The 50,708-nt window shown below is 74.5% G+C and carries 43 protein-coding genes; 20 read left to right on the top strand and 23 right to left on the bottom strand.

Annotated features, from left to right (window positions below; all coding sequences use genetic code 11):
• Positions 1-124 precede the first annotated feature (124 nt).
• From WDV06_RS19265 to WDV06_RS19225, 9 genes are all read right to left on the bottom strand, one after another.
• A complete protein-coding gene (locus WDV06_RS19265; RefSeq protein WP_395511000.1) occupies positions 125-781 on the bottom strand; it encodes a hypothetical protein in 657 nt (218 codons plus the stop codon).
• A gap of 90 nt (positions 782-871) precedes the next feature.
• On the bottom strand, positions 872-2,941 hold the full coding sequence (locus WDV06_RS19260) for an RICIN domain-containing protein (RefSeq protein ID WP_395510999.1): 2,070 nt from the start codon (positions 2,939-2,941) through the stop codon (positions 872-874).
• Positions 2,942-3,292: 351 nt separating this feature from the next.
• On the bottom strand, positions 3,293-3,625 hold the full coding sequence (locus WDV06_RS19255) for a TcmI family type II polyketide cyclase (protein ID WP_395510998.1): 333 nt from the start codon (positions 3,623-3,625) through the stop codon (positions 3,293-3,295).
• A 40-nt stretch (positions 3,626-3,665) separates the two neighbouring features.
• Positions 3,666-4,145, bottom strand: coding sequence for an SRPBCC family protein (locus WDV06_RS19250; RefSeq protein ID WP_395510997.1), 480 nt, complete (start codon positions 4,143-4,145; stop codon positions 3,666-3,668).
• A 1-nt stretch (position 4,146) separates the two neighbouring features.
• Positions 4,147-4,401: an acyl carrier protein gene (locus WDV06_RS19245; protein ID WP_079424051.1), complete on the bottom strand. Its 255-nt coding sequence runs from the start codon at positions 4,399-4,401 to the stop codon at positions 4,147-4,149.
• Between the two features lie 86 nt (positions 4,402-4,487).
• The gene (locus WDV06_RS19240) at positions 4,488-5,726 is read right to left on the bottom strand and encodes a beta-ketoacyl synthase N-terminal-like domain-containing protein (RefSeq protein WP_395510996.1); all 1,239 of its coding nucleotides are present in this window, start codon (positions 5,724-5,726) and stop codon (positions 4,488-4,490) included.
• A complete protein-coding gene (locus WDV06_RS19235) occupies positions 5,723-6,994 on the bottom strand; it encodes a beta-ketoacyl-[acyl-carrier-protein] synthase family protein (RefSeq protein ID WP_395510995.1) in 1,272 nt (423 codons plus the stop codon). Before WDV06_RS19235 ends, WDV06_RS19240 begins: the two co-directional genes overlap by 4 nt.
• Positions 6,991-7,437: a cupin domain-containing protein gene (locus WDV06_RS19230; protein WP_351886152.1), complete on the bottom strand. Its 447-nt coding sequence runs from the start codon at positions 7,435-7,437 to the stop codon at positions 6,991-6,993. The genes WDV06_RS19235 and WDV06_RS19230 overlap by 4 nt, the downstream gene beginning before the upstream one ends.
• 110 nt (positions 7,438-7,547) lie before the next feature.
• A complete protein-coding gene (locus tag WDV06_RS19225) occupies positions 7,548-8,630 on the bottom strand; it encodes a SchA/CurD-like domain-containing protein (protein WP_395510994.1) in 1,083 nt (360 codons plus the stop codon).
• Between the two features lie 304 nt (positions 8,631-8,934).
• On the opposite strand from WDV06_RS19225, the gene WDV06_RS19220 reads away from it, so the two are divergent.
• The gene (locus WDV06_RS19220) at positions 8,935-10,566 is read left to right on the top strand and encodes an FAD-dependent oxidoreductase (protein WP_395510993.1); all 1,632 of its coding nucleotides are present in this window, start codon (positions 8,935-8,937) and stop codon (positions 10,564-10,566) included.
• Between the two features lie 42 nt (positions 10,567-10,608).
• Here WDV06_RS19220 and WDV06_RS19215 read toward each other — a convergent pair whose 3' ends face one another.
• The 3 genes from WDV06_RS19215 to WDV06_RS19205 all read right to left on the bottom strand — a co-directional run bounded on the left by WDV06_RS19215 (position 10,609) and on the right by WDV06_RS19205 (position 13,477).
• Complete coding sequence (locus WDV06_RS19215) at positions 10,609-10,833, bottom strand: acyl-CoA carboxylase subunit epsilon (protein WP_395510992.1); 225 nt, start codon at positions 10,831-10,833, stop codon at positions 10,609-10,611.
• Positions 10,834-10,897: 64 nt separating this feature from the next.
• On the bottom strand, positions 10,898-12,820 hold the full coding sequence (locus WDV06_RS19210; protein ID WP_395510991.1) for a galactose oxidase-like domain-containing protein: 1,923 nt from the start codon (positions 12,818-12,820) through the stop codon (positions 10,898-10,900).
• Between the two features lie 306 nt (positions 12,821-13,126).
• Positions 13,127-13,477: a hypothetical protein gene (locus WDV06_RS19205; protein WP_395510990.1), complete on the bottom strand. Its 351-nt coding sequence runs from the start codon at positions 13,475-13,477 to the stop codon at positions 13,127-13,129.
• A gap of 333 nt (positions 13,478-13,810) precedes the next feature.
• Between WDV06_RS19205 and WDV06_RS19200 the strand changes: the two genes are divergently transcribed.
• The 6 genes from WDV06_RS19200 (at position 13,811) to WDV06_RS19175 (ending at position 21,275) form a co-directional block, all read left to right on the top strand.
• The gene (locus WDV06_RS19200) at positions 13,811-16,051 is read left to right on the top strand and encodes a HelD family protein (RefSeq protein ID WP_395511001.1); all 2,241 of its coding nucleotides are present in this window, start codon (positions 13,811-13,813) and stop codon (positions 16,049-16,051) included.
• Positions 16,052-16,134: 83 nt separating this feature from the next.
• The gene (locus WDV06_RS19195; RefSeq protein ID WP_395510989.1) at positions 16,135-17,331 is read left to right on the top strand and encodes a cytochrome P450 family protein; all 1,197 of its coding nucleotides are present in this window, start codon (positions 16,135-16,137) and stop codon (positions 17,329-17,331) included.
• A gap of 109 nt (positions 17,332-17,440) precedes the next feature.
• Positions 17,441-18,706, top strand: coding sequence for a VWA domain-containing protein (locus WDV06_RS19190; protein WP_395510988.1), 1,266 nt, complete (start codon positions 17,441-17,443; stop codon positions 18,704-18,706).
• The gene (locus tag WDV06_RS19185) at positions 18,706-19,506 is read left to right on the top strand and encodes a hypothetical protein (RefSeq protein ID WP_395510987.1); all 801 of its coding nucleotides are present in this window, start codon (positions 18,706-18,708) and stop codon (positions 19,504-19,506) included. Before WDV06_RS19190 ends, WDV06_RS19185 begins: the two co-directional genes overlap by 1 nt.
• A 134-nt stretch (positions 19,507-19,640) precedes the next feature.
• Positions 19,641-20,564: a MurR/RpiR family transcriptional regulator gene (locus WDV06_RS19180; protein WP_395510986.1), complete on the top strand. Its 924-nt coding sequence runs from the start codon at positions 19,641-19,643 to the stop codon at positions 20,562-20,564.
• A gap of 321 nt (positions 20,565-20,885) precedes the next feature.
• Positions 20,886-21,275 carry a hypothetical protein gene (locus WDV06_RS19175; protein WP_395510985.1) on the top strand — a complete coding sequence of 130 codons (390 nt, stop codon included), beginning with the start codon at positions 20,886-20,888 and terminating at the stop codon, positions 21,273-21,275.
• A gap of 19 nt (positions 21,276-21,294) precedes the next feature.
• On the opposite strand, the gene WDV06_RS19170 is transcribed toward WDV06_RS19175, so the two are convergent.
• From WDV06_RS19170 to WDV06_RS19150, 5 genes are all read right to left on the bottom strand, one after another.
• The gene (locus WDV06_RS19170) at positions 21,295-22,881 is read right to left on the bottom strand and encodes a phospholipase D-like domain-containing protein (RefSeq protein WP_395510984.1); all 1,587 of its coding nucleotides are present in this window, start codon (positions 22,879-22,881) and stop codon (positions 21,295-21,297) included.
• A 198-nt stretch (positions 22,882-23,079) separates the two neighbouring features.
• Positions 23,080-24,189 carry an aryl-sulfate sulfotransferase gene (locus tag WDV06_RS19165; protein ID WP_395510983.1) on the bottom strand — a complete coding sequence of 370 codons (1,110 nt, stop codon included), beginning with the start codon at positions 24,187-24,189 and terminating at the stop codon, positions 23,080-23,082.
• A 31-nt stretch (positions 24,190-24,220) separates the two neighbouring features.
• The gene (locus tag WDV06_RS19160) at positions 24,221-25,225 is read right to left on the bottom strand and encodes an ABC transporter substrate-binding protein (protein WP_395510982.1); all 1,005 of its coding nucleotides are present in this window, start codon (positions 25,223-25,225) and stop codon (positions 24,221-24,223) included.
• Between the two features lie 241 nt (positions 25,226-25,466).
• Positions 25,467-26,186: an ABC transporter ATP-binding protein gene (locus WDV06_RS19155; protein WP_395510981.1), complete on the bottom strand. Its 720-nt coding sequence runs from the start codon at positions 26,184-26,186 to the stop codon at positions 25,467-25,469.
• Positions 26,183-26,950 carry an ABC transporter permease gene (locus WDV06_RS19150; protein ID WP_395510980.1) on the bottom strand — a complete coding sequence of 256 codons (768 nt, stop codon included), beginning with the start codon at positions 26,948-26,950 and terminating at the stop codon, positions 26,183-26,185. Before WDV06_RS19150 ends, WDV06_RS19155 begins: the two co-directional genes overlap by 4 nt.
• A 141-nt stretch (positions 26,951-27,091) precedes the next feature.
• Between WDV06_RS19150 and WDV06_RS19145 the strand changes: the two genes are divergently transcribed.
• Positions 27,092-27,670 carry a helix-turn-helix domain-containing protein gene (locus tag WDV06_RS19145; protein ID WP_395510979.1) on the top strand — a complete coding sequence of 193 codons (579 nt, stop codon included), beginning with the start codon at positions 27,092-27,094 and terminating at the stop codon, positions 27,668-27,670.
• A 41-nt stretch (positions 27,671-27,711) separates the two neighbouring features.
• Here WDV06_RS19145 and WDV06_RS19140 read toward each other — a convergent pair whose 3' ends face one another.
• Positions 27,712-30,861, bottom strand: a complete 3,150-nt coding sequence (locus WDV06_RS19140; RefSeq protein ID WP_395510978.1) for a serine hydrolase — start codon at positions 30,859-30,861, stop codon at positions 27,712-27,714.
• A 225-nt stretch (positions 30,862-31,086) separates the two neighbouring features.
• Between WDV06_RS19140 and WDV06_RS19135 the strand changes: the two genes are divergently transcribed.
• The 8 genes from WDV06_RS19135 (at position 31,087) to WDV06_RS19100 (ending at position 42,186) form a co-directional block, all read left to right on the top strand.
• Positions 31,087-31,509: a GntR family transcriptional regulator gene (locus WDV06_RS19135; protein WP_395510977.1), complete on the top strand. Its 423-nt coding sequence runs from the start codon at positions 31,087-31,089 to the stop codon at positions 31,507-31,509.
• Entirely contained in the window at positions 31,506-32,540 is a 1,035-nt protein-coding gene (locus tag WDV06_RS19130) for an ABC transporter ATP-binding protein (RefSeq protein ID WP_395510976.1), read from the top strand. Before WDV06_RS19135 ends, WDV06_RS19130 begins: the two co-directional genes overlap by 4 nt.
• Positions 32,537-33,490, top strand: a complete 954-nt coding sequence (locus WDV06_RS19125; RefSeq protein WP_395510975.1) for a transporter — start codon at positions 32,537-32,539, stop codon at positions 33,488-33,490. The genes WDV06_RS19130 and WDV06_RS19125 overlap by 4 nt, the downstream gene beginning before the upstream one ends.
• A 55-nt stretch (positions 33,491-33,545) precedes the next feature.
• A complete protein-coding gene (locus tag WDV06_RS19120) occupies positions 33,546-34,322 on the top strand; it encodes a class I SAM-dependent methyltransferase (protein ID WP_395510974.1) in 777 nt (258 codons plus the stop codon).
• A gap of 140 nt (positions 34,323-34,462) precedes the next feature.
• Positions 34,463-37,681: a TIM-barrel domain-containing protein gene (locus WDV06_RS19115; protein ID WP_395510973.1), complete on the top strand. Its 3,219-nt coding sequence runs from the start codon at positions 34,463-34,465 to the stop codon at positions 37,679-37,681.
• A gap of 153 nt (positions 37,682-37,834) precedes the next feature.
• Positions 37,835-38,821: an oxidoreductase gene (locus WDV06_RS19110; protein ID WP_395510972.1), complete on the top strand. Its 987-nt coding sequence runs from the start codon at positions 37,835-37,837 to the stop codon at positions 38,819-38,821.
• Positions 38,818-40,878, top strand: a complete 2,061-nt coding sequence (locus tag WDV06_RS19105; protein WP_395510971.1) for a prolyl oligopeptidase family serine peptidase — start codon at positions 38,818-38,820, stop codon at positions 40,876-40,878. The genes WDV06_RS19110 and WDV06_RS19105 overlap by 4 nt, the downstream gene beginning before the upstream one ends.
• 156 nt (positions 40,879-41,034) lie before the next feature.
• Entirely contained in the window at positions 41,035-42,186 is a 1,152-nt protein-coding gene (locus WDV06_RS19100) for a PP2C family protein-serine/threonine phosphatase (RefSeq protein ID WP_395510970.1), read from the top strand.
• Between the two features lie 7 nt (positions 42,187-42,193).
• On the opposite strand, the gene WDV06_RS19095 is transcribed toward WDV06_RS19100, so the two are convergent.
• The 3 genes from WDV06_RS19095 to WDV06_RS19085 form a co-directional block, all read right to left on the bottom strand.
• Entirely contained in the window at positions 42,194-44,293 is a 2,100-nt protein-coding gene (locus WDV06_RS19095) for a SpoIIE family protein phosphatase (RefSeq protein WP_395510969.1), read from the bottom strand.
• A gap of 128 nt (positions 44,294-44,421) precedes the next feature.
• Positions 44,422-44,919, bottom strand: a complete 498-nt coding sequence (locus WDV06_RS19090) for a hypothetical protein (protein WP_395510968.1) — start codon at positions 44,917-44,919, stop codon at positions 44,422-44,424.
• Positions 44,920-45,078: 159 nt separating this feature from the next.
• Positions 45,079-45,330, bottom strand: a complete 252-nt coding sequence (locus tag WDV06_RS19085; protein ID WP_395510967.1) for a hypothetical protein — start codon at positions 45,328-45,330, stop codon at positions 45,079-45,081.
• Between the two features lie 456 nt (positions 45,331-45,786).
• Here WDV06_RS19085 and WDV06_RS19080 point away from each other — a divergent pair, with 456 nt between their 5' ends.
• Complete coding sequence (locus WDV06_RS19080) at positions 45,787-46,524, top strand: SOS response-associated peptidase (protein WP_395510966.1); 738 nt, start codon at positions 45,787-45,789, stop codon at positions 46,522-46,524.
• Positions 46,525-46,544: 20 nt separating this feature from the next.
• Here the strand turns inward: WDV06_RS19080 and WDV06_RS19075 are convergent, their stop codons facing one another.
• Together WDV06_RS19075 and WDV06_RS19070 are read right to left on the bottom strand one after the other, a co-directional pair.
• On the bottom strand, positions 46,545-47,198 hold the full coding sequence (locus WDV06_RS19075; protein ID WP_395510965.1) for an HAD family hydrolase: 654 nt from the start codon (positions 47,196-47,198) through the stop codon (positions 46,545-46,547).
• A gap of 4 nt (positions 47,199-47,202) precedes the next feature.
• The gene (locus WDV06_RS19070) at positions 47,203-47,964 is read right to left on the bottom strand and encodes a DeoR/GlpR family DNA-binding transcription regulator (RefSeq protein WP_395510964.1); all 762 of its coding nucleotides are present in this window, start codon (positions 47,962-47,964) and stop codon (positions 47,203-47,205) included.
• Between the two features lie 73 nt (positions 47,965-48,037).
• Between WDV06_RS19070 and WDV06_RS19065 the strand changes: the two genes are divergently transcribed.
• The 3 genes from WDV06_RS19065 (at position 48,038) to WDV06_RS19055 (ending at position 50,608) form a co-directional block, all read left to right on the top strand.
• The gene (locus WDV06_RS19065) at positions 48,038-49,282 is read left to right on the top strand and encodes an MFS transporter (protein ID WP_395510963.1); all 1,245 of its coding nucleotides are present in this window, start codon (positions 48,038-48,040) and stop codon (positions 49,280-49,282) included.
• A gap of 7 nt (positions 49,283-49,289) precedes the next feature.
• Positions 49,290-50,072 carry a class I SAM-dependent methyltransferase gene (locus WDV06_RS19060; RefSeq protein ID WP_395510962.1) on the top strand — a complete coding sequence of 261 codons (783 nt, stop codon included), beginning with the start codon at positions 49,290-49,292 and terminating at the stop codon, positions 50,070-50,072.
• 158 nt (positions 50,073-50,230) lie between these two features.
• A complete protein-coding gene (locus WDV06_RS19055; RefSeq protein ID WP_395510961.1) occupies positions 50,231-50,608 on the top strand; it encodes a hypothetical protein in 378 nt (125 codons plus the stop codon).
• The last annotated feature ends 100 nt before the right edge of the window (positions 50,609-50,708 follow it).

Here is a 50,708-nt window from a genome sequence, read left to right as displayed (position 1 = left end):
CGCCGGGGCCTTCTTTTGTCGAACACAGAGTTTTTCGGTATCGCGTTACGGGTCTCGTGGGCTCGGTGATCAGTATAAGAGGCACCCCCGACGCGGGGCGGGGCGACACTCCGTCGGCGCTGCGTCAGCGGCGGCGGGCCCGGCGCAGGAGGATCCCGGCGGCCGCGCCCAGCAGGGCGATGCCGGCCACGCCGGCGGTCGTCCACCAGCCGGCGGAGGCGTTCCCCGGGGCCGGGGCCGTTGAGGCGGTGGAGGCGGGCGGGACGCTGGAGGCGGGAGGGGTCGACGCGGCCACCGGGGACGGGGCCGCGGGGGAGGGGGAGGCCGGCGCGGGGGAGGCGGCCGTGGGCGCCGGGTCGGTCACCGGTACGCCGACCTCCTGGCGGGCCCGCCCGAGCGAGGGGAAGCCCGCTTCCACGGTCACCGTCCAGGTCCCGGCCGGCAGCGTCTCCGCGGTGGTCCAGCCCGCCGCCCGGCCGGGGTCGCGCACCAGCTTCCAGGGGCCTTCCGAGCGGGTGCCGTCGGCGCTGACGGCGTTCACGGTGGCGGCCACGGCCTCCTCGACGGCATCCCCGTCGTTCTCCCAGGTGACGTCGGCGGTGACGTGCCCGGACCGCTGCCCGGTGATCACCACGTGCAGGGTGTCGCCATGGGCCTGGGCGGGGCCGGCCGTGACGACGACGGCGACGGCCGTCAGGGCCAGTGCGCCGAGGGCCGGCGCGGTCAGGGAGGGCAGGGCGGCGCGCCGCATACGGGCCGGCGCGGTGCTCGGAGTGCTCACGGTGCTCCAGATGAGGTGGAGTGCGGGAGGGGAGGTACGCGGGGGCGGGCGGCCCCAGGGGAGTAGGGGCCGCCCGCCGGTCATCGGGGGTCAGGCGGCCTTGCGGGCCGTCCAGACCTGCGCCGGACGGCCGTCCGCGCGCTGGAGTTCGAGCAGCCAGTCCCCGTAGTAGGGCCGGTTGCTCACCGCGAGGGCGAAGCCGCCGCTCGGGTCGGACACGGTCACCGCGCCGTCGCGGGCGGAGACCTTCCACCGCTGGGCGGCCGAGTCGCCGGAGCAGGGCTGCTGTGCGATCCACATGCCCGCGGCGGGCGCGCCGCCGGGCTGGAGGCACTTGCCGGAGACCGCCGAGCGGATCCGCACCAGGCCGCTGCCGGCGTCGTCGAAGTACCACTGCTGCTGCGCGTAGCCGTTGGACCGGCCGGCGACGAGGACCGTCCCGTCGGCGGTGCGGCCGCCCCACAGTTCGGCGGCCATGCCGCTGCTGCCGTTGCCGAGCACGTAGCGGGCGCCCGGGGTGGTCGTGGCGCCGCCGCCGGAGTCGGCCGTGCGGAAGGACGCGGCCTTGCCGGCGCCGCTGTCACGCCCGGCGGTGTCGCGGACCGAGACGGCGGCCGTGTAGGCGGTGCCGGGACGGAGGTTGTAGACGCGCAGGGAGGTGGACTGGACCCAGGTCAGGTGCTTGTCGTTGAGCAGCACCTGGTACCAGGCGGCGCCCTCGACCTTGGGCCAGCTCAGCACCACGGAGTCGGCCTGGATCTGGCCGGCCGTCACCGCCGGTCCGCCCGAGGGCTTCTTGGTGGGCGAGGGCGAGGGCGTGGGCTTCGGGGAGGGGTTGGGGTTCGGGTCGGTGCCGCCCCCGCCCTCCGTGCGCATCAGGAACTGGTTGTCGGCGATGTTCCAGTGGGTGGCGAGGTAGCTGCCCGGCTGGGGACTGGTGTGGAAGTAGTCGTCGTGGTTGCAGTCGAGGATGTTCTCCTTCGCCTGGTTGTTGCAGACGTAGCGCATCTGCGGGTAGTACGGCGTGTCGGAGTAGCACATGACGTCGTACTCGTCCGTGCAGTGCGCGCCCCGGCTGGTGTTGGGCGCGCTGTTGTTCACCGCGCCCAGGTTGTGGCCGAGTTCGTGGGCGGCGGTGTGCCCGCCCCAGCAGCCGGAGTCCGTACGGCCGTAGGAGGGGCCGAAGTTGCTCAGGTTGTCCTGGCCGTGGCGCTCGTCGCCGTTGAAGGTGCCGATGCCGCAGTAGACCTGGGTGTCCGCGAAGATCATGTACTTGCGGTCGCGGCGGTTGAGGCCCTTGCCGGCCAGCGCGTTGTTGGTGGCGCTGAACTCCGCCAGCGCGGAGTCCGGGAGCTCGATGCTCAGCACCGACGGGGTGCAGTCGGCGGCCGTCACGTAGCGGATGTGGCGGATGCCGCCGGTCTCCTTGGCGCTGGCCGCGTAGATCATGTCGGCGTCCACGGCCCACTTGCGGAACGAGGCCGCGTACTCGGCGTACCGGTCGCGGCCCGGGCCGTGCGCATACACGACCTGGACGCGGTTGCCGGTGCTGCCGTCGCCGTCGCACTGGACGGTCTGGCCGGCCGGACCGGTGGCGACCGCCTGGCCGCCGGAGGGCGGGGCCGGCGCCTTCGCGCTCGCGGCCACGCTGCGGGCGTCGGCGGCGGGCGCGTCCTGAGGACGCCCGCCGCCTTCCGTGGCGGCCGGATCCGCGGAGGCGGGGGCGGCCGGATCGGCCGCCGCGGCCTTGGTCTTGACCACGGGCGGGACGTCGGCCTTGATGTCGACGTCCTTGGGCGGGGCGTCGGGTCCGTGGGTGCAGAGTCCGGCCTCGGTGCGGTAGACGCCGGCGCACCGGTCGCCCTTGGGGGCGGTGTCCAGGCCGTCGTAGACCATGCCCTTGTCGTCCTCGTTCGCGGGCTTCTTCGCGAGCGGGGCCGGCTCCTGGTCGCGGGCCGGTGCGGCGGCCGGCTGCGCTGCGGCGGCCGGCGCTCCGGCCAGCGCGGGCGTGGTGGCCTCGGCGTCGGGGCCGAGGCGGGAGTAGGCGAGACCGCCCGCGAGCAGCGCCGCCGACGCCGCCGCGGCGGTCAGGAGTATCAGCTTCCGCGGGGAGCGGCGTTGGTCGGCCCGGCGGCGCCGGCCCTTGGGTCGTGCTGTCATGCGCACCTCAAGTCCTGGTCAGGGGAGTAGGTGCGCAGAAGCGTGCCAGATGAGCGCCGTGGAGAATTCGGACAAACGGGAGGCTGGCCCGGGAAATCTATCCGTTACCTTCGGCCTCGATTTGATGAACCGTCAATGTGCTTGAAAAACAGGGGAGTTACGCGCGTCGCATGGCAAAGGTCCAGGCCAATAAAGGCGGGTTGTTATCAAATCGAGATAAGAGGTGGAACCTTGTTGACGGCAATTCAGTCAGGTATTCATTCAAAAACTACCTGCCGAATTCCCCCCGTTACTGGCCGTGGGTGCCCAGGCCGCCCGGCGGTGCGGCGCCGGCTTGGGCACCCGTACGGACTACCTGGCGGCGTCCCGCTCCCAGAGGTAGAACCGGTGGGCCATCGCGTCCTTGGGGCTCCGCCACGTCTGCGGGTCGTGCGGGCTGACGTACGCCTGGAGCCGGTCGCTCAGGTCGCGGAACTCCGGGTGCCCGACGACCTTGGCGATGGCCGGACCGGGATCGGAGTCGCACTCGACCAGGTGCATGTACACCTCCCCGAACTGGAAGAGGCTGCGGCGCCGGACCCCGACCAGATGCGGCAGCTCGCCCGCGTCCGAGGCGGCGAACAGGCCGGCGATGTCGGGCGCGGAACCGGGTGCCATCCGGGCCACGATGAGGGCTTGGTGCATCGAGGGTCGCCTTTCGGGTGGAGCGGGGAGGGGAGGGGGATCAGCGGCGGCCCGCCGGGGACTTGGCCTTCGCCCGGTGCGCGCGCTCGATCTTGTCCCGGATCAGCTCCATCTGGATCTTGGAGTTGTGGTTGATGCGGTCGGTCATCCCCGCGTCGTCGATCGGCGCGTCCGGCTTCATCGCGAAGTCCTGCACCCATCGCATCCGGGTGCCGCCCGGCACCTCGCCGTACTCCCAGTGGATGTTCATGTGCGCGAACGGGCCGGTCTCCACCCGGCGCGCCTTCACCGTCAGCCCCGCGCGGTCCACCGTCCGCTCCGAGACCCAGCTCCACACCACCCCGTTCTCGTCGGGGTGCATGGCCAGGCGGAACCGGGTGGTGTTCCCCGCCTGCTCCAGGATCTCGATGGAGGCGTACTCGCTGAACAGCTCGGGCCAGTTCGGCAGGTCGTTCGTGACGTCCCAGACGACGTCCACGGGCGCCTTGACGGTGATCTCGTTGTCGGTGTGGCCGGCCATATCAGGCTCCTGTCATGAGGCTGTTGTTGACGAGGTCGACGAACTCGCGAGGGCTCTTGCAGCGGTCGGCGTCGGCGGGCAGCGCCCGGCCGCGCCGGTTCTCCAGCTCGCCCACGATGCCGAGCAGGCCCAGCGAGTCCAGGCCGTAGTCGTCGAACCGCGAGTCCGGGCGGCTCGTCAGCTCGGCGGGGTCGACGGTGATGCCGGCACCCTTCATGAGGGTGGCCAGCTCTTCCATGGTCAGTCGGTCGGACATGGTGCCTTCTCTCTCCTGCTTCCCGGGGGCCGGCCGGTCGCCCGCACGGCCCTGACGGACGGGGTGGGGATCACTGCGCGCCGGCCTCACGGTCCCTTGCGCAGGACGAGTGCCGCGTTCGACCCCATCCGGCCGCGGCTCAGGACGAGCGCGGTCCGCAGGGGGGCGACGCGGGCGCTGCCGGTGACCACGTCGAGGTCGTGGCAGACGTCGAAGACGTTCGGCGTGGGCGGTACGACACCGTGCTCCAGCGCCAGGACGGCGGCCGCCGCGTCCAGCGTCCCGGCCGCGCAGTACGCCCGCCCGGTACCGGTCTTGGGCGCCGTCACCGGAACCTTCGAGCCGTGCGCGCCCAGTGCCGACCGCAGCGCCGCGGCCTCGGCCGCGTCCGCCTCGGGCGTGCCCAGGGCGTCCGCGAAGACCACGTCCACCTCCTCCGGCGCGCAGCCGGCCTCCCGCAGGGCGCCGCGCACGGCGTGTGCCAGCCCCTCGGAATCGCCCGGCCGTCCCGGCGGGGTGAAGGTGGCGCAGTGCCCGGCCAGCAGGGCCCGTACGGGTGCGCCCCGCCGCGCGGCCCCGGCCGCGTCCTCGACGGTGAACATGGCGCCGCCCTCGGCCGGGACGAACCCGCAGGCCTTCGCCGTGAAGGGCCGGTAGGCCCGCTCCGGGTCGTCCCCGGTGCTCAGCCCCTCGTACCCCACCTGGCAGACCACCGAGTAGGGGGCGAGCGGGGCCTCCGTCGCGCCGACGAGCATCGCCCGGCTGCCCTGCCGGATCGCCCGGGCGGCATGTGCGAAGGCGTCCAGCCCGCCCGCCTCGTCGCTGCACACCACCCCGCACGGGCCCTTGAACCCGCGCCGGATGGAGATCTGGCCGGTGCTGGCCGCGTAGAACCAGGCGATCGACTGGTACGGGCCCACGTAGCGGGGGCCCTGCCCCCACAGCCGCTGGAGCTCGCGCTGCCCGAACTCGCCGCCGCCCGACCCGGCCGCCGTCACCACGCCCACCGCGTACGGGTCGTCCTCGTAGTCGGCGCGGCCCAGCCGGGCGTGCTCCAGCGCGAGGTCGGCGGCGGCCAGCGCGTAGTGGCTGAAGCGGTCCGTCTGGACGAGGAACCGCTCCTCCACCAGCGAGCCCGGGTCGAACCCCCGCACCTCGCCCGCCACCCGCACCGGAAGGTGCTCGCAGCCCTGCCGCGTCACCCGGTCCAGGACGCTGTCGCCGGCCTGCGTGGCCTTCCAGAAGGCCTCCGCGCCGATCCCGTTCGGCGCGACCACACCGATACCGGTGACGGCCGCCACGGGACCGGCAGTACGGCTCTTCACGCGCGTACCTCCTTGGGCTGGGTCAGGACCACGGCGGACTGGAAGCCGCCGAAGCCGCTCCCCACCGACAGCACGTTGCGCAGGGTGTGCCGGCGCGCGGTGCGCGGCACGTAGTCCAGGTCGCATTCCGGGTCGGGGGTCTCGTAGTTCGCGGTCGGCGGGACCACGTGGTGGGTCATCGCCAGGACGCAGGCCGCGAGTTCGATCGCCCCGATGGCGCCGAGCGAGTGCCCCACCATGGACTTGATGGAGGTCATCGGCGTCTTGTAGGCGTGGTCCCCGAGCACCCGCTTCACGGCCGCCGTCTCGTGGCGGTCGTTCTGCTTGGTGCCGGAGCCGTGCGCGTTGACGTAGTCGATCTCCCGGGCGTCGACCCGGGCCTGCGCCAGGGCCGTCTCGATCGCCCGGGCCATCTCCAGGCCCTCCGTGGTCAGCCCGGTCATGTGGTGGGCGTTGCCGAAGGTCGCGTACCCGCCGATCTCGCAGTAGATCCGCGCCCCGCGGGCCCGCGCCCGCTCCAGCTCCTCCAGGACCAGCACCGCCCCGCCCTCGCCGAGGACGAAACCGTCCCGGTCGGCGTCGAAGGGCCGGGAGGCGTGCGCCGGGTCCTCGTTGTTCGCCGAGGTCGCCTTGATGGCGTCGAAGCAGGCCACGGTGATGGGGGAGACCGGCGAGTCGGAGGCGCCCGCGATGCAGACGTCCATGCGGCCCTCCTGGATGGAGTGCACCGCGTACCCGACGGCGTCGAGCCCCGAGGTGCAGCCGGTGGACACCGTCTGCACGGGACCGCGCGCCCCCGTCTGCTCCGCCACCGCCGAGGCGAGGGTGGCGGGGGTGAAGGCGCGGTGCAGGAAGGGGGAGGAGAGGCGGTGGTCCACGTCCCACCACGCGCCCTGCTGGCTGACGTCCACGTAGTCGTGTTCCAGCCGGGTGGTGCCGCCGACCGCCGTGCCCAGGGAGACGCCGGTGCGCCAGGCGCTCTCGCCGTCCAGCTCAAGCCCGGAGTCGGCCACCGCCTCGCGGGCCGCGACCAGGGCGAACTGGATGTACCGGTCCGCCCGTGCCGCCTCGTCCCCGGTGAAACCGTGCTCGGCAGGGTCGAAGTCGACCTCGGCGGCTATCCGGGAGCGGAACCCGTCCGGGTCGAAGAGGGTGATGCCCCTGGTCGCCGTACGGCCGTTGGAGAGCAGGTCCCAGAAGGCGGGGGCGCCGATGCCGCCGGGGGCCACCACCCCCACCCCCGTGACGGCCACCCGCCGGCCGGTCACGAGACGGCTCCCGTGCGCTCCGGCGGCCGCTCCGCCCAGGCGGTGGCGTCCGGGTTGGGGGCCTCCTCGGTGTCCACGTGTCCGAGCTTCGGATCCGGGGCGAGGGGACCGAGGTGGAAGACCATCCGGGCCTCGGTGCCGCCGACGTTGCGGAACCGGTGGCGCACGTTCAGCGGGACCAGAAGCCCCTGGTCGGTGCGCAGCGGGTGGGTCTCGCCGTCGAGGTCGACCTCCAGCGTGCCGGCGACCACGTACACGAACTCCTCGGAGTACGGGTGGTAGTGCTCGGCGATCGACTCGCCCGGAGCCATCACCGCCAGGCCCATGAAACCGCTGGTCGAGCCCACCGAGGTCGGGGTGAGGACCGCACGCAGATCACCTCCGCGCCTGCGGTTGGGCTGGGTCTCGCTGAGGTCGACGATGCGCGGGTGATGTCTGGTCATGACGGACTTCCTCCTGGCGGACGGGAGCCTTCTCATGGGCTGCCGGTGGGGGTGGGGTGGTACGGGCCCGGGGGCGGGCACCCGGTGCCGGGTGCCGCCGCCCGCGCGGATCAAGGCTGCGCCGGAGCCCGGCGGTCGGTGATCGGGTCCATGGGGTGGGGGGCCTGGGCATCGGCCAGCAGCCGCTCCAGCACCGCGGTGCCGCGCGGGCCGTCCAGGCCGAAGCTGCCCGCGAAGCGGCCGTCGGCCGGCCCGGTCACGTCGAGCAGGCGGACCACGACGTCGTCGCGCTGGAAGATGCTGCTGCTCAGCACCGGACTCGTGGGGATCTTCGCGGCGGCCTCGTCCTGGCGGGCGAGGAACCGGGCGACGAGCGGGCCGCAGCCCGGCTTGGCCGGGTAGAACAGCGCGTGCCGGGTGATCCGGTCCGGCTGCGGTCCGTGCGCCTCGACGTGGTGGACGGCCGGCAGGCCCGCGCGCATGAAGAACATCCGGGCGGACTCCGGGTCGGACAGGTCCCGGTCCTGCTCCAGGTACGGGTTGATCGCCTGCTCCACCGCCCGCACCTCGGGCTGCTCCGAGACGTGCCGCAGCGCGGCCGTGAGGTCGCCCTGCACCTCCACGGCCCGCACCACCCGGTTGCCGTGCATGAACAGGGAGGTGCGCAGGAGCCGGGTGTGGTCGTCGACGCGGGCGGCGGGGGAGGAGTACGAGGACAGGATCTCGGCGACCTTCGCCTCGCTGCCCGGCTTCACCGTGAAGGTCAGCGCGTGCCGGACGACGCCCTCGCCGAGCCGCGGCCCCTCCTGGAGCCGCCCGCGGAAGGCGGCCCGCGGGGCGTCGTAGCGCCGTCCGGTCTCGCGCAGCACCGTGAACTTCAGCGGGCGCATCGAGCGGGCGCAGGCGCCCAGCGGCCGTACCTGCTCGGCGTGCGCCTCGCTGTTGACCCAGGCGAGGTACTGCGGCGCGCTCTCCCACTCGCTGGTGATCAGCCACTGCGAGGGGTTCTCGAAGGACTGGCAGAGCTGGTCGCCCAGGTGCCCGGGCACCGAGGCGATGTCGTGCCTCAGCCGCTCGTAGGCCTCGAAGAACCGCTGCTGGGCACCCTCGTGGAGGTCCATCAGCAGGACGACCCGGAGCATGGAGCCGTCGAACGCGGACTGCGACACCCGTTCGGACTGGGTGGTTGTCATCTGCTCACTCCTTCGTGAGGGCACGGACGCCGGCGCGTACGCGCTCCCCTGCGTCGTTCGGCGGCGACTTCCCGGCAACCGCCCGGCGGCGGCGGGCCCCGTGGCCCCCGGTCACCGGACGCGGAAGGTCCGGACGGGAGGGGCCGCCGCTGTCGCTCATCGTCATCCGCCCGGGTACGGATCGCGACATCTCCGGATCAAGCGGGTGACAAGACGCGACTCGCCCGGGCAATGAGGCCGATCGAGGGCATAAGCCGTCCACTGTCCTTCCACAGCCCCCACACGAAACAGGAGCCCGCAGCCGATGGAAGAGCATGCCGATGTCCGCGTACCGGTCCTCGTCGTGGGCGGTTCCCTCGTGGGCCTCTCGACCTCGCTGTTCCTGAGCCGCCACGGCATCAGGCACATGGTGGTCGAGAAGCACGCCGGAACCTCCGTCCACCCGCGCGGACGGGGGATCAACGCCCGCACCATGGAGCTGTTCCGGACGGCGGGGGTCGAACCCGCCATCCGCAAGGAGGCGTCCGCCCTGGAGGCCAACCAGGGCATCCTGCAGACGCAGGCGCTCATCGGCGGCGAGCACAAGTGGCTCATCAAGGCCGTCGACCCGTCCGGGGCGCTCGCCCGCTTCAGCCCCACCGGCTGGTGCCTGTGCAGCCAGAACAACATCGAGCCGGTGCTGGCGGCCCAGAGCCGTGCCCAGGGCGCCGACGTACGCTTCTCCACCGAGCTCATGAGCTTCGACCAGGACGCCGGCGGGGTCAGCGCCCTGGTGAAGAACCGGGACACCGGTGAGCACCTGACCGTCCGCGCCGACTACCTGATCGCCGCCGACGGCCCGCGCAGCCCCGTCCGCGAAGCCCTCGGCATCCGGCAGGCGGGCAGCGGCGAGCTGTTCCACAACGTCAGCATCGTCTTCCGCTCGGAGCGCCTCGCCGGGCTGCTGGGAGACATCCGCTTCATCGTCTGCTACCTGATGCGCCCGGGCGCCGACGGGGCGCTGCTTCCGGTGGACAACGAGACGCAGTGGGTCTTCCACGCCCCCTGGCACCCCGAGACGGGCGAGACGCTGGAGGACTTCACCGAGGAGCGCTGCATCGCCCAGATCCGGGGCGCCATCGGCGTGCCCGACCTGGACGTGGAGATCGGTGGCAAGGCCCCCTGGCACGCCGCCGAACGCGTCGCCCAGCAGTACGCGGTCGGCCGGGTGTTCGTCGTCGGTGACGCGGCGCACGAGATGTCCCCGACCGGGGCCTTCGGCTCCAACACCGGCATCCAGGACGCGCACAACCTGGCCTGGAAGATCGCCGCGGTGCTGAACGGCTCCGCCGGACCCGCCCTGCTGGACACCTACGAGGACGAGCGGCTCCCCGTCGCCCGCGCGACCAGCGAGCGGGCCTCCGCCCGTTCGGCCGAACACAGCCACCCGGGGTACGTGCCCCCTCCCAGCATGGGCGGCGGCCCGGGCAGCGGGGTCCTCACCACGGCCATGGGCTACTGCTACCCCGAGGGAGCCGTCATCGGCGGCGACCCCGGCCGGCCGATCATCCCCGAGACCATGCGCCTCAAGGGGGACGTCGGCACCCGCGCCCCGCACATGTGGCTGACGCGGGCGGGGCAGCGGATCTCCCTGCTCGACCTGTACGAGACCTCCTTCGTGCTGCTGAGCAGCCCGGGCACGCCCTGGAAGGAAGCGGCCGGACAGGTCGCGCGGGAACTGGGCGCGCGCCTGGACGCCTACACCGTCGGCTCCGCTCCGGAGGCCGACCTGGTCCAGCCGGACGGCGCCGACTGGGCGGAGCTCCACGAACTCCCGGCCGACGGAGCGGTCCTCGTCCGCCCGGACGGTTTCGTCGCCTGGCGCGCGGAGGGCGCCGCGGCCGATCCGCGAGGGGCGCTCCAGGACGCGCTGACGCGACTGCTGCGGCGCGTCTAGGCCGGGACGGGACGGCCCGGCGGGCGCCCGCGGCCGTCCGGCTCAGCGGCAGGTCCAGCACCCCGCCCAGCATCCGTGGCCCCCGGGCCGCCGGTGCGGGCGGCGGTGCGCCGCGGTGTGCCCGGGGGCGGGCCCCGGGGCGGCCGGGGGCTGTCCGGTACGGCTCGCGAGGCAGGCGACCACGACGGTGATCGCGGCCAGTTCCTCGGGGCAGGCGGTGCCCCGGTGGACCCGGAGCAGGCTGGATATGGCGTCTTCGCTGGGCATCGTCACGGCCTCTCGGCAGGAGATCTCCCCCTGGGCGGGCCCGCCGGGCCCGGCGCTGTCGACGCTACGGGGCCGTCCGTGGGCGTGTCGCGCCGGGAAGGGGTTGTCCACAGCCGTCCGGGCGACCCCGCCCCGGACGGTCCGACGGCCGGACGCCGCCGGTCTGACGGTGGCCCAGCTTCACCCATTTCGCGGTGCTGGGCACTCCGCGCCCGTCCAGGAGGAAGAGCATGTAGTACCCGGGCGGGGCGTCGGCCGCGCCCGGCGGGGTGCGCAGGGTGAGCGCGTCGCCCCGTACCGCGGTGACGGCGAGTTCCAGGTGCCGCTGGCTGGTGTTCACCGCGTGGGTGACCGTCGTGGGCGCCAGCAGGACGGCCCGGCGGACGGCGGAGGCGGTGGCGCTGCGGACCTCGAAGGGGGTGGCGTAGGCGAGTTCGCCGCCCGGGACCCGGTCCAGGGCCGGCCGGGTGCCGCCCTGGTGGAGGTAGGGGGGCTCGTAGATCTCGATGCTGCCGTCCATCGCGTCCCGGATGTCGGGGTCGTTGGCGATCTGCTGGAGCTCGTCGCCGGTCACCATCACCCGGCCGTCCGGCATCACCAGGGCGTTGGAGTGGTAGCCGCGCGGCAGCCGCTGGGCCGGGCCGAGCCGCCAGTGGCCGCGGGCGTCGCGCAGCTCCGTCCGCCGGTACTTGAGGTCGGCGTCGGGGTTGAAGGGGCCGTGGCCGTAGTCGCGGGTGCTCAGGGCGCCGTTGACGGTGAGGAGGGTGGCGTCCGGGAGGATCAGGGTGTCGTCCTGGGTGCGGCCGAAGGCCCGGGGTTCCTCGGTGCTCCAGCGGCCGCCCGCCAGCCGGTAGGTGTTCGGGTCGTGCGGGTCGCCGCCCAGGACCAGGACCGAGTCGGGGCCGCGCAGCCCCGCCGGGAGCGGGACGGCCGAGCCGTAGCCGCGGAAGTCCGCCGGGCGGCGGGGCAGGTCGGCGCGGGTCTCGCGGACCGGGTCGAACAGCCACTGCTGGTCGGCGTCCCGGCCCAGGCCGTAGATCATGCCGTCGCGCAGTGAGAACAGGTGCGGGTAGTCGTTGCGGAACGGGGCGTCGGCCCGGAACCGCTCCACGGCCATGCCCGCCGGAATGTCGTACGGCCGCCACGGCACGGGCAGCCCCTTCGCCGGGAAGCGCTCCACCACCGGCGTGGGGGTGCCCGTACCGCGCTCGGACTGGCCGGACACGATCGTCTGGCGGCCGTCGGCCCCGGTGACCACCGACGGGTACCAGCGGCCCACGGACATGTCCCGGTTGCGGAACCAGGTCTCGGTCCAGGGGTCGAACACGAAGGAGAGCTTCGCCCCGCTGCCGCCCTTGCCGCCGGCGTTGCCGCCGAAGACGGCCAGCATCCCGTTGGGCAGGAAGGCGTGCCCGGCGCAGAAGAACGGCGCGGGGCGCGGGACGTGGGTCCCGTCCGGCATCAGCACGGTCGGCGGCCGGACCTCCTTGAAGGCCTGCGCCCCCGTCCCCCTGGCGGGGTCCCACAGGAAGGCGCGGCCCGCGTTCGTGCGGCCGATGCGGTCGGTGGGGCCGGTCTCCTTGGTGGGGTTGACCTCGACCCGCTCGAAGGAGAAGAGCAGCACCTTGCCGGTGGGGAGCTGGGCGAGGTGGACGCCGAAGTCGGGGGAGGGGAAGAACTGCGCGAACCGGCCGTCCCGGGCCGGGACGACGGCCTGGTTGGCGGCCGCCTGGGACTTCGTCAGCGCCGCCAGGCTCGCGGTGCGGGTGGCCTGCGGGTAATCGGCGGCGCCCGCGGCCGCGCTGCGCCGCTCGGCGTGGGCCCGGGCGTGGTCGGCGCCGATGAACGCGGCCTCGGCGTCGGCGTGCCCGTGGTCGGCGCCGCCCTCGTGGGCCCGGGCGGCGGGGGCGGTGAGGAAGGCGCTCGCGGCCAGGGCGGCGGCCAGCGCGGCCGACAGGGCGGCGGGCCGGGGTGCTCTTCGGGACATGCGGTGCGCTCCTCGGTGTGCGGCGGCCGTAGTGGGAGGGCCGGCCGGGCGGGAGGGTTCGGGAAGGTCGCCATGCTAGAAGATCACGTGCATATCGCCTCATATGACGCGAACCCACTGCCTCATACGGGTGGCCCGGCCTGGCCCGCGGCGCGGTGCCGCCGGCGGTAGGAGAGGTCACGGCCCCCAGCAGCGGCCCCCAGGCGGCGAGCGGCAGGCAGAGGAAGCCGACGAGGAGGGCGCCGCGGGCCGTCATGTCCTCGTGGGGCGGCAGCCACCACCGGGCGAACGGCGTCCACAGCAGGGTCAGCGCCACGGCGCCCGCGCCGGCGACGGCCGCCACCCGGTGCGGCGCCGGCCTGCGGCCGCCCACCAGCGGCACCCACCGCGGGAGCACGTCCCCCAGGGGTGCACCAGTCCCAGGGCCGGCAGCGCCGACAGCTCGCTCGCCGCGCCGAGCAGCACCACGTACACCCGGCCCCAGCCGGGTATCCCGGCCGCCGCGTAGCCGGCTTCGGTGTATCCGGCCGGGAACCCGGCCGCGAGGAACAGCCGCCGGATCCCGGTCGGCAGGGTGAGCAGGGTGGTGGCGCGGGCGGCGCGGACGGCCCAGCGGGGCGCGGCCGGAACGCCCCGGCCGGGGCGGGATGCGGTCATGCGCACCGGCCTGCCGGGCGGCGTCCGAGGCGGCGTCGCCCCGGGGGACGGCCCGCGCGGGCTCCCCGGGCAGGAGGCCCGGCGGGCCTCCTCCCCCGCGCGGGGGAGCGGGCGTACTCCGTCCGGCAGCCCGCGCGGTGGGCCCCGCACCGTCCTGCGGAGATACGGAAAACGCCCCGGACGAATTGACGTCCGGGGCGTGCGTCTGCGTATATTCGCTGATTCACGCCTAGAATGAAAAGAAGGCGTGAGGAAGCTTTGCAGGGGCATCGTATCGCGCAGGGAGCGAAATTGTCAAACAAGGAATTCCAGAGCGAGCAGCAATTCATCGACATGCTCTACGCGCGCCTCGAAGACCTGCGGGACAAGGCCGAGCGCGCCGTCCAGGACGCCCTGGCCGCCGGCGGCAACGGATTCCAGGCGCGGCTGGAACGCGATGTGATGGTCGCCGAGCAGTCCGGGCTGCTTTCCGCTCTGAATGCCGCCGAACACGGTCTCTGTTTCGGCCGCCTGGAGTTCTCCGACGGCCGCGACCACCACATCGGCCGCATCGGAATCAGACGGGACGACGCCGAACGCACCCCGCTCGTCCTGGACTGGCGCGCCGACGTCGCCCGCCCCTTCTACCTCGCCACCGGCCACGTCCCGATGGGCCTGCGCCGCCGCCGCCACATCACCACCCGGGGCCGGGAGGTCACCGCCCTGCACGACGAGATCCTCGACCTCACCGACACCGAGCGCACCGGCTACGAGGGCGCCGACGCGGACGCCGTGCTGCTCGCCGCCCTCGACGCGGCCCGCACCGGCCGCATGCACGACATCGTGCGGACCATCCAGGCCGAGCAGGACCACGTCATCCGCTCACCCCACCAGGGCGTCCTGGTCGTCGAGGGCGGTCCCGGTACCGGCAAGACCGCCGTGGCCCTGCACCGCGCCGCCTACCTCCTCTACGCCCAGCGCGAGCTCCTCGGCAAGCGCGGCGTGCTGATCGTCGGCCCCAACCCCGCCTTCCTCGGTTACATCGGGGAGGTCCTGCCCTCCCTCGGCGAGACCGGAGTGCTCCTGGCCGCCCCCGGCGACCTGTTCCCCGGCCTCCACGCGACCGGGACCGACCGCCCCGGAGCCGCCGAGGTCAAGGGCCGCGCCGCCATGGCCGAGGTGCTCGCCAAGGTCGTCGCCGACCGGCAGACCCTGCCCGAGTCGGTGCCCGCCGGCAGCGGCGAGGACAACGACGTCGTCCCCGAGCCCGCCCTGGAGATCGACCACGACGACTACGGCACGCTCCTGCTGGACCGCACCATCGCCCACGCCGCCCGCGACCGCGCCCGCACCACCGGCCTGCCCCACAACCTGGCCCGCCCCTACTTCGCGTTCTCCGTCATCGACGCCCTCACCGAACAGCTCGCCGACCGGCTCGGCGCCGACCCCTACGGCGGCCCCAACCTCCTCGGCCCGGACGACGTCGCGCAGCTCGGCAAGGAGATCGCCACCAGCGCCGAGGTGCACGCCGCCATCGACACCCTCTGGCCGCACCTGACCCCCCGGCAGCTGGTCTCCGAATTCCTCGCCGACCCCACCCACCTCCGCGAGGAGGACGCCGCGCTGATCCGGCGGGCCGCCGGCGACGGGGACGACTGGACCCCCGCCGACGTCCCGCTGCTCGACGAGGCGGCCGAACTCCTCGGCGTGGACGACACTGCGGAACGGGCCGCCGCCGAACGCGACCGCCTGGAGCGCGTCGCCTACGCCCAGGGCGTCCTCGACCTCTCCCTGGGCTCGGAGTCCTACGAGTTCGAGGACATGGAGAAGGAGTACCTCGCCGCCCACGACGTCATCGACGCCGAGCGGATGGCCGAGCGGCACGAGGAGGCCGACCACCGCACCACCGCCGAACGCGCCGCCGCCGACCGGACCTGGGCCTTCGGGCACGTCATCGTCGACGAGGCGCAGGAACTGTCCGAGATGGCCTGGCGGCTGCTGATGCGCCGCTGCCCCACGCGCTCCATGACCCTCGTCGGCGACCCGGCGCAGACCGGCGACGAGGCCGGCTGCGGCTCCTGGAAGCGGATCCTCGACCCGTACGTCGGCGACCGCTTCGAGCGCGTCCGGCTCGGCGTCAACTACCGTACCCCCGCCGAGATCATGGACGTGGCCGCCGCCGTGCTGCGCGCCCACCACCCCGGCTTCGAGCCGCCCCGCTCCGTACGCTCCACCGGCGCGCGCCCCGAGGTGCGCCGGGCCGACGACCTCGCGGCGGCCGTCGCCTCGACCGTGCGCGAGACCGCACCCGCCGACGGGAGGCTCGCGGTGATCGCCCCGCGCGCCCTGCACCCCGAGCTGGCCGCCACGCTGCCCGGCGTACGGGCGGGGGAGGAGCCGGACCTCACCCGCCCCGTCGTGCTGCTGGACCCGCGCCAGGCCAAGGGGCTGGAATTCGACACGGTCGTCGTGGCCGAGCCGGACCGCTTCCCGCCGAGCGACCTCTACGTCGCCCTCACCCGCGCCACCCAGCACCTGGGGGTCGTCCACACCGGCCGGCTCCCGGCCGGGCTCGCGGACCGCACGGCCGGCTGACCGCCGGGGACCGGCCACTCCGTGCGGGCGAGTGGCCGGATTCCCCTGGGCGCGGCGGGGGCCGGCCGTCGTAGTGTGGCGAGATGCCTGTATCGGACATTGTTCCCCTCAGCCCGGACTTCGACGCCGACCCCCACTCCTTCTTCGCGAAGCTGCGCGCGGCGGGCCCGGTGCACCTGGTCAGCGACCAGAACACCCGCCTGTCCGGGCCGTACTGGCTCGTCGTCGGCTACGAGGAGGCCCGTGCGGCGCTGACGCACCCGGGCCTGCGCAAGGACTGGCACGCCACGGACCTGTTCCCGGAGATCGAGCCCACCGCCGCCAACGCGAACATGCTCGAATCCGACCCGCCCCACCACACCCGGCTGCGCCGCCTGGTCGCCAGGGAGTTCACCGCCCGCCGGGTGGAGGCGATGCGGCCGCGCGTCCAGCAGATCACCGACGAACTGCTGGACGCGATGGCCGCCCGGCCCGAGCGCTCGGCCGACCTGATCCGGGACCTGGCCTTCCCGCTGCCGATGACGGTCATCTGCGAACTGCTCGGCGTCCCCGACCTCGACCGCGAGCGCTTCCGCGAGTGGTCCAACGACGTCGTCGCCCCCAAGCCCGGCACCCTGGACAACACGGCCCACCGGCAGCTCAGCGCCTACCTCGCGGACCTCGTCGCGGCCAAGGCCGCGTCCCCGGGCGACGACCTGCTCAGCGCGCTGATCCGCACCCGCGACGAGGACGGCGACCAGCTCTCCCCGGAAGAGCTGATCGGCATGGCCTTCCTGCTGCTGGTCGCCGGGCACGAGACCACCGTCAACCTCATCTCCAACGGCATCCGGGCCCTCCTCGCCCACCCCGCCCAACTCGCCGACCTGCGCGCCGACTACGACGGTCTGCTGGCCGGGGCCGTCGAGGAGATGCTCCGCTACGACGGCCCCGTGCAGAACTCCACCTACCGCTACACCGCCGAGGACGTGGAGATCGGCGGGGTGGTCATCCCGGCCGGCCAGGCCGTCCTGGTCTCGCTGGCCGGCGCCGATCGCGACCCCGGCCGCTTCCCCGAACCCGACGTGTTCGACATCCGCCGCCCCGCGGGCGGCCACCTCGCCTTCGGGCACGGACTGCACTTCTGCATCGGCGCCCCGCTCGCCCGCATGGAGGGCCGTATCGCCGTCCGGGGCCTGCTGGAACGCTTCCCGGACCTGGCGGTGGATCCGGCCGGCGGCCCGCTGGAGTGGCTCCCGGGAGCCCTGATGCACGGGGTCAGCCGCCTCCCGGTCCGCTGGTAGCACCCCGTCAGGAAGGCGCCCCGGCCCCGGCCCACCGGCCGGCCCGGGGCGGGTTCCGGTCCCCGAACGCGGTTTGGACTGCCCGCCGGATCCTCAATACGATCCGGCGATGATCACAAGAAAACGGCTGGCGGCCGGGGCCTTCGGCCTGTTCGTCGCCTTGAGCGCGGGGCTCTTCCCGCAGACCGCCGCCGCTGCCGACGGGCCGGCCAAAGAGCCGCCCAAGGTCGAGCTCGTGCTCGACGCCAGCGGCTCCATGCGCGCCAACGACATCGACGGCCAGTCCCGCATGGCCGCGGCCAAGCAGGCCTTCAACGAGGTCCTGGACGCGGTACCCGACGAAGTCCGCCTGGGCATAAGGACCCTGGGCGCCACCTACCCCGGCGAGGACCGGGCGCTCGGCTGCAAGGACACCAAGCAGCTCTACCCCGTCGGCACGGTCAACCGCACCGAGGCCAAGACCGCCGTCGCCACCCTCGCCCCCACCGGCTGGACCCCCATCGGCCCCGCCCTCCAGGCCGCCGCGCAGGACCTGGACGGGGGCAACGCCACCCGCCGCATCGTGCTCATCACCGACGGCGAGGACACCTGCGCCCCGCTCGACCCCTGCGAAGTGGCCCGCGAGATCGCCGCCAAGGGCATCCACCTCGTCGTGGACACCCTCGGGCTCGTCCCCGACGCCAAGACCCGCTCCCAGCTGACCTGCATCGCGGAGGCCACCGGAGGCACCTACACCTCCGTCGCGCACACCGCCGAACTCTCCGGCAGGGTCAGACAGCTCGTCGACCGGGCCGCCGACCCCGTCGCCACCCCGGTGGCCACCGAGGGCGCCAAGAGCTGCGAGAGCGCCCCGGCGCTGAAGGCCGGCCTGTACAGCGACCGCGAGACCTTCGGCGAGCACCGCTGGTACAAGGTCGACGTCCGCCCCGGCCAGGAGCTGCGCGCCTCGGTCAGCATCGGCGCCGACCGGGCCGTCAACAACGACTACGGGATCCTGCTGCGCGCGACCACCGTGCACGGCCGGGAGATCGTCCGCGGATCCGAGGCCGGTGACGGCCGCACGGACGTGATCTCCACCGGCCTGCGCTACCCGAAGGCCGAGGCCGACGGGGACGAGGCCGACAAGCCCGAGACCGTCTGCCTCCAGGTCAGCAACTCCTTCTCCGCCGGCCCGGCCGTCAAGACCGCGCCCGGCATGCCCGTCGAGCTGACCGTCGACCTGGTCGACGGCCCGGACTCCGGCTCCGACGTCGCCTCCTTCGGCCTGGGCCGCGGCTGGTGGCTGATCGGCCTGCTGGTCCTCACCGGCCTGCTGGCCGGCCTGGTCTGGGGCTGGATCTCGCGCTGGCGCATCTCCGTCTGGAGGACCAACTGATGCGTACCGTACGCACCCTGGCCGCCGCCCTCCTCGCGGGCGCGGCCCTGCTGGCCCCCGCGGCCGCCGCCACCGCGGCCCCCAGCCCCACGCCCAGCGCGGGCGGGGGCACCGGCAAGGACGGCGCCGCGCCCACCGAGGCCGGCACGGGCTTCCGCACCGCGGCCGTGTTCCGGCCGGGCCAGAAGGCCACGGCGGCCGCGTCCACCGGCGACTACCTGTACTGGGCCGTGCCCGCCGACACCGGCCAGCGGCTCACCGTACGGGCCACCGTGACCCTGCCCGCTTCCGCGGCCCGGCACGGCGCGCAGACCTGGCAGCTGGACCTGTACGACGGCCTGCGCCGCCGGCAGCCCTGCACGTACGGCAACCAGCACGTGGCGGTGGCCAAGGAGGCCGCCACCGCCGAGCTCTCCTGCACGCTGCGCACGGTCCGCTCCGGGGCCGAGCCGTGGTCGAACGACCCGCTGCCGGGCAGCTACTACGTCCGCCTGACGGTCGTCGGCGTGCCCGAGGACGACCACGGCCTGCCCGTGAAGGCGCAGGTCGAGGCCGAGGTGAAGGACACGGGCGGGGCGCAGGCGGTCGACGCCGCCCTGGGCGAGCCGCTGGTCCCGGGCATCGCGGGCGCCTCGGAGCAGCAGCGCGAGGCGCGTGCTCCCGAGGGCGGCTGGTCCGGCGGCTGGTGGTCCGACCGCTGGCTGTGGACCGCCGCCGGCGGGGTGCTCGGGGCCCTCGCGGGCATCTGGGGGTACTCCGTGACCCGGGGTTCGGGCCGCCCGGCCCGGCCGCGGGGCTGAGTACGCGCCGCGCCGGTACCCGCGTACCGGTGCGGCGCACCCCGCGCGGTGGTCCCGTACCACCGGACGATCATCATCCGGCCACGGAGCGTGGGCTATGTTGGAGGAAGAGTGACGTGAGAAGGAGGCCGCCGGTGTCATCGGGGCAGCAGGCACGCGCGCAGGCGGCCGCGATCACGCCGAGCCAGAGCCCGCCGCCCGAGCGGGAGAAACCGGCGGCCGACCGGCTGCTGGCGCTCTTCGACGGCCACCGGCTCTCCCCGGGCCAGCGGCGGATCGCCCAGTACCTGATCGACCACCTCACCGAGGCGGCGTTCCTGTCCATCACCGAGCTCGCGGAGCGGGTCGGCGTCAGCCAGCCCTCCGTGACCCGGTTCGCCGCCTCCCTCGGGTTCAGCGGCTATCCGGCCCTGCGCGAGGTGCTCCAGCCGATGGCACTGAGCGCGGTGGCCGGGGGCGCCCCGGACACCCGCGAGCAGATCCGCCACAACGAGCTCCAGGCCGCCGTCGACGCCGAGATCGAGAACCTGGAGAGCGTCCGGCGCCTGCTCGCCGACACGAACCTGATCCTCGGCATCGGCCGCGACCTGGCCCGCTCGGTCCCGCTGACCGTGCTGGGCCTGCGGATCTCCGTCTCCCTCGCCGAGTACTTCGCGTACGCGGCCCGCCGCATCCACCCCGACGTGCGCCTGGTGACCCGGGGCGGCAGCGTCGCCTACGACGCGCTGCTCCAGTCGCGGGCGGCGGGCGGTGCCTGGGTCCTGGCCTTCGCGATGCCCCGGCACGCCAACGAGACCCTGGCGGCCCTGCGGGCGGCCCGCAGCGCCGGGCTGGGTGTGGTCCTGATCACGGACCCCACGGTGGGGCCGCTGGTGGACGAGGCCGACGTGGTGCTGACCGCCGGCACCGGGTCGCGGCTGGTCTTCGACTCCTACGCGGCCCCCGGCATGCTCTCCGCGGCCCTGCTCCAGGCGATGGCGGACGCGGATCCCGAACGGACGCAGGCCCGCCTCGAACAGTACGAGCAGGCCGCTGACCAGCACGGTTTCTTTCTCTAGGGGCGGATCTTCACCTCGTGTGCACCGGAGATATTCACAGCCCGGGTATGCATGAAATTTTTCATACCCTTGCTTACTCGACGGTATATATGTTTACTGACGCAGGCGCTCCGGATCCCTCAGACGCCAAGGCGGACGTTCCCCGCGTCCACCTCGAACGGACACCCAGTACGCCGAACCTCCTCACGGCGGGACCGGGTGTCGGGTCAGGGCTTAACGGATCCCCGGAGGAGCGCCCCTGGCGGCCTCGGTCAACCCCTGGGCCGAGGCCGCCCCCAGCAGTCTCTCGATCAGAGTTCCACACCCCTCGGAAGTGACGAGATGCCCCAGACGGCCACCCTCACGCGCAGCCCGGACTGGCCCCTCCAGGTCAAGGCCCCCGGCACGCACGACTGGGAACGCAGCGCCACGCGCTGGCTGCGGGACCTCCTCCCGGCCCGCTACGGCAGCTACCTGACGCTGACCCGTCACCACGCCCTGCTCGCCCGGCACGTACAGCTCCAGCTCCAGCACGAGATGCGCGCGGTCCGAGTCGCCCTGCACACGAGCCGGGCCGAGCTGCCGACCATGGGTGTCGCCGAGTCGGTCATCGAGAACACCATCCGGATGTACGCCATCGAGCTGGAGCAGCTCGGCCGGCTCGCCCGGGGCGCGCGCCTGGTCTCCGAGGCGCTGCTGCTGGCGGCCACCCCGGGTCAGCGCAGGCGCTGACCCGGGAGCACGCGGGCCGTCAGCCCTGGCAGAGGCCGCGCGCGTAGTCGTACGTCGCGGTCGCCTGCGAGTACTTCCACTGCGGCGCCAGCAGGGAATCCTTCACTTGGCGCGCGGCGGACGGGCTCTCCACGACGTAGCCGAAGTCCTGGAGCCAGGACGGGTACAGGTTCTTCGAACCGATGTAGAAGGCCGCGTCGTCCACCGAGACCAGCTTGTGGTGCTGGGCGTACGGCTTGCCGTCCGCCCATGTCGGCGCGTCCGCGGCGCGCGCGGTCGCCAGCTGGAGGTTCTGGCACATCGCGGTCTTGGACCTGTTCTCGTCGCCGGTCAGCGCCGTGAGGCGGCCGCGCAGCGCGTCGCTCACCTCGCCGAGGGACTTGATCTGGGAGTAGCCGCCGCTGCCGACCGCCCCGCGGTTGGCCGGGTCGCTCACGACGATGCGCACCTTGACCCCGGCCGCCAGCTTCGCGGCCAGCGTGTCGTAGAGGCGGACGTCGTAGCGGGGCAGCGGCGGGCAGGTCGCGTGGACGTCCTGCTGGGAGATCTCGACGTGGCTGGTCGCGCTCGCCACCAGCGCGCGCAGGGCGCTCTCCTCGGGGTTGACCGTGTCGTAGTCCCGGTCGGCGTTGGTGTAGTCGTGCACCCCGACGCCGCACGTGGTGTCGGACGCCTTCGGCAGGACGGGCCTGAACGCCGAGGCCGGGTCGTTCTGGCGGATGCCCACGCCGAGGCCGCCGACCGCGAGGGCCGGGACGTCGCCGCCGCCCGCCGGGGCGGCCGGCCGGGGGAGGACGGGCATGCACTCGGCGCCGCCCGAGGAGGCGAACCAGACGCTGGCCCAGCTGCCCTTGTTGCGGCAGGTCCAGTCCCACAGGGTGTCGAGGTAGCGGCCGGCGGAGCCCGCCGCCGGGCCCGACAGCGCGAGGTCGACGTCGTTGACCGGGTGCGCGGTGTCGAGGTAGTCGTCCTTCCAGCTGTTGATGCCGCCGGTGATCACCGTGCCGCCGTCGACCACCACGAGCTTGGAGTGGTTCCAGGAGAAACCGGTCTTCGAGGTGGTCATCGAGGCCACGTTGAGGGTGACGTTCGCCGCCGCCGGCCCCAGCTTCGCGATCAGCTCGTCGCGGTAGGAGGACGGGAACACGTTGGCGTGGTAGATCGGCGCCGCGCCGACCAGGACGCGCACCCGCAGGCGGTTGCCCCGTCGCACCGACTCCTTCAGGCCGTCCGCGATCGCGTCCTGGAAGGCCCCGTTGGGGAACGGCGCCAGCGTGGATATGTCCACGCTCTGCGTCGCCCCGGAGATGTCCTCGCGCATCTTGTCGAGCAGCCGGCGCGAGCCCGGGCGGTCCGTGCAGGAGGCGTCGCCCCAGCAGCCGGGCGACTGGAGCAGCCAGTCGGAGCCGCCGGCGGCGGTGGCGCCGAGGCGGTTGCCGGAGGTCCGCTCCCAGACGGAGCCCTCCAGGCCCGGGGAGACCTGGCGCACCGCCTGCTCGACGGAGTCCAGGTGCGGGGTGGGGGAGTCGGCGAAGGCCGGGGCGGCGGGCAGGAGGGCGAAGGGGAGAGCGAGCGAGAGGGCCGTCGTGCGGACGGTGCGTGCCAATGTGGTTCCTCGGTCAAGGGGGGTGGCTCGGGCCGGAGGGCACCGGCAGGGAGCCGCTCCGACCTTGATCAACTCGCGCAAGTTACCAGCCCGTAAGGTGCCGTTCATCCCCACTGGTCTGCTTCCGGCCACCCCGCCCGGCACGGCACCGGGTGTCCGGATCCCGCCGACGGAACACGGCCTTCCGGCCCGGGGCCGTCAGAGCCAGGGGAGCTGCTCGGCGGCGTAACGGTAGGCGCGGAACACCGAGTTCTGCGCGCCGCGCGAGGACTCCAGGCCCGTTCCCTCACTGAAGGAGCCGAACTCCGGGACCACGAACTCCCAGACCACGTCCCCTTCCGGGGTCACCTCGAAGAGCCGCCCGAAGGACCCCTCCGCGATGAAGGTGTTCCCGTTCGGCAGCCGCTGCGCGCTGGACATGTACGGGCTGTAGAAGTTCTGCGGCGGGTTGTCCTCGTACGACCACACCTCCTCGCCCGTGGCCGGATCCAGCTCCAGCACCCGCGAGTACGGCACCGAAGTCGTGTCCCGATACGTCCCGTTGTCGAAGACCAGGATGGTGCCGCCCGGCAGCTCGTGCGGGTGGTGCTGCTGGGCCAGCACGTCCGGGCCGATGCTCCAGCGCACCGAGCCGTCGGCCCGGTCCACGGCCACGGCCGTCGAGGCGCTGCGGAAGCCCACCACGATGCCGCCGTCGGCCAGTTCGTTGACGGTGTTGGCCATCGGCCAGTGCTCCCGGGCGAAGTGCGGGTTCAGCGGCACCTGCTCCGGGTCCAGGTGCTCGATCGCCGCCCAGCGCCACACCACCTCGCCGTCCCAGGTCAGCTCCAGCACCACGTCCCCGTAGATCACCCCGCCGGCCGCCTCCGAGCCGGGGATGCCGCCGCGGATGCGGGCGGCGTCGGCCGGGTCGAGGGGTTCGACGGTGGTGATGAGCAGGTTGCCGTTCCGCAGGATCGAGGCGTCGTGGTGGTGGAAGGGGTGGCGGACCTCGCGCAGCACCGTCGAGTCGGGGGCCAGCTCCTGGAAGATGCCGCCGTGGTAGACGTCCCAGATGGGGAAGAGGCTCGGGCCGGAGGTGTCCTTGGCCGCGTAGAAGAGGTTCCCGTTCGGGAGCAGCTGGGCCTGGCGGCCGGGCGGGTGCGGGGAGTTCCACGTGTGGGCGGGCTTGCCCTCGATGTCCACCAGGTGGATCCGGCCGTCCCCGGCGATCGGGGTGTAGAGGGTGTAGCCGCCGTAGCTGCGGGCCGGGTCGTGGGCGCGCAGGCCGGTGCCGCGGCGGCGCAGGGTGTTCTGGTCGACGGTCATGGCGTGTTCCTTCTTCTCGTCGTTCGGGGTGTCAGTCGGTGAGGGTGACGGCGGAGGGGTCCGCGGCCTTGAGCGGGCCGGGGCGCAGCCGGTCGCGCAGGACCTGCCGGTCGGCGGGGCCCGGGAGGGACTGGGCGGCCTTGGCCCAGGCGGCCTCGTCGGTCAGCTGTGCCAGGAGTTCGGGGGACAGGGTCGGGCCGTAGGTGTAGCGGGGCTGGAAGGCCTCGACGTAGCCGGGCTGGAGGGCCCCCTTGGACTGGGCGACCACCGCCCGGCGGGCGGCGGCCGGGTCGGCATCGCCCGCCTGCCGTGCGCGCAGCACCGTACGCAGGACGGCGGTGGCCGCCGCGTCGTCCGCGTCGGGGCCGGCGACGAGCAGGGTGTGGGCGGTGTAGCCGGAGAAGGGGAGTTCGGCGTAGCGGTCGCCGAGGGCGGTGCGGGCGGCCTCGTAGAAGCTGGGGAAGGTCACCCCGGCGTCGACGTCGCCTCGGGCGAGGGCGGCGGTGACCTGGTTCGGGGCCAGGTTGACCACCGTCACGTCGGCGGCCGTCAGCCCCGCCGAGGCGAGCATCCGGCTCAGGGCGTACTCGACGTTCGTGCCCTGCGGGACCCCGACCTTGCGTCCCTTGAGTGCGGCGAAGCCGGTGACCTCGCGGTCGGTACGGGTCAGCAGCCGCCAGTCCGAGAAGCGGGACAGCTCCGCGACGATGCGCACGTCCCGCCCGCCGAGCGCGGCCGTGACGGCGGGCAGGTCGCCGACGACCCCGAACCGCGCCTGTCCGCCGAGGACGGCGTTCAGCGCGTCCCGGCCGGTCGGCAGGGTGGTCACGGTGGCCTCGACCCCGTCGCCGGACCACAGCCCCCGCTCCTGCGCGAGGTACACGGGCGCTCCGCCGAGCTGGTCGCTCCCGGCGATGGTGACGCGGTGCCGGCCGCCGGGTTCCGCGCCGCCGTCACCGCTCGCACCGCAGGCGGTGGCGAACAGGGACAGGACGGCGGTGAGCAGCACGGCGGCGGCCGCACGGGGCCTGGGCATGGGACGGGGTCCTTTCGGGGTGGGCGGTCCTCACCGGCCGTGCACCGCGGCCGAGTGGGGCTCGGCGGGGCCGGCGGGGGCCGGTGGGGCCGGACTCGGCAGGCGCCGGGTCGGGCGGTGGGGGGTGGGGGGGGGCGGGGCCGGGTCCGGCGGGGTCGTGAAGGGGTCGCGGGGGGAGGGTGCGGGTTCGGTGGTGGTCACGGGGTGGTGGGGGACGGTGCGGGCCGGCGGCCGGGCGGGGTCACGGCGCGCCCAGGTGTCCGGCGATCAGGGCCCGCAGGGACGGGTCCGGGGGTCCCGCCGGGACCGGGTGGTCGGCCAGGACGCGGCCCGGGGAGCCGCCGAGGACCACCACCCGCTCCGCCAGGGCCAGGGCCTCGTCGATGTCGTGCGTCACGAACAGCACCGTCGTGCCGCTGCGCTGCCACAGCTCCCGCAGCAGCTCCTGCATCCGGGCCCGCGTCAGGGCGTCCAGCGCCCCGAACGGCTCGTCCATCAGCAGGACTTCCGGCCGCGCCGCCAGCGCGCGGGCCAGCGCCACCCGCTGCTGCATACCGCCCGACAGCTCGGCCGGGTACTTGCGCGCACCCTCCGCGAGCCCGACCTCCTCCAGCGCGGCCAGCGCCCGCTCCCGGCGCTCCGGGCGCGGCAGCCCGAGCCGTTTCAGCGCGAACTCGACGTTGCCCAGGGCGGTGCGCCACGGGAACAGCGCGTAGTGCTGGAAGACCACGCCCCGCTCGGGCCCCGGCTCGCGCACCGGCGCGGAGCCGGCCGTCACCCGGCCCGCCGTCGGCCGTACGAAGCCGGCCACGGCGTTCAGCACCGTCGACTTCCCGCAGCCGCTGGGCCCCAGCAGGGCGGTGAACGATCCCGCCGGGAACACCAGGTCCGTCGGCTCCAGCACGGGCGCGGTGGCCGCGTACCCCACCGAGAGCCCCTCCAGCCGTACCTCCAGGCTCATGACGCGCTCCAGTGCACGAAGCGGCGTCCGACGGCGGCCAGCACCAGATCCGCGGCCACACCGAGCAGCCCGAGGACGATGAGCCCCGCGAACATCCGGTCCACCCGCAGGAACTGGCCGTCCACCTGGAGCCGGTACGCCAGCCCGCGGTCCGCGCCGCCCAGTTCGGCGGCGACCAGTGCCAGCAGCGCCACCGACGCGCCGTAGCGCAGTGCCGCCAGCAGCGCCGGCGCGGCGGCCGGCAGCAGCACCTCGGTGAACCTGCGGTGCAGCGGCGCTCCCAGTGACCGGGCGGCCCGCAGGTGTGAAACCGGCACCCGCGAGACCCCGTCGTGGACGTACAGCCAGACCGCGAGGGCGACGGCGTACGCGATCAGCAGCCGCTTGGCGCTCTCGCCGATCCCGAACCAGGCCGCCGCGAGCGGTACGAGCGCGATGGCCGGGATCGGACGGAGGAAGGAGACCACCGGGGTGACGGCCGCCGAGAGCCCCGGCAGGTACCCGGTGGCGAACCCGAGCGCGCCGCCGACGGCCGCGCCCAGCGCGAAACCCTGGCCCGCTCGGGCCAGGCTCGCGGCGAGGTCGGAGACCAGGACGCCGCTGCGGACGCCGTCGGCCAGCGCGGCCGCGGTGGCGGCCGGACCGGGCAGCAGACCCGGAGCCACCGCACCGGACCAGGCGGCCAGCGACCAGAGCGCCAGCACGGCGCCGGCCGCGCCCAGGGCGGGACCGACCCGCCCGGCGGGGGATGGGGTGGCTTGCACGGGAGTACTCCTCGGATCGTTCCGACGGCCGTTGATAAGTGAGATCAATAATTCACCACACTTATGAACGGGCTGTTTCAGCAGTACGAAACCTCCGGGGCCCGCCCGGTCCCCCGAAACCGATGGGGTACGTTCACGAGCGTGTCCCGACCCCGCACCGAACCCGCGCCCGAGGCGATAGAGGTCGGCCAGGCGATCCGCGACTGCCGCACGGCACGCCGCGTCTCCATGGCCGTACTGGCCACCCGCTCAGGGCTCTCGCAGCCCTTCCTCAGCCAGCTGGAACGCGGCCTGGCCACGCCCAGCCTCAGCTCGATCTACCGCATCGCCGAGGCCCTCGACGTGGCCCCCGGCACCTTCCTGCGCCCCCCGGTCCGCCCGGGCGTGATCAGCCACGAGAGCGACCCCCAGGTCATCAAGGTCTCCGAGGCCGCCGGCCAGGTGGCCCGCGTGCTGATCCCGGGCGGCCGCAGCGGGCTGATGGAGGCGTACGAGCACCACTTCGAGCCCGGGCAGGGCGAGCGCGGCTGGTTCGAGCACCCGGGCGAGGACTTCCTCTACGTCCTGGAGGGCGAAGTCGTCCTGGAGGTACGGGGCGAGGCCCCCCTGACCCTCCGCGCGGGCCAGAGCGCCCACCACCGCGGCGACGTCCCCCACCGCTGCGCCTTGTCCGAGGGCGCGGCCCCGGCCCGGACGCTGCTGGTCATCGCGAACCCGTAAGGGGCGCGCCGCCGCCGCGACGCGCCCCCGCGGATGGCCCGTCAGGAGAGCCGGGTCACCCGGGTGCCGAACGAGGGCTCCCTGAGGTTCGTGCCCACCGCCACCGGGACGGTCTTCGCGCCCGCGCCCTCGCCCACGGTCAGGACACCCACCTCGGTGCCCGACGTGGCCGTGTGCGGCACGACCTTGCCGCCGGCCGTGCCCAGCGCGAGCCGCAGCTTCTGACCCGGCACGCCGATCACCGAGAGGTCCTTCGTCGCGACGAGCGGGGTCCGGCCGCCGAGGCCGTCGGAGACGTAGCCCACCGTCTGCCCCTTGTGGATCACGGGAGCGGCGGCGAGTGCCGTACGGACCGCCTCGATGACCTTGCGGCTGTTCTCCAGCACCAGGGCGAGGCTGTCCGCGGCGTCCTTGTCCGGCGGGGGCGCGTGCTGGTCCATCATCGTGCCGAGGATCAGCGGGGTCTCACCGCCCACCGTCTTGTACGCGGCCCACATCAGGGTCCCGCCGGCGGGGGTGCTGGACCCCGTCTTGATGCCCTTGTTGCTCAGACCGGGTGCCGAGAGAAGCGAGTTGTTGTTGACGATCGGCTCCGGCAGCCCCTCGATCCTGGTGTCGGGGATCGCCACGATGGCCCGGAACGCCTCGTCCTGCATCACCGCCTCGGCGAGCTTGAGCTGGTCGGCGGCCGTGCTGACGGTGCTGGCGTTCAGACCGCTCGGGTCGGTGTACGTGGTGTCCCGCATGCCGAGTTCCCGTGCGGCGGCGTTCATCTTCGCGACGAAGGCCGCCTCGCTCCCGCTGTCCCAACGCGCCAGCAGACGGGCGATGTTGTTGGCGGACGGGATCATCATCATCTTGAGCATGTCCTGCTGGCTGAACTTCTTGCCGGCGGTGAGGGTCCTGATCCGCGACTCGTCGCCGGACTTGCCCTCGGCGGCCGCCTGCGCGTCGATCTCGATTGCGGGGCCCGGGTCGTTCTTGCGCAGCGGGTGCCCCTTGAGGATGACGTAGGCCGTCATCACCTTGGCGACGCTGGCCGTCGGCACCGGCTTCTGCTCACCGAACGTGCCGATGTCGCCGGAGCCCGGGACCCGGACCGCCGCCTGGCCCTTGGCCGGCCACGGAAGGGTGGTCGTGCCGTCCAGTGTCAACGCGTCCTGCGCCGCCACGAGTTGCGGGGCGGGAAGCGGGCGCAGCAGCTGGCCGCCCGCGACGACGGCGCCGAGCAGCAGCGCGATCGGGGTCCACACCTTGACGCGGCGCACGAGGGTGCGGCGCGGGGTCTCCGGCGGGGGAGCGGTGTTGGTGAGCTCGGCGAGCAGTTCGAGCGGCGGGCGGGGGGTCTCGCGGGTGGGTTCGAGGACCGGCGCCACGGGTGCCTTCGGCGCGGGCTTCGGCGGGGCGGCGTCGGGGTCCTTGAGCGCGACGAACTCGCTGGTGCGCTCGGGGTCGTGCGGCTGCGCCGGCGCCGCCGCGCCGGTACCGGTCGGCTGCCCGGCGGTGCGGGCGGCTTCCGTGCCGCCCTCCCGGTCCCGTCGCTCCTCCGGCGCGGGGCCGCCGGGGGCCTTCCCGTCCGCCTGACGGCCGTCGCCGGCGGGCGTGCCGGAAGGACGGCGGTCGCCGGTGCGCGGGGCGTCCGCCCCGGCCGTGTCACCGTCCCCCTCCGGCGCGTCGTCGGCCTTCGCCCAGGAGGGGCGCCGCGTGGTCGCGGCCCGCTCGACGTCGGCGGGCACGGCTCCAGCGGGGAGCTCCCGCGTGTCGTCGTCCCTGTCCGGCCCGTCGTCCCGCTTCGCCCACGAGGGGCGGCGCACGGGTGCCGTGCGGGCGGTACCGGCACCGTCCTTCGAGGCCGCTTCTCCGGCCGCGGACCCGGGCTCACCCGGATTCCCCTGCCGGGAGCCGTCACCCTCGGCGGCACCGTCCCCGTCCCGGGCAGGAGCGGCGTCCCCGGAGGCGTCCGCGTCGACGGATCCCGCTTCGGCCGCGGTACCCCGGCCGGAATCCCCGCCCCGGGCAGGCCGGCGTTCGTCCGCCGCCGCGGAGCCCCCGACGGGCGCGTCCGCCTCCGCCTCGGCGGATTCCGGTCCGGCCGCGGTCCCGGTTTCGGAAGCCCCGGTCCGGCCGGAGTCGGAGCCGTCCTCACGGGCGTCCGCCCGGTCGGCGTTCGTGTCGGCGGGCTCCGCTTCGGTCGGCGTTCGGGATCCGGGAGCACTGGTCCGGCCGGAGTCGGAGCCGTCGTTAGGGGTGTCCGCCCGGTCGGGGTTTGTGCCGGTGGGTTCCGCTTCGGTCCGGGTTCCGGGTGCGGGGGCCCGGCGGGTCCCGGAATCCTGCGCCGGGGTGTCCGCCCCGTCGGAGTCGGTGTCCCCGGATTCCGGTTCCGCCGAGGCCTCCCGGTCGGGAACGTCGACCAGGGCGGAGCGGGGGTCCTTCGCGCGAGGTTCCGGCGTGCCGGCCCGGACGTCGCCCGCGGCGGTGTCCGTCTCGACGGGTTCCGGCCCGGCAGCCGGGGCCCCCGCAACCGGTGCCTGGGGCCGGGTGCCGGCCCCGGCGGGCTCCGCGCCCACGGGTTCGGCGCCTGAACCCTCCCGGCCGGGGGTGCCGGCCCGGGAGGGCCGGGGGAGTTCGCCGAGGGCCTCCACCACGGCGGGTTCCGGCCGTTCGGCCGGGGACTCCCGGTCGGGGGCGGCGTCGAGGGAGGTCCGGGCGCCCTCCGCAGGAGTGCCCGCCCCAGCGGGGGCCGTCCTTGCGGGGTCCTCGTCCGTGGCGTCGGCCCCGGCCGGGTCCGCCCCCTCCCGGTCCGCGCCCGCGGGGTCCGCCTCCGTCGGGCGCGGTTCAGCCGGGGACGTGCCGTCCGGGGTGACGGGGCCGCGGGGGGCGGCGGGGTTCGGGCGGGTGGTGGTGGGTGTGTCCGGGGCCGAGGCGGCCGGGGGCCGCCGGGAGGCGGTGTCCTCCTCCGACGGGCGGGCCGCCGCCCTGGCCTCCGAGCCGGCCGGCACACGGCCGTCGGCGGCGGCACCGGCCTCGGGCCGCTCCCGGCCGGCCGGGGCGCCCCCCTCCTCCCGCCCGGCCAGGGCACGGGTACGGGCCGCGGTGGGGCCGTCCTGCGGGGAGCCGTCCTGCGGTCCGGCGGAGCCCTCCGGCTCCAGAGAACCGCCCGTGCCGCCGCCCGCCACCGTTTCCGCCTTCATCCACGCCCACCTTGCTGTTCGTACCCGGCTCCGCCGGTTCTGCCGTCACGTCGGCACGGCCGTTCCCGGCCCGCCGCCCACATAGATGTTCGACCCCGCCCCCGCGTTCCGTGCCCGGCGCGCTGTGACCGTTCGGTCATACTCCGCCGCCGCGGGTTTGACGATCACTCACCCCGCCTGCACTATTCCACTAACACGTTAGTGGAATAGTGCAGGAAGGGGACCATGGAGTTCCACGTGGACCGGCGCAGCGGCGTCGCCACCTATCTGCAACTCGTCACCCAGGTCAAACAGGCCCTGCGCCTGGGCGTACTGGAGCCGGGAGACCGGCTGCCGACGGCCCGTGAGGTGGTCGCGGCCACCGCGATCAACCCCAACACCGTCCTCAAGGCCTACCGGGAACTGGAACGCGAAGGCCTCGTCGAACCCCGCCCCGGCGCGGGCACGTTCGTGCGGCGTTCGCTCTCCCACCCCCAGACGGCACCGGATTCACCGCTGCGCACCGCCCTCGCCGACTGGATGGCCCGGGCCCGCGGGGCCGGCCTGGGCCGCGAGGACGTCACGGCCCTCATCGCCGCCGTCGTGGACGAGAGCTTCAACCCCTCCGGGCCCGCGCCCGGAACATCGAGAGAGGAAGACACGGCGTGAGCGATCCGCACCACGCTCCGGACCACGAGCCGGACCCCGTACCGGGACCGATGCCCGGCCCCGCCGCCCTGCACGCCGCCGGGCTCGGACGTCAGTTCCCCGGGCGGCGGGCCCTGCGGGACTGTGACGTCGAGCTTCCGCCGGGCCGCGTCACCGCCCTCGTGGGACCCAACGGCGCCGGCAAGAGCACCCTGCTCCAGCTCGCGGCCGGCCTGCTGCGCCCCACCACCGGGCGGATACGGGTCTTCGGGCACGCCCCCGGCACCGCCGAGGCCCGCCGGCGCACCGCCTTCCTCGCCCAGGACAAGCCGCTCCACGCCCGCTTCACCGTCGCCGAAACCCTCCGCCTCGGCCGGGAGCTGAACCCCCGCCAGTGGGACCAGGCCGCCGCCGAACGCCTCGTACGGGGCGGGGACGTCCCCTTCGGCGCGCGGATCGGCTCGCTCTCCGGCGGCAGCCGCACCCGGGTGGCCCTGGCCCTCGTCCTCGGCAAGCGCGCCGACCTGCTGCTCCTCGACGAGCCGCTGGCCGACCTCGACCCGCTCGCCCGCCACGAGATCATGGGCCTGCTCATGGCCGAGGCCGCCGAGCGCGGGACGAGCATCGTCCTGTCCTCCCACGTCCTCGCCGAACTGGAGGACGTCTGCGACCACGTCCTGCTCCTGAAGGACGGAGCCGTCCGCCTGGCCGGAGACGTCGACGCGCTGCGCGAAGGGCACACCCGGCTCACCGGCCGCGCCGACCCCATGGAACGCGACGGCCTGCCCCGTGGCTTCGACCGGAGCGCCGTGGTGCACGCGGCGGTCGGCGGCCGGCAGGTCACCGTCCTCGTCCGCAACGGCTCCGCGGACCCGGCGGCCGCCGCCCCTCGTCCCGCCCGAACCGCCCCCGACCGTGCCGGATCCGTGCCGCCCGTCGCCGCCGACGAGCGCTGGATCGCCGAAACCCCCTCCCTGGAAGCCCTCTTGCTCGCCCACCTCCGCTCCCCGGACCCCGTCGCCGACACCTCCGCGAAGGAGGCCGCCGCGTGAAGGGCATGCTCTGGCTGGCCTGGCGCCAGCAGCGGCTGATGATCGCCACCGGCGCCGCCCTGCTGGCGGTCTGCGCGGGCTGGGTGGCGTACCGGCGCTCCGGGATGATGCGGCTGATCGACCAGTACGGCTGGACCCCCTGCCCCGGCTGGAACGGCGGCTGCGAGAGCCTCGCCACCTTCGAGATCCTGGACGGCAACACCACCGCGATCCGCGTCCTGGGCACCGTCGGCCTGCTCCTGCCCGCCCTGATCGGCGTGTTCTGGGGAGCCCCGCTGATCGGCCGGGAGCTGGAGACCGGCACCTTCAAGCTGGCCCTCACCCAGGGCATCGGCCCCCGCCGCTGGTTCGCCGCCCGCTTCGGCCTCGCGGCGCTGTGCGCCGTGCTCGCCTCCCTGGTCGTCGCCGCCCTCGTCGCCTGGTGGTGGCTGCCCATCGCCAACACCCTCGACGGCCTCTACTGGCACGACGCCCCCATCTACAACGCCACCGGCCCCGCCCCCCTGGCCTGCGCCCTGTTCGGCCTCGCGGCCGGGACGCTGGCGGGCCTGCTGGTGCCCCGCGTGCTGCCGGCCATGGGCGCGGCGCTCGCGGCCATCGCCGCGGCCATGGTGTGCACGACGTACCTCCGCAGGAGCTGGATCGACCCGGAGACCCGGATCACCCCCGGCACCACCCCCAAGCGGCTGATCGGCAGCGGCTGGTCCACGGGCCAGTTCGGCTACCTGACGCCCGACGGCCGCGAACACTCCATCGCCACCGTCTGCCAGACCTCCGGCGACGAACTCCGCCGGTGCATGGCGGAGCACGGATTCGTGGCCCGGTACCACAAGGTCTTCCCGAGCGGCGACTTCTGGACCTTCCAGTGGATCGACTGCGCGCTCTACCTCGGGGCCGCGGCCGTACTCGTCGCCCTCACCCTGCTCGTGCTGCGTCGCCGCACCGCCTGACCGGCACCCGCACTCCGCACGCACCCCGTCCTCCAGCACCCGGAAGGAACCCCTCATGGCCACCAGGAAGAACCTCACCGCCGACCGCGGCAGCGTCGGCCACAAGGTCCGCTACGCGCTGCGCAACCCGACCCGCATCGCCCCGTACGTCCGCCGCGCCGCACGCGACGGCTGGCTGCGCTTCAAGCACCCCGACCACGTCGGCTACTACCGCGCCGTCATGGCCTCCGACACCGGCCGCAACCCCGAGGCCGCCGTGGGCAGCCGGACCCACGAGCGCTGGCTCGCCCTGGGCAAGATGCAGTTCGACTACCTCACGGGTCACGGCCTCGCCCCGCGCCACCGCATGCTCGACATCGGCTGCGGCAACCTCCGCGCGGGCTGGCGGTTCATCGAACACCTCGACGCGGGCCACTACTACGGCATCGACATCTCGCCCGACATCCTCATAGCGGCCAAGCGGACCCTGGCCGACCGGGGGCTCCAGGACAAACTGCCGTACCTGACGATCACACAGGACCTCACCCTGGACTTCCTGCCCGACCGGCACTTCGACGTGGTCCACGCGCACAGCGTGTTCTCCCATTCGCCGATCGGGATCATCGACGAGTGCCTCGCCCACGTGGAGCGCGTGCTCGCACCCGGCGGCTGGTTCGACTTCACCTTCGACCGTACCGAGGGCGCCGAACACCAGGTGCTGCGCGAGGACTTCTACTACCGCACCGAGACCCTCCTCGACCTCGCGGCGGGCCACGGTCTGAAGGCCCGGTTCATGGACGACTGGGAGGCCCTCGGCCACGGTCAGTCCAAGATCCGCGTCACGGCCGGCTGACCGACCGCCCACTGCTCGAACCTGCGCGCTGTGACGGGATTTCGAGCAAGTTCCTTCAAGAACTGGGGCGGGGTCGCTATCTTTCCGGGTGCATGCCAAAAGCGGTTGTCCGCGATCCGGACCGCACGAGGAGCTGCCCCATGAGTCAACGTCCGACCACGAGGCACGACCACCCCCGCACCCGGCACGACCCCCCACGCCCCCGCACCCGCGCCCGCAGCCGCCTCGCGGCCCTGCTCGCCGGTGCCCTCGCCGTCGCCGGCCTCGCGGCCGCCGGGCCGGCCACCGCCCGCGCGGCGGCCGCCCCGGCGGCACCGTCCACCACCGCCGGATCGGTCACCGCCCTGTCCCAGTCGGGCGGCACCTTCACCGTGAGCACCACCAGCCGCGCCAAGGCCCGGGTGACCGTCGCCCGCGCCGACATCTTCCGGCTGTGGCTGTCCCCCGACGGATCTTTCACCGACGACCCGGCCGGCGCCGACCTCGCCGCCACCACCGACTTCGGCCCGGTGGACGCGCGGTACACCGACGCGGGCACGTACTACCGGATCACCACCGGCTCGCTCTCCCTCCACGTCAACAAGTCGCCGCTGATGTTCTCCCTCTACCGCGCCGACGACACCACCCCCGTCTGGCAGGAGACCCAGCCCACCCGATGGGGCGGCGGCAAGACCGTCCAGACCCTGGCCCGCGGGGCCGACGAGCAGTTCTACGGAACCGGCCTGCGCCTCGGCGAATGGGCGCTGCGCGACAAGACCGTCCCCGTGGCCGTCGACAACAAGTGGCGCGAGAACGACAACGCCAGCCCCGCCCCCTTCTACATGTCCACCAACAACTACGGCGTCATGCGCAACACCTGGGCGCCCGGCTCCTACGCCTTCACCGCCCCCACCACCGTCACCCACGACGAGAACCGCTTCGACGCCTGGTACTTCACCGGCGACTCCCTCAAATCCGTCCTCGACGCCTACACCGACGTCAGCGGCAAACCCTTCATGGCCCCCCTGTGGGGCTTCGAACTCGGCAACGCCGACTGTTTCAACGCCTCCAACCCCGCCTACCAGGGCGACCACGACCGGCTGCGCCACCAGACCACCCCCGACGTCGTCGGCTACGCCACCGACGCCCGCGCCGCCGACATGCCCTCGGGCTGGTTCCTGCCCAACGACGGCTACGGCTGCGGCTACACCGCTCCCCTGAAGTCCACCGTCGACGCCCTGCAGGCCAAGGGCTTCCAGACCGGCCTGTGGACCTCCACCGGCCTCGGCTCCATCGCCGACGAGGTGGGCACGGCGGGCTCCCGCGGCGTCAAGACCGACGTGGCGTGGATCGGCGGCGGGTACAAGACCGCCTTCCAGGGGGTCCAGCAGGCCGTCGACGGCATCGAGAAGAACTCCGACGCCCGCCGCTACGTCTGGACCGTCGACGGCTGGGCCGGAACACAGCGCAACGCCGTCGTCTGGACCGGCGACACCTACGGGACCTGGGACGACATGCGCTGGCACGTCCCCGCCATCGCCGGAGCCGGCCTGTCCGGCCTCAACTACGCCTCCGGCGACGTCGACGGGATCTTCGGCGGCAGCCCCAAGACGTACACCCGCGACCTCCAGTGGAAGGCCTTCACCCCTGCCTTCATGACCATGTCCGGCTGGGGCGCGACCAACCCGTCCGCCGGCTACCAGGACAAGCAGCCCTGGCGCTTCGCCCAGCCGTACCTCGACATCAACCGCAAGTACCTCCAGCTCAAGATGCGGCTGATGCCCTACCTGTACACGATGAGCCGCGTCGCCCACGACACCGGCGTCCCGAGCACCCGCGCGATGGTCCTGGAGTACCCGGACGACCCGGTGGCCCGCGGCAACCTCACCAGCGGCCAGTTCATGGCGGGGGACTCCTTCCTCGTCGCACCGGTCGTCTCCGACACCTCCGTCCGCGACGGCATCTACCTCCCCGCCGGGACGTGGACGGACTACTGGACGGGGAAGACGTATGCCGGCCCCGGCTGGCTGAACGGCTACCAGGCGCCCCTGGACACCCTCCCCCTCTTCGTCAAGGGCGGAGCCGTCGTCCCGATGTGGCCGCAGATGAACCACAGCGGCGAGAAGCCCGTCTCCACCCTCACCTACGACATCCACCCCCGGGGCACCTCCTTCTTCGACCTCTACGAGGACGACGGCCGCACCCGCGCCTACACGACCGGCGCCTACGCCCGCCAGCGCGTCGACGTCACCGCCCCGCCGGCCGGCACCGGCACCGTCACCGTCTCCGTCGGCGCACCCACCGGCAGCTACGCCGGCCGGCCCGCCTCCCGCGGCTACGAGCTCACCCTCCACGTGGCCTCCGCGCCCACCGCCCTCACCCTGGACGGCACCGCCCTGACCCGTCTGGCGAGCAAGGCCGCCTACGACTCGGCCGCCACCGGCTGGTTCTTCGACCCGGCCGACCGGGCCGGCGTCCTCTGGATCAAGACCGGCACGAAGACGGCCGCCTTCACCGTCACGGCCGCCGGCACGACGGTCCCCGCCGCCGACCCGATCCCGGTCACCTCGGCCCCCCTCCCGCCGTCCGCCTGGACCCTGGTCTCCGCCGACAGCCAGGAGACGGCCGCCGAGAACGGGGCCGCCGTCAACGCCTTCGACGGCGATCCCGCCACCATCTGGCACACCGCCTGGTCCTCCGCCAAGCCGGCGCCCCTGCCGCACGAGATCCGGATCGACCTGGGAGCCCGGTACACCGTCGACGGGCTCGGCTACCTGCCGCGCCAGGACGGCGGCGTCAACGGGCGGATCGGCGGCTACGAGGTCTACGTCTCCGACACCACCACCGACTGGGGCACCCCGGTGGCCACCGGTACCTTCGCCGACACCGCGACCCCGAAATCCGTCACCCTCGCCCCCCGTGCGGGCCGCTACCTGCGCCTGCGTGCCCTGACGGAAGCCGGAGGCCGGGGGCCGTGGACCAGCGCCGCCGAGATCTCCCTCACGGGCCGCCCCGCTCCTCTCCCCGCCGACGCCACCCTCGTCAACGCGGCCTCGGCGACCTGCCTGGACCTCCCCCACAGCGCCACCGCCCCGGGCACCGCCCCCACCCTCTACGCCTGCCACGGCGGCCCCAACCAGCGCTGGACCCTCCGGAGCGACGGCCGCCTCACCGGCCTCGACGGGGTCTGCCTGGACGCCGGCGACCCCGCTCGCGTCACCGTCCAACCCTGCGCGGGCACCCCCGCCCAGACCTGGCGAACCGGCCCGGACGGCAGCCTCCGCACCGCCGGCCAGTGCCTCACCCCGTCGGGCGACGGCCCCCTCACCCGCACCCCGTGCGCGGCCACCCCGACCCAACGCTGGACCTTCACCCCCTGACCCCGGGGGCCCGCCGCCCCAGCCGGGAGCGGGCCGGGGCCGGATGTCCGGCGGCTCCGGCCCCGCCGCGCACCCGGCCCCGAGCACCCCGACCCGTCCGCCCTCACGCGAAACCCCTGGTGCGGCGCCCGGTCCACGCGCGATCATCCCCGGATGACCACAGAAACGATCACCGTCACGGCCGCCGCCTCGGGCACCTGGACCCTGGGGGACATGACGGTCAACCGCATCGGCTTCGGGGCGATGCGCGTGCCCCAGGACGGCCCGGCGCTCCGGGCCGACGCCGTGCCCAGCGACCGCCGCCGGGCCGTGGCGGTGCTGCGCCGCGCCGTCGCACTCGGCGTGAACCACATCGACACCGCCGCCTTCTACTTCTCCCCGCTGCGCTCCGCCAACGAGCTGATCAACCAGGCCCTCGGCGGCCCCTACCCGGACGACCTGGTCATCGCCACCAAGGTCGGCCCCCGGCGCGACCCCTCCGGCGAATGGGCCGAGCACGCCCGTACCGCACGCGAACTGCGCGGCCAGGTCGAGGAGAACCTCCGCCAGCTCGGCCGCGACCACCTCGACCTGGTCAACCTCCGCGTCCTCGGCACCGACTCCGTCGCCGACCGCTTCGGCGCCCTGGCCGAGCTCCGCGAAGCCGGGCTCATCCGCCACCTCGGCGTCTCCAACGTCACGCCCGAGCAGCTCGCCGAGGCCCGAACCGTCGCGCCGGTCGTCTGCGTGCAGAACATGTACGGCATCGGCGTCCGCCCCGAGCAGGACGCGTTCGTCCGCCACTGTGGCGAGCAGGGCATCGCCTTCGTGCCGTTCTACTCGATCGCCGCCGCCGGCCGCGAGGAGGGCGCCGCCGGCACCGAGAGCGCGGTACTCCTCGACGTCGCCCGGGCCCACGGGGCGAGCACCGCGCAGGTCCGCCTCGCCTGGACCCTGCACCGCGGACCCCACATGCTGGCCATCCCCGGCACCGGCAACCCCGCCCACCTCGACGCCAACGTCGCCGCGGGCGCCCTCCGTCTGACCGAGGACGACCTGGCGCGCCTGGAGGCCCTCCACCACGCCGAGGCACAGGCCCCGGGACCGGGGAGGGCGGGGCGCCCGCCCTCCCCGGCGGAGTCCGGCACAATCGGCGGATGAGCGATGAAGCCCCCCGCCACCCCGCCCCCGGTTCCCCCGCAGACGACCCGTACCTCTGGCTGGAGGACGTGACCGGCGAGGCCGCGCTCTCCTGGGTGCGGGAGCGCAACGCGGAGACCGTCGCCGCCCTGACCACCGACCCCGCGTTCAAGGTCCTGGAACGCGAGGTGCGCGAGGTCCTCGACGACGACGGCCGCATCCCGTACGTGGTCCGGCGCGGGCCCCACCTGTACAACTTCTGGCAGGACGCCGACCGCCTGCGCGGGGTCTGGCGCCGCACCACCCTGGAGGAGTACCGCACCGACAGCCCGGACTGGGAGACCGTCCTCGACCTGGACGCGCTCGCCGAGGCCGAGGGCGAGAAGTGGGCCTGGGCCGGCAGCAGCGTCCTGGCCCCCGCGCACCGCCACGCCCTCGTCATGCTGTCGCGGGACGGCGCCGACGCCTGCGTGGTACGCGAGTTCGACCTGGAGGCGCTCGCCTTCGTCGAGGACGGCTTCACCGTCGAGGAGGCCAAGACCAGGGTCGGCTGGATCGACGCCGACCACCTCTGGATCGGCACCGATTTCGGCCCCGGCAGCATGTCCTCCTCCGGCTACCCCCTCCAGGTCCGCCGCTGGCGCCGCGGCACCCCCCTGCACGAGGCCGAACTCGTCTACGAGGGCCGGCCCACGGACCTCTCCGCCTCCGGCTGGCGCGACCACACCCGCGGGTTCGAACGGGACTTCGCCGCCCGGAGCATCGACTTCTGGAACCAGGAGCTGTTCCTCCTCCCCGAGGACGGTGCGGCCCCGCCGGAGAAGATCGACGTACCGGACGACGCCGTCGCCGCCGTCCACCGCGAATGGCTCCTCGTCAACCCCCGCTCGCCCTGGCTGGGACAGCCCGCCGGCAGCCTCCTCGCCTTCGGCTTCGACGCCTACCGGGCGGGCGACCGCACCCCGCAGGTCCTGTTCACCCCTGACGAGCGCACCGCCCTCGCCGGCTACGACTGGACCCGCAACCACCTCATCCTGCGCACCCGCGCCGACGTCTCCTCCCGCCTGGAGCTCCTCACCCCGGGCCCCGGCGGCTGGACCCGCGCCCCCCTGGCCGGCGTCCCGCCGCTGTCGACGGCCACGGTGACCTGCACCGACCCCGACGAGAGCGACGAGTACCTCCTCGACGTCACCGGCCACCTCCAGCCGTCCACCCTCTACCGGGGCGAGGCGGGTACCGGAGGCGGCGAGGTCCTCAAGCAGGCACCCGCCCTCTTCGACACCACCGGGCTCACCGTCGACCAGTACTTCGCCACCTCGCCCGACGGCACCCGGGTGCCCTACTTCGTGATCGGCCCCGAGGACCGGCCGGGCCCCGGCCCCGCACTGCTCTACGGCTACGGCGGCTTCGAGGTGTCCATGGTCCCGTACTACAGCGCCGTCACCGGCCGGGCCTGGCTCGCGCGCGGCGGGACGTACGTGGTCGCCGGCATCCGCGGCGGGCGCGAGTACGGGCCGGCCTGGCACCAGGCCGCCCTCGGCGCGAACCGGGTCCGGGCCTACGAGGACTTCGCCGCCGTCGCCCGCGACCTCACCGCCCGCGGCATCACCACCCCCGCCCAGCTCGGCATCGAGGGCGGCAGCAACGGCGGCCTCCTCATGGGCGCCATGCTCACCCGCGAACCCGGGCTGTTCGGCGCGGTCGTCGCCCACGTACCGCTGCTCGACATGCTCCGCTTCCACAAGCTCCTCGCCGGGGCCAGCTGGACCGCCGAGTACGGCGACCCCGACGACCCGGCGGACCGGCCGCACCTCGAAGCCATCTCCCCCTACCACCGGGTCCGGGCCGACGGCCCCCCGTACCCGCCGCTGCTCCTGCTCACCTCCACCCGCGACGACCGCGTCCACCCCGGCCACGCCCGCAAGATGGCCGCCCGCCTGCGGGAACTCGGGCACCCCGTGCTCTTCCACGAACACCTCGGCGGCGGCCACTCCGGAGCCACCGACCACCAGCAGACCGCCTTCAACGAGGCCCTCGTGCACACCTTCCTCGGGCAACGCCTGACCCCGCCGAGGTGACCGACCGGCGCGCTGCCCCGCCCGCCGCGCCCGGCCTGGTGGAATGGACCGGCCGGCGGCCCGCACCGGGCCGCCGGCCGGTCGCGGGAGCGGAGGACACGTGTCGGATCGCGGCGGACACCCCACCGGCCGGGCCCCGCACGGCGCCCGCGCCGGGTGCCGTCACCGGCCGAGACCCTGGAGGCCATCGGTACGGGCGACGACGAAGCCACCACCTGCCGGGAGCTCACCGCCTTCGCCCTGCGCACCTGCGACGCCGCGGCCGTCGACCTGACCGCCGAAGGCCGCACCGAGCGCGTCGCCGCGGCCGGATCCGCCGGCCTCCTGCGCGCCCCCGCCCCGTCGCCGGCCGGGCTGCCCGCCGTGCGGGCCGTCGACGGCGGCCACCCGCTGCACAGCTGGACCCTGCGTCCCGGAAGCCCGCCGGTGTACGGCCTGTCCGTGGCGCTGGCCCGGCACGGGACCTCGTACGGGACCCTCATCGCGGTCCGCACCAGTGCCCCCTTCACCGACCACGAGGCCGCCGCCCTGCACTTCGCGGCGCGGGTCGCGGCCGTGCACGTCCGTCACGCCCGACGGCTCGCCGCCACCGAACGCGTCGCCCTCCACCTCCAGCGGGCCCTCGTCGCCGACCCGGGCCGCCCCCACCCGAACCTGCTGACCGCCGGCCGCTACCTGCCCGTCGGACCGAGCGCCCTGGTCGGCGGCGACTGGTACGAGACGGTCCGGCTGCACTTCGGGCGCACCCTGCTGGTCGTCGGCGACGTGATGGGCCACGGCCTCGACGCCGCCGTGGACATGAACGCCTACCGCTCCACCCTGCGCGAGGTCGCCTCCACCGAACTCGCCCCGCACCGGGTCCTGCGCCAGCTCGACGCCCTGGTCGCCGGGGACGCCGCCCGCCGCCCGGCCACCTGCCTGCTCGCCCGCGTCGACCCGGCCCGCGGCACCGCCCTCTTCGCCAGCGCCGGCCACCTGCCGCCGGCGGTCTTCGCGGCCGACGGCACCGGCCGGCTGCTGGACGTACCGGTCGGGCCGCCGCTGGGCACGGGCCTGGGCGGCTACGAGTCCGCGGCGCACCCCTTCACCGACGAGGAGACCCTGGTCCTCTACACCGACGGGCTCGTCGAGCGGCGCGGCGAGGACATCGACGAGTCCCTCGCCCGGCTGACGGCCCTGCGCCTGCCGCCCCGCGCGAGCGCCGCGGAGGCCGTGGACGCCCTCGTGGCGGGTCTCGACGCCCGCCACGCCGAGGACGACGTCGCCGTCGTGACGGCCCGCGTCCGCTCCCGCACCGCGCATCCGTGAGGGGGTGTCAGGCGTGGGCGCGGGCGATGAGCAGGGCGACGTCGTCGTGCGTGTCGGGGCGGCGCAGGGCGGACAGCAGCAGGTCGCAGGTCTCCTCGATCGGGCGGTGCGGGCCGGCCAGCAGGTCGGTCAGGGTCAGCAGCCGGGTGTCGATGTCCTGGTCGCGGGTCTCGACCAGCCCGTCCGTGTACAGGACCAGCTCGTCGTCCTCGCCGAGGGTGAAGGCGGTGGTGTGGAAGGGGACGCCGCCCACGCCCAGGGGCACGGCCGTCGTCAGCCGGAGCAGCCGCGGGTGGCGCCCGCTGCGCAGGTGCACGGGCGGCAGGTGGCCGGCGGTGGCGATGTGGCAGAGCCGTGAGTGCGGGTCGTAGACGGCGTAGACGCAGGTGGCCATCGCCTCGCCGAGGTCGGCGGTCGCCGCGTCGAGGTGGGTGAGGACCGTCGCCGGGTCGAGACCGAGACGGCCCAGCGCCCGGGCCGTGGCGCGCAGCTGTCCCATGGTCGCGGCGGCGTTGATGCCGCTGCCCATGACGTCGCCGACGACCAGGGCGGTCCGGTCGCCGGACAGCGGGATGACGTCGAACCAGTCGCCGCCGGTCTCGTCGGCCGCCCCGGCGGGCTGGTACCGGTAGGCGATGTCCAGCCCCGGGGCGGCCGGCGGGTGCTGGGGGAGCAGGTGGCGCTGGAGGGCGAGGGCGGCGTGCCGCTGGCGCTGGTACCAGCGGGCGTTGTCGATGGACACGGCGGCGTGGGCGGCCAGTTCGGAGGCGAGCAGCACGTCGTCCTGGCCGAACGGTACGGGGTTGCGCGCCCGCTTGAGGTCGAGCGTGCCCAGCACCTGGCTGCGTGCGATCAGCGGGACCGCGAGGTACGAGTGCACCCCCGCCTCGCCCAGCTGCCGGGCGGCCTCCTCGTCGCGGGCGATGCGCGGCAGGTCCTCCGGGGTGACGTGCGGGACGAGGACCGGCCGGGCGGTGCGGGCGCAGCGGGCCACCAGGCGGTCGGTGCGGTACAGGGCCACGTCCCCGACCGGGTCGGCGGCGTCCTCGGCGGGGGTGCGGTATCCGGCCTTCACCGCCAGCGCCCGGAACCGTACGGCCCGCTCGTCCGGCCCGTCGCCCGGCCGGCCGCCCGTCAGCACGGTGTCGAGGACGTCGACGGCGGCGATGTCGGCGATCTCCGGAACGGCCACGTCGGCCAGCTCCCGGGCGGTGATGTCGAGGTCGAGGGTGGTGCCGATGCGCACCGAGGCGTCCGCGATCAGGGACAGGCGGCGCCGGGCGTGCGCGGCGGACACGGCGGCCCGGTGCTGCTCGGTCACGTCCACCACCGACACGGCGACGCCGATCACCCGGGAGGACTGGTCCTCCAGCCGGTAGATCGACACCAGCCAGGCGCGCTCGCCGGAGTCCTCGGAGATCCGGCCGGTGGTGAAGTTGTCCAGGACCGGCACGCCGGTCTCCATGACCTCGCGCATCCTGGCCTCGACCGCCGGCGCGTCCAGGAAGGGCAGTATGTCGCCGATCCGCTGTCCGAGGTGCCGTTCGGAGGAGACCCCGTTGATCCGCTCCAGGGCCGGGTTGACCAGGACGTACCGGAGGTCCGCGTCCAGGACGGCCAGCCCGATGGGGGACTGGTCGACCATGCGCAGGGAGAGGGCGAGATCGCGCTCGACCCGGCGCAGGGTGGCCTGCTCGGAGGCGAGCCCCAGGGCGAACATCCCGCCGTGGTCGGCCTGGAGCCGCATGTTGCGGAACTCGACGAGGACGTGGTGGCCGTCGCGGTGGCGCACGGGGAAGGAGCCGGCCCAGGCGCCCTCGCCGGCCATGACGCGGGCGAACAGGCCGAGGACCTCGTCGCGGTTCTCCTCCGACACCAGCAGCGTCGCCGCGTACCGGCCGAGCGCCTCCTCGGCGGAGTAGCCGAACAGGGCGGCGGCCTGCGGGCTCCACAGCCGGATCCGGCCCTCGGCGTCCAGGACCACCGCGGCCACCCCGAGGACGTCGAGGAGACCGCCCGCCGAGGGGGTTCCGGCCGGCGGGGGCGGGGCCGCAGGGGGCTCCTCCCCGGGGCCGTCGGCCGGCGGAGTGGGCTGCGCATCGGCCATCACCGGCCTCCTCACCCGGACGGAGCTCCTTCCATGCTGGGGCCCCGCACCCGGCCCGGCGACCCGGCGGGGCCATCGGTGCGGCCGGGGCACCGCCGCGCCGTGCGGTGCCCCGGCCGGCTCGCCGGTCAGTGGAAGAGCATGGAGGCGCCCCCGGCCGCCGTGGTGACGGAGCCCGGGCACAGGAAGCTGCCCGAGGCCTTGGTGGCGGTGAAGGCGCGGTTGACGTACTTGCGGGTGGTCCCGTCGCGGTCCCACACGATGTTCGTCGCCTTGTAGCGGCAGGAGACGAAGCTCTGCTGGCCGGTGATGTCGATCAGGTCCGTCCGGGCGGTGGCGGCCGCGTCGTCGAACGTGAAGGCCGGGTCGTTGTTGAGGGAAGCGGTGATCCCGCCGCTACAGGCGAGGTTCCCGCCGGGCTTGTTGATGCTCGTGCGGTCGACGGTGAGGGCGCTGGGGGGATTGGCGCTGGTCCGGGCGTTGGTCCAGGTGCAGGTGTTGCCCGAGACCACGATGACGCCGTCGGCCCGCTGGTCGGCGGTGGGGCCGAGGGCGGCGGCGCTGGTGACACTGCCGACGGTGGCCGCGAGGGCCAGGGCCGCTACGGCGAGTTTCGCGCGGTGCATCATGTCGCTCCTCCGTGACACGTCCTTGTGGGGGTGTGGTGCGAGGGCGGTACCGAGTGCGCGAGGAGCGTGCCACAGGGGTCTTGAGAAGTCAGGAGCGATGTCATGTGCGTGTCAAGATGGCCGGAATGTGACGGCCCGGGCGGCCGGGCCGGGGGATCAGGGGAGGTCGGTGGCCGCCGGTTCGGCCTCGTAGACGTGCGGGGCGTCGCCCTGCCACTCGATCTGCGGGACCGCGCCGCCGAGGACCACCTCGTCGGGATCGGGCACCTCGGCGCGGCGCAGGAACTCGATGACGTCGGGATCCGAGTGCGCGACGCCCAGGACCGTCTCCCGGCCCCCGGCGCGCAGGCTCACCCGGCGGCCGCCCGAGGGCGAGACGCGGTGGACGACGATCGGCGCGTGCTCCATTCCTCCACCCTGGAGCCCGTCGGCGGCGGCCGCATCCGGGCGCGGACCGGCGTACTGCCCGGGGACGCTGTGCAGGGGCGGAGCCGTGACGGGGGAGCGGGACGGGCACGGGCCCCCGGACCCCGTGGCGGCCGTGGGCGGGGCGGTCCGGGCGGGCCCGGCCCGCGGCCCTGTGACCGACCGCAGGCCCGGTGGTCCGCGCCCCACACGGCCGTCCCCCCGTCCGGGCCCGGGCCGGCTCCCGCGCAGGCCACCGCCGGCCGGGACCGCCGGGCGGGACCGCCGGGCGGGCCGGTCCCCGCCGCCCGGCGGACGGGCGCCGGCGCCGCCTGCCCGGTCTGGCCGCACGGATCGGACGCCCCGCACGTGGCGCCGCGCCCGGCCGTACACGTGGCGCCGCGCCCGGCCCGGCCGCGTGGCGCCGCGCCCGGCCCGGCCGCGTGGCAGGCTGGAGCCATGTGCGGCCGCTACGTCTCCACCCGCAGCCCCGAGGACCTGACGGGCCTCTTCGGTGCCGTCCCGCCCGCCCCGGACCTGGTCCTCCCGCCGAGCTGGAACGTCGCCCCCACCGACCCGGTGTGGGCCGTGCTGGAACGGGCCGACCGCGACAGCGGGGTCCTGGAGCGGCGGTTGCGGCCCCTGCGCTGGGGGCTGGTGCCCTCCTGGTCCAAGAGCCCCGATGGCGGAGCCAGGATGATCAACGCCCGGGTCGAGACGGTGGGGGAGAAGCCCGCCTACCGCCGCGCCTTCGCCAAACGCCGCTGCCTGCTGCCCGCCGACGGCTTCTACGAATGGGAGGCCGTGCCCGCGACGCCCACCGCCAAGGCCTACAAGCAGCCGTACTTCATCAGCCCGCACGACGGCTCGGTCATGGCGATGGCCGGCCTGTACGAGTTCTGGCGCGACCCCTCCGTCACGGACCCGGACGACCCCGCCGCCTGGTGGGCGACCTGCACCGTGATCACCACCGAGGCCACCGACGCCGCCGGCCGCGTCCACCCCCGGATGCCCCTGGCCCTCGCCCCGGCCGACTACGACGCCTGGCTCGACCCCGTGCACGAGGACCCGTCCGCCCTCCGCGCCCTCCTCACCACCCCGGCCGCCGGCCGCCTGGAGGCGCGCCCCGTGACCACGGCGGTCAACAGCGTCCGCAACAACGGCCCCGAACTCCTGGCCCCCGCCGCGCCCGTCTGAGACCCGTCGCGGCCGCGGGCTCAGGAGGTGCCGAGCGCGGTGCGCAGGTCCGCCGCCGAGGTGAAGACGTGGCCCCGCATGCCCAGGGCGCGGGCGGCGCGGACGTTCTCCTCGCGGTCGTCGACGAACAGGACCGAGGCCGCGTCCGCGCCCAGCTCCCGCAGGCACCCCTCGTACGCGGCCGGATCGGGCTTGGCGTGGCCGGTGCGGCAGGACAGGGAGCGCACCCGGAAGTGCGCGAGCCAGGGGTGGTGGCGCTCGTAGTGGACGGCGAGCTCCTCCGGGATGTTCGACAGCAGGGCGACCGTCCGCCCGGCCGCGGCCAGTCCCGCGACCAGGGCCACCATCTCGGCGTCCACCGCGCTCCAGCTCGCGACGTCCGCCTCGACGAGCGCGGCCGTGCGCTCCGCGTCGAAGCGCGTGCCCAGGGCCCGGGCGACCAGGTCCCAGTAGCCGGGCCCGGCCACCTGGCCGCGGTCGTAGGGGGGCCGCAGGGACCAGTAGGCCTCCCAGAACGCCGCCCGGCGCACCCCCGTCACCCCGGCCGTCTCCAGCAGGCGCGCCTTGCCCGACGGGGACTGCACCCGGGCGATGACGCCGAACATGTCGAACAGCACCGTCCCCGGGGCGCCCGGGGCCCCGCCGGTTCCGGCGGGTGTGGAGGTCTCGGTCATCCGGTCATGCCTTCCGTACGGTGACGCCGGCCGCGGCCAGCGCGTCGGTGGCGTCCTGCGGGGCCTGCGCGTCGGTGACGACGGCGTGCAGCGCGGAGGCGGGCAGGACATGGGCGAGCGCGGTGCGTGAGAGCTTCGCCGACTCGGTGACGGCCACGACGCGGCGCGCCGAGGCGATCGCCGCGCGCTTGACGGCGGCATCGGCCAGGTCGTACGCGGTCAGCCCGTCCGCCGCCGTCAGCCCGCAGCAGCCGATGACGGCGGTGTCGAAGCGCAGGGCGGCAAGCGAGGCCTCGGTCAGCGGGCCCGTCAGGGCGAGTTCGCCGCGTCGCGGCGCCCCTCCGGGCACCAGCAGCGTCACCCGGGGCGCGTCGGCCAGGGCGTTGGCGGCGTGCAGGGACAGCGGCACGACCGTCAGCCTGCGGCCGTGCAGCGCGCGGGCCACCTCCAGACAGGTGGTCCCGCTGTCCAGGACCACCGACTCCCCGTCCGACAGCAGCGCGGCGACCTCGGCGGCCAGGCGCTGCTTGACCTCCAGCCCGTCGCGGGCGCGCAGCGGGAACGGGATCTCCTCGCCCCGCAGCAGCAGGCTGCGCGCCCCGCCCCGGTAGCGCTCCAGGACCCCCTGCTCGGCCAGGGCCTCCAGATCGCGGCGGATCGTCATCTCGGACGCGCCGGTGAGCTCCGCGAGCTCGGCGACGCTACGGCTGCCGCTGGCCCGCACGGCGTCCGCGATCTGCCTCAGACGGTCTTCGGTGACACTCATGCCTCTGATTGAACATTCATAGTGTGCGAAAAGCAAGCTTCGAACATGAAGTGTGTTTGTTATGTTCGTTTGCATGAAGACCGAGAACGCGGCGTGCGCCGCACCCACGGCCGCACTCAGGAGGGCGCGGTGGGCCACCACCGCCTGCTTCGCCCTCAACGGATTCGTGATGGGGATGTGGATCGTCCACATCCCCCCGGTGGAACGGCGCACCGGCATCGGCCACGACCTGCTCGGCTGGCTCCTGCTGCTCCTCGGCGCCGGCGCCTTCGCCGGGATGCGGCTCGCCGGCCCGCTCACCGACCGCTTCGGCGCCCGCCGGACCGTCCCCGCGGGCGCGGCGCTGTGCAGCGCCGCCGTGCTGCTGCCCGCCCTGGCCACCGGCGCCCCGGCCCTGGGCGGGGCCCTGCTCCTGCTCGGCTTCGGCAACGGCTGTCTGGACGTGGCCATGAACACCCACGCGGTCCGGGTCGAGCGCGGCTACGGAAGGCCCGTGATGTCGGCCTTCCACGCCGTGTTCTCCATCGGCGGCGCGCTCGCCGCCCTCGTCGGCGCCCTCGCGCTCGGCGCCGGCCGGCCGGCCGCGGCCACCCTGGGTGCCACGGCCTTCGGCGGCCTCCTCCTCGCCCTGCTCCTCACCCCCGCCCTCCTGCCCCGGGAGCACCCGGCGGCTCCGGCGCCGCCGGAGGCCTCCCCGGCCCGCCGCCGGGCCGCCCCCGGCATCGGGATGCTCGCCGCCCTGGCCTTCCTCCTGATGCTCTGCGAGGGCGTGGCCAACGACTGGAGCGCGCTCCATCTCCGGGACTCCTTCGGCGCGCCCCCCGCGACCGCCGCGCTCGCCTACGGCGCCTTCGCCACCGCCATGACCGCGGGCCGCCTGCTCGCCGACCGCATCGCCGCCCGGACCGGCCCCGTCGCCGTCCTGCGCCACGGCGCCGCCCTCGCCGGGGCCGGCCTCGCCCTGGCCGTCGCCGCGCCCGCCGTCCCGGTGGCCCTGGCCGGCTGGACCCTGTTCGGAGCGGGCCTGTCGGGCTGCGTCCCGCAGCTGTTCAGCGCCGCCGGCCACGCCGACCCGGACGCCGCCGGGGCCAACGTCTCCCGCGTCGCGGGCCTCGGCTACCTCGGCATGCTCGCCGGTCCCGCCGTCATCGGCCCGCTCACCCGGCTCGTTCCCCTCGGCGCCGCCCTGCTGCTGCCCGTGGCCTGCTGCGCCTTCGCCGCCCTGGCCGCCCCCGCCCTGCGCCCCGCCCCCGCCCCGGCCGAACCGGCCCGTACCGGTGTGTCGTCGCCGCGCCGGGGGCCCGTGGCGGGTCGATAGTGGTGCTGTGAGTGACGACGGGACGAGAGACCCCGCGGAGGGCGCCGCCTGGTCCGGGAGCGAGGGGGCGCGGGCCTTCGCCGCCGTCGAGGCGGCCACGGACTGGCTGCTCGGCTACCCCTTCGTCTTCCGGGCCCTGTCCCGCCGCCATATCGGCGCCGGCGCCGTCCTCGTCGACTACGGATGCGGGCCCGGCAAGGTGGCCGACCACGCGGCCCGGCTGCTGGGGGCGCGGGTGATCGGCGTGGACACCTCGCCCGAGATGCTGGCGCTGGCCCGCGCCACCGCGACGGCCGTGGCGGAGTTCCACCTGGTCGAGGGCGGCCGGACGGCCGGCCTCGCGGACGGCAGCGCGGACGCGGTGATGTGCAACCACGTACTCGCCTCGCTGCCGGACGAGGAGGCGGTGCGGTCGGTGTTCACGGAGGTGCGCCGGCTGCTGCGCCCGGGTGGCCCGTTCGTGCTGCTGTCCACGGACCCCGACTGCGGCGGCGGGGAGTACGCCTCCCTGCGGATCGGCGGTGCCGGCACGGTCCACACGCCGGGCCAGGGGCTGACCGTACGGCTGCGGCGCACCGACGGCTCCTGGCAGGAGGTGCGCAACCACGCCTGGCCCGTGGGCGCGCTCCCGGGCCTCCTGGAGCGGGCCGGCTTCCGGGACGTGCTCCAGGAGCGGCCGACGGTGGAGGAGGCGGAACGGGTCGCCGACCCGGACCTGGTACGGGGCCGCCCCTGGACCGCCGAGCGCGAGCGTCCCCCGCTGCTGGTCACCACCGCGTCGGCGGCCTGAAGGCGCCGATGGCATGGACGGCCGAACACCCGTTTGTCAGGCAAAAGTTCGACTTGAGAGCCGTTTCAGCGAAAGTCGGACAATCATGTGGCCGATATGGGAGGCTGCTGCGCGCGGCGGCGCACCACCGCGCGCAGCCGTCACTGGGGAGGTCACACATGCGTGGAGCACTGCTGCGTAAGTCCCGGTCCGTACTGGCCGGTTCTCTCATGGCGCTGGGGGCCGTCGGCCTGAGCGCCGCCCCGGCGAGCGCCTGGACGGGCGGGAACGTCTGGGTCAACTTCGGCAGCTGGAACTGTCCGGCCGGGGGATCGGTCGTCGGCGTCTACTGGGCCGTCGACACCTACTCCAGCGGTCCGGCCGGCGGGGACTGGGGAGACAACGTCATCTACCCGCGCGTGCGGGTGGGTTCGGGCGCGTTCAACACCCTGAGCTACCAGACGATGTGCAAGAAGTGGGGCTGGTACACCTACCGCGGTGTGGTGTCCCAGCGCACCCTGACCCCGTACAAGTCCGGCCTGAGCTACACCTACTGAGGCGACGGGCAGGGCACGGGACCGGGGGGGGGGGGGGGGGGGGGGGGGGGGGGGGGGGGGGGGGGCGGGGGGGGGGCGGGGGGGGGGGGGGGGGGGGGGG

Source organism: Streptomyces racemochromogenes (assembly GCF_044129415.1).
Taxonomy (GTDB): Bacteria; Actinomycetota; Actinomycetes; order Streptomycetales; family Streptomycetaceae; genus Streptomyces; species Streptomyces racemochromogenes_A.
The sequence above is the reverse complement of the archived record's forward strand: the minus strand, read 5'-3'. Positions and strand labels throughout refer to the sequence as shown.

Bases quoted from the DNA above. Each gene is read 5' to 3' on its own strand.
- WDV06_RS19260 (WP_395510999.1), bottom strand. From the start codon at position 2,941: ATGACAGCACGACCCAAGGGCCGGCGCCGCCGGGCCGACCAACGCCGC.
- WDV06_RS19255 (WP_395510998.1), bottom strand. From the start codon at position 3,625: ATGCACCAAGCCCTCATCGTGGCCCGGATGGCACCCGGTTCCGCGCCC.
- WDV06_RS19250 (WP_395510997.1), bottom strand. From the start codon at position 4,145: ATGGCCGGCCACACCGACAACGAGATCACCGTCAAGGCGCCCGTGGAC.
- WDV06_RS19245 (WP_079424051.1), bottom strand. From the start codon at position 4,401: ATGTCCGACCGACTGACCATGGAAGAGCTGGCCACCCTCATGAAGGGT.
- WDV06_RS19230 (WP_351886152.1), bottom strand. From the start codon at position 7,437: ATGACCAGACATCACCCGCGCATCGTCGACCTCAGCGAGACCCAGCCC.
- WDV06_RS19225 (WP_395510994.1), bottom strand. From the start codon at position 8,630: ATGACAACCACCCAGTCCGAACGGGTGTCGCAGTCCGCGTTCGACGGC.
- WDV06_RS19220 (WP_395510993.1), top strand. From the start codon at position 8,935: ATGGAAGAGCATGCCGATGTCCGCGTACCGGTCCTCGTCGTGGGCGGT.
- WDV06_RS19215 (WP_395510992.1), bottom strand. From the start codon at position 10,833: ATGCCCAGCGAAGACGCCATATCCAGCCTGCTCCGGGTCCACCGGGGC.
- WDV06_RS19210 (WP_395510991.1), bottom strand. From the start codon at position 12,820: ATGTCCCGAAGAGCACCCCGGCCCGCCGCCCTGTCGGCCGCGCTGGCC.
- WDV06_RS19205 (WP_395510990.1), bottom strand. From the start codon at position 13,477: ATGACCGCATCCCGCCCCGGCCGGGGCGTTCCGGCCGCGCCCCGCTGG.
- WDV06_RS19200 (WP_395511001.1), top strand. From the start codon at position 13,811: ATGCTCTACGCGCGCCTCGAAGACCTGCGGGACAAGGCCGAGCGCGCC.
- WDV06_RS19195 (WP_395510989.1), top strand. From the start codon at position 16,135: ATGCCTGTATCGGACATTGTTCCCCTCAGCCCGGACTTCGACGCCGAC.
- WDV06_RS19190 (WP_395510988.1), top strand. From the start codon at position 17,441: ATGATCACAAGAAAACGGCTGGCGGCCGGGGCCTTCGGCCTGTTCGTC.
- WDV06_RS19185 (WP_395510987.1), top strand. From the start codon at position 18,706: ATGCGTACCGTACGCACCCTGGCCGCCGCCCTCCTCGCGGGCGCGGCC.
- WDV06_RS19175 (WP_395510985.1), top strand. From the start codon at position 20,886: ATGCCCCAGACGGCCACCCTCACGCGCAGCCCGGACTGGCCCCTCCAG.
- WDV06_RS19165 (WP_395510983.1), bottom strand. From the start codon at position 24,189: ATGACCGTCGACCAGAACACCCTGCGCCGCCGCGGCACCGGCCTGCGC.
- WDV06_RS19160 (WP_395510982.1), bottom strand. From the start codon at position 25,225: ATGCCCAGGCCCCGTGCGGCCGCCGCCGTGCTGCTCACCGCCGTCCTG.
- WDV06_RS19155 (WP_395510981.1), bottom strand. From the start codon at position 26,186: ATGAGCCTGGAGGTACGGCTGGAGGGGCTCTCGGTGGGGTACGCGGCC.
- WDV06_RS19140 (WP_395510978.1), bottom strand. From the start codon at position 30,861: ATGAAGGCGGAAACGGTGGCGGGCGGCGGCACGGGCGGTTCTCTGGAG.
- WDV06_RS19135 (WP_395510977.1), top strand. From the start codon at position 31,087: ATGGAGTTCCACGTGGACCGGCGCAGCGGCGTCGCCACCTATCTGCAA.
- WDV06_RS19120 (WP_395510974.1), top strand. From the start codon at position 33,546: ATGGCCACCAGGAAGAACCTCACCGCCGACCGCGGCAGCGTCGGCCAC.
- WDV06_RS19115 (WP_395510973.1), top strand. From the start codon at position 34,463: ATGAGTCAACGTCCGACCACGAGGCACGACCACCCCCGCACCCGGCAC.
- WDV06_RS19110 (WP_395510972.1), top strand. From the start codon at position 37,835: ATGACCACAGAAACGATCACCGTCACGGCCGCCGCCTCGGGCACCTGG.
- WDV06_RS19105 (WP_395510971.1), top strand. From the start codon at position 38,818: ATGAGCGATGAAGCCCCCCGCCACCCCGCCCCCGGTTCCCCCGCAGAC.
- WDV06_RS19095 (WP_395510969.1), bottom strand. From the start codon at position 44,293: ATGGCCGATGCGCAGCCCACTCCGCCGGCCGACGGCCCCGGGGAGGAG.
- WDV06_RS19090 (WP_395510968.1), bottom strand. From the start codon at position 44,919: ATGCACCGCGCGAAACTCGCCGTAGCGGCCCTGGCCCTCGCGGCCACC.
- WDV06_RS19085 (WP_395510967.1), bottom strand. From the start codon at position 45,330: ATGGAGCACGCGCCGATCGTCGTCCACCGCGTCTCGCCCTCGGGCGGC.
- WDV06_RS19080 (WP_395510966.1), top strand. From the start codon at position 45,787: ATGTGCGGCCGCTACGTCTCCACCCGCAGCCCCGAGGACCTGACGGGC.
- WDV06_RS19075 (WP_395510965.1), bottom strand. From the start codon at position 47,198: ATGACCGAGACCTCCACACCCGCCGGAACCGGCGGGGCCCCGGGCGCC.
- WDV06_RS19070 (WP_395510964.1), bottom strand. From the start codon at position 47,964: ATGAGTGTCACCGAAGACCGTCTGAGGCAGATCGCGGACGCCGTGCGG.
- WDV06_RS19065 (WP_395510963.1), top strand. From the start codon at position 48,038: ATGAAGACCGAGAACGCGGCGTGCGCCGCACCCACGGCCGCACTCAGG.
- WDV06_RS19055 (WP_395510961.1), top strand. From the start codon at position 50,231: ATGCGTGGAGCACTGCTGCGTAAGTCCCGGTCCGTACTGGCCGGTTCT.